General features: G+C 39.7%; 56 protein-coding genes (2 of these 56 cut by a window edge). 17 read left to right on the top strand and 39 right to left on the bottom strand.

Features of this window, described 5'->3' with window-relative positions; translation table 11 throughout:
* The 6 genes from OCK74_RS17080 to rpsO all read right to left on the bottom strand — a co-directional run.
* On the bottom strand, window positions 1-103 hold the start of the coding sequence (locus OCK74_RS17080) for a hypothetical protein (protein WP_279298276.1). The gene continues 350 nt to the left of window position 1, outside the view; only the first 103 of its 453 coding nucleotides appear in the window; it begins with the start codon at window positions 101-103; the stop codon falls past the left edge of the window.
* Between the two features lie 224 nt (window positions 104-327).
* Complete coding sequence (locus tag OCK74_RS17075) at window positions 328-1,140, bottom strand: M48 family metallopeptidase (protein WP_279298275.1); 813 nt, start codon at window positions 1,138-1,140, stop codon at window positions 328-330.
* A 230-nt stretch (window positions 1,141-1,370) separates the two neighbouring features.
* Window positions 1,371-2,024, bottom strand: a complete 654-nt coding sequence (gene plsY, locus OCK74_RS17070; protein ID WP_279298274.1) for a glycerol-3-phosphate 1-O-acyltransferase PlsY — start codon at window positions 2,022-2,024, stop codon at window positions 1,371-1,373.
* A 68-nt stretch (window positions 2,025-2,092) separates the two neighbouring features.
* A complete protein-coding gene (gene prmA / locus OCK74_RS17065) occupies window positions 2,093-2,902 on the bottom strand; it encodes a 50S ribosomal protein L11 methyltransferase (RefSeq protein ID WP_279298273.1) in 810 nt (269 codons plus the stop codon).
* Window positions 2,903-3,033: 131 nt separating this feature from the next.
* Entirely contained in the window at window positions 3,034-5,223 is a 2,190-nt protein-coding gene (gene pnp / locus OCK74_RS17060) for a polyribonucleotide nucleotidyltransferase (RefSeq protein ID WP_279298272.1), read from the bottom strand.
* Window positions 5,224-5,321: 98 nt separating this feature from the next.
* Window positions 5,322-5,591, bottom strand: a complete 270-nt coding sequence (gene rpsO, locus OCK74_RS17055; protein ID WP_279298271.1) for a 30S ribosomal protein S15 — start codon at window positions 5,589-5,591, stop codon at window positions 5,322-5,324.
* Between the two features lie 180 nt (window positions 5,592-5,771).
* On the opposite strand from rpsO, the gene OCK74_RS17050 reads away from it, so the two are divergent.
* Window positions 5,772-6,392, top strand: coding sequence for a MiaE family protein (locus tag OCK74_RS17050; RefSeq protein ID WP_279298270.1), 621 nt, complete (start codon window positions 5,772-5,774; stop codon window positions 6,390-6,392).
* Window positions 6,393-6,458: 66 nt separating this feature from the next.
* Here the strand turns inward: OCK74_RS17050 and OCK74_RS17045 are convergent, their stop codons facing one another.
* The 3 genes from OCK74_RS17045 to OCK74_RS17035 are packed head-to-tail and all read right to left on the bottom strand — an operon-like array spanning window position 6,459 to window position 9,404.
* Window positions 6,459-7,493: a GSCFA domain-containing protein gene (locus tag OCK74_RS17045; RefSeq protein WP_279298269.1), complete on the bottom strand. Its 1,035-nt coding sequence runs from the start codon at window positions 7,491-7,493 to the stop codon at window positions 6,459-6,461.
* 37 nt (window positions 7,494-7,530) lie between these two features.
* The gene (locus OCK74_RS17040; protein WP_279298268.1) at window positions 7,531-8,391 is read right to left on the bottom strand and encodes a hydroxymethylglutaryl-CoA lyase; all 861 of its coding nucleotides are present in this window, start codon (window positions 8,389-8,391) and stop codon (window positions 7,531-7,533) included.
* 20 nt (window positions 8,392-8,411) lie between these two features.
* Window positions 8,412-9,404, bottom strand: coding sequence for a helix-turn-helix domain-containing protein (locus tag OCK74_RS17035; RefSeq protein ID WP_279298267.1), 993 nt, complete (start codon window positions 9,402-9,404; stop codon window positions 8,412-8,414).
* Window positions 9,405-9,648: 244 nt separating this feature from the next.
* Here OCK74_RS17035 and OCK74_RS17030 point away from each other — a divergent pair, with 244 nt between their 5' ends.
* Together OCK74_RS17030 and OCK74_RS17025 are read left to right on the top strand one after the other, a co-directional pair.
* Entirely contained in the window at window positions 9,649-10,203 is a 555-nt protein-coding gene (locus OCK74_RS17030; RefSeq protein WP_279298266.1) for a hypothetical protein, read from the top strand.
* A 204-nt stretch (window positions 10,204-10,407) separates the two neighbouring features.
* Entirely contained in the window at window positions 10,408-11,442 is a 1,035-nt protein-coding gene (locus OCK74_RS17025) for a parallel beta-helix domain-containing protein (RefSeq protein ID WP_279298265.1), read from the top strand.
* Between the two features lie 109 nt (window positions 11,443-11,551).
* On the opposite strand, the gene lolA1 is transcribed toward OCK74_RS17025, so the two are convergent.
* From lolA1 to OCK74_RS17010, 3 genes are all read right to left on the bottom strand, one after another.
* The gene (lolA1, locus tag OCK74_RS17020; RefSeq protein ID WP_279298264.1) at window positions 11,552-12,202 is read right to left on the bottom strand and encodes an outer membrane lipoprotein periplasmic chaperone LolA1; all 651 of its coding nucleotides are present in this window, start codon (window positions 12,200-12,202) and stop codon (window positions 11,552-11,554) included.
* A gap of 184 nt (window positions 12,203-12,386) precedes the next feature.
* Window positions 12,387-15,092 carry an FtsK/SpoIIIE family DNA translocase gene (locus tag OCK74_RS17015; protein ID WP_279298263.1) on the bottom strand — a complete coding sequence of 902 codons (2,706 nt, stop codon included), beginning with the start codon at window positions 15,090-15,092 and terminating at the stop codon, window positions 12,387-12,389.
* An 86-nt stretch (window positions 15,093-15,178) separates the two neighbouring features.
* The gene (locus OCK74_RS17010; protein ID WP_279298262.1) at window positions 15,179-15,568 is read right to left on the bottom strand and encodes a DUF423 domain-containing protein; all 390 of its coding nucleotides are present in this window, start codon (window positions 15,566-15,568) and stop codon (window positions 15,179-15,181) included.
* 528 nt (window positions 15,569-16,096) lie between these two features.
* On the opposite strand from OCK74_RS17010, the gene OCK74_RS17005 reads away from it, so the two are divergent.
* The 3 genes from OCK74_RS17005 to OCK74_RS16995 all read left to right on the top strand — a co-directional run bounded on the left by OCK74_RS17005 (window position 16,097) and on the right by OCK74_RS16995 (window position 17,943).
* Window positions 16,097-16,933, top strand: a complete 837-nt coding sequence (locus tag OCK74_RS17005) for a DUF2911 domain-containing protein (RefSeq protein ID WP_279298261.1) — start codon at window positions 16,097-16,099, stop codon at window positions 16,931-16,933.
* Window positions 16,934-16,971: 38 nt separating this feature from the next.
* On the top strand, window positions 16,972-17,220 hold the full coding sequence (locus tag OCK74_RS17000) for a hypothetical protein (protein ID WP_279298260.1): 249 nt from the start codon (window positions 16,972-16,974) through the stop codon (window positions 17,218-17,220).
* A 78-nt stretch (window positions 17,221-17,298) separates the two neighbouring features.
* Complete coding sequence (locus tag OCK74_RS16995) at window positions 17,299-17,943, top strand: dioxygenase family protein (RefSeq protein ID WP_279298259.1); 645 nt, start codon at window positions 17,299-17,301, stop codon at window positions 17,941-17,943.
* A 24-nt stretch (window positions 17,944-17,967) separates the two neighbouring features.
* Here the strand turns inward: OCK74_RS16995 and OCK74_RS16990 are convergent, their stop codons facing one another.
* Complete coding sequence (locus OCK74_RS16990) at window positions 17,968-18,648, bottom strand: YggS family pyridoxal phosphate-dependent enzyme (RefSeq protein WP_279298258.1); 681 nt, start codon at window positions 18,646-18,648, stop codon at window positions 17,968-17,970.
* 92 nt (window positions 18,649-18,740) lie between these two features.
* On the opposite strand from OCK74_RS16990, the gene OCK74_RS16985 reads away from it, so the two are divergent.
* A complete protein-coding gene (locus OCK74_RS16985; RefSeq protein ID WP_279298257.1) occupies window positions 18,741-19,391 on the top strand; it encodes a hypothetical protein in 651 nt (216 codons plus the stop codon).
* Between the two features lie 22 nt (window positions 19,392-19,413).
* Here the strand turns inward: OCK74_RS16985 and OCK74_RS16980 are convergent, their stop codons facing one another.
* The 9 genes from OCK74_RS16980 to OCK74_RS16940 form a co-directional block, all read right to left on the bottom strand.
* Window positions 19,414-20,568: an acyl-CoA dehydrogenase gene (locus OCK74_RS16980; protein WP_279298256.1), complete on the bottom strand. Its 1,155-nt coding sequence runs from the start codon at window positions 20,566-20,568 to the stop codon at window positions 19,414-19,416.
* Between the two features lie 152 nt (window positions 20,569-20,720).
* The gene (rimO, locus tag OCK74_RS16975; protein WP_279298255.1) at window positions 20,721-22,028 is read right to left on the bottom strand and encodes a 30S ribosomal protein S12 methylthiotransferase RimO; all 1,308 of its coding nucleotides are present in this window, start codon (window positions 22,026-22,028) and stop codon (window positions 20,721-20,723) included.
* A gap of 94 nt (window positions 22,029-22,122) precedes the next feature.
* On the bottom strand, window positions 22,123-22,977 hold the full coding sequence (locus OCK74_RS16970; RefSeq protein WP_279298254.1) for an anti-sigma factor: 855 nt from the start codon (window positions 22,975-22,977) through the stop codon (window positions 22,123-22,125).
* On the bottom strand, window positions 22,978-23,526 hold the full coding sequence (locus OCK74_RS16965; RefSeq protein ID WP_279298253.1) for an RNA polymerase sigma factor: 549 nt from the start codon (window positions 23,524-23,526) through the stop codon (window positions 22,978-22,980).
* Window positions 23,527-23,543: 17 nt separating this feature from the next.
* Window positions 23,544-24,512: a signal recognition particle-docking protein FtsY gene (gene ftsY / locus OCK74_RS16960; RefSeq protein WP_279298252.1), complete on the bottom strand. Its 969-nt coding sequence runs from the start codon at window positions 24,510-24,512 to the stop codon at window positions 23,544-23,546.
* 139 nt (window positions 24,513-24,651) lie between these two features.
* Window positions 24,652-24,825 (bottom strand): DUF4295 family protein, encoded by a 174-nt coding sequence (locus OCK74_RS16955; protein WP_279298251.1) that lies wholly within the window; start codon window positions 24,823-24,825, stop codon window positions 24,652-24,654.
* A gap of 81 nt (window positions 24,826-24,906) precedes the next feature.
* Window positions 24,907-25,089, bottom strand: coding sequence for a 50S ribosomal protein L33 (gene rpmG / locus OCK74_RS16950; RefSeq protein ID WP_279298250.1), 183 nt, complete (start codon window positions 25,087-25,089; stop codon window positions 24,907-24,909).
* Window positions 25,090-25,135: 46 nt separating this feature from the next.
* Window positions 25,136-25,372 carry a 50S ribosomal protein L28 gene (gene rpmB, locus OCK74_RS16945; RefSeq protein WP_279298249.1) on the bottom strand — a complete coding sequence of 79 codons (237 nt, stop codon included), beginning with the start codon at window positions 25,370-25,372 and terminating at the stop codon, window positions 25,136-25,138.
* Window positions 25,373-25,458: 86 nt separating this feature from the next.
* Window positions 25,459-25,701 carry a hypothetical protein gene (locus OCK74_RS16940; RefSeq protein ID WP_279298248.1) on the bottom strand — a complete coding sequence of 81 codons (243 nt, stop codon included), beginning with the start codon at window positions 25,699-25,701 and terminating at the stop codon, window positions 25,459-25,461.
* A 240-nt stretch (window positions 25,702-25,941) separates the two neighbouring features.
* Between OCK74_RS16940 and lpdA the strand changes: the two genes are divergently transcribed.
* Together lpdA and OCK74_RS16930 are read left to right on the top strand one after the other, a co-directional pair.
* Window positions 25,942-27,345 carry a dihydrolipoyl dehydrogenase gene (gene lpdA, locus OCK74_RS16935; protein ID WP_279298247.1) on the top strand — a complete coding sequence of 468 codons (1,404 nt, stop codon included), beginning with the start codon at window positions 25,942-25,944 and terminating at the stop codon, window positions 27,343-27,345.
* Between the two features lie 126 nt (window positions 27,346-27,471).
* The gene (locus OCK74_RS16930; RefSeq protein ID WP_279298246.1) at window positions 27,472-28,203 is read left to right on the top strand and encodes a hypothetical protein; all 732 of its coding nucleotides are present in this window, start codon (window positions 27,472-27,474) and stop codon (window positions 28,201-28,203) included.
* A gap of 17 nt (window positions 28,204-28,220) precedes the next feature.
* On the opposite strand, the gene OCK74_RS16925 is transcribed toward OCK74_RS16930, so the two are convergent.
* Window positions 28,221-28,979, bottom strand: coding sequence for a DUF4197 domain-containing protein (locus tag OCK74_RS16925; protein ID WP_279298245.1), 759 nt, complete (start codon window positions 28,977-28,979; stop codon window positions 28,221-28,223).
* A gap of 163 nt (window positions 28,980-29,142) precedes the next feature.
* On the opposite strand from OCK74_RS16925, the gene OCK74_RS16920 reads away from it, so the two are divergent.
* Complete coding sequence (locus OCK74_RS16920) at window positions 29,143-30,297, top strand: NAD(P)/FAD-dependent oxidoreductase (RefSeq protein WP_279298244.1); 1,155 nt, start codon at window positions 29,143-29,145, stop codon at window positions 30,295-30,297.
* On the opposite strand, the gene OCK74_RS16915 is transcribed toward OCK74_RS16920, so the two are convergent.
* A complete protein-coding gene (locus tag OCK74_RS16915) occupies window positions 30,272-31,561 on the bottom strand; it encodes a M43 family zinc metalloprotease (RefSeq protein ID WP_279298243.1) in 1,290 nt (429 codons plus the stop codon). The two genes, OCK74_RS16920 and OCK74_RS16915, sit on opposite strands and share 26 nt — an antisense overlap.
* Window positions 31,562-31,792: 231 nt before the next feature.
* On the opposite strand from OCK74_RS16915, the gene OCK74_RS16910 reads away from it, so the two are divergent.
* Window positions 31,793-32,608, top strand: coding sequence for a glutaminyl-peptide cyclotransferase (locus OCK74_RS16910; protein WP_279298242.1), 816 nt, complete (start codon window positions 31,793-31,795; stop codon window positions 32,606-32,608).
* Between the two features lie 23 nt (window positions 32,609-32,631).
* Here OCK74_RS16910 and OCK74_RS16905 read toward each other — a convergent pair whose 3' ends face one another.
* From OCK74_RS16905 to OCK74_RS16890, 4 genes are all read right to left on the bottom strand, one after another.
* Entirely contained in the window at window positions 32,632-33,537 is a 906-nt protein-coding gene (locus tag OCK74_RS16905; protein ID WP_279298241.1) for a class I SAM-dependent methyltransferase, read from the bottom strand.
* 40 nt (window positions 33,538-33,577) lie between these two features.
* Window positions 33,578-34,189 carry a hypothetical protein gene (locus OCK74_RS16900; protein WP_279298240.1) on the bottom strand — a complete coding sequence of 204 codons (612 nt, stop codon included), beginning with the start codon at window positions 34,187-34,189 and terminating at the stop codon, window positions 33,578-33,580.
* Complete coding sequence (locus OCK74_RS16895) at window positions 34,189-35,817, bottom strand: TonB-dependent receptor (RefSeq protein WP_279298239.1); 1,629 nt, start codon at window positions 35,815-35,817, stop codon at window positions 34,189-34,191. Before OCK74_RS16895 ends, OCK74_RS16900 begins: the two co-directional genes overlap by 1 nt.
* A 70-nt stretch (window positions 35,818-35,887) precedes the next feature.
* Complete coding sequence (locus OCK74_RS16890) at window positions 35,888-38,923, bottom strand: tetratricopeptide repeat protein (RefSeq protein ID WP_279298238.1); 3,036 nt, start codon at window positions 38,921-38,923, stop codon at window positions 35,888-35,890.
* Between the two features lie 227 nt (window positions 38,924-39,150).
* Between OCK74_RS16890 and OCK74_RS16885 the strand changes: the two genes are divergently transcribed.
* Window positions 39,151-39,561 (top strand): DoxX family protein, encoded by a 411-nt coding sequence (locus OCK74_RS16885; RefSeq protein ID WP_279298237.1) that lies wholly within the window; start codon window positions 39,151-39,153, stop codon window positions 39,559-39,561.
* 5 nt (window positions 39,562-39,566) lie between these two features.
* Here the strand turns inward: OCK74_RS16885 and OCK74_RS16880 are convergent, their stop codons facing one another.
* Window positions 39,567-39,995, bottom strand: a complete 429-nt coding sequence (locus OCK74_RS16880; protein ID WP_279298236.1) for a DUF6526 family protein — start codon at window positions 39,993-39,995, stop codon at window positions 39,567-39,569.
* A gap of 82 nt (window positions 39,996-40,077) precedes the next feature.
* Complete coding sequence (gene dacB / locus OCK74_RS16875) at window positions 40,078-41,472, bottom strand: D-alanyl-D-alanine carboxypeptidase/D-alanyl-D-alanine endopeptidase (protein ID WP_279298235.1); 1,395 nt, start codon at window positions 41,470-41,472, stop codon at window positions 40,078-40,080.
* Between the two features lie 56 nt (window positions 41,473-41,528).
* On the opposite strand from dacB, the gene OCK74_RS16870 reads away from it, so the two are divergent.
* The 3 genes from OCK74_RS16870 to OCK74_RS16860 all read left to right on the top strand — a co-directional run bounded on the left by OCK74_RS16870 (window position 41,529) and on the right by OCK74_RS16860 (window position 45,306).
* On the top strand, window positions 41,529-42,776 hold the full coding sequence (locus OCK74_RS16870) for a competence/damage-inducible protein A (protein WP_279298234.1): 1,248 nt from the start codon (window positions 41,529-41,531) through the stop codon (window positions 42,774-42,776).
* Window positions 42,777-42,970: 194 nt separating this feature from the next.
* A complete protein-coding gene (locus OCK74_RS16865; protein ID WP_279298233.1) occupies window positions 42,971-44,347 on the top strand; it encodes a dihydrolipoamide acetyltransferase family protein in 1,377 nt (458 codons plus the stop codon).
* 242 nt (window positions 44,348-44,589) lie between these two features.
* On the top strand, window positions 44,590-45,306 hold the full coding sequence (locus OCK74_RS16860; protein WP_279298232.1) for a hypothetical protein: 717 nt from the start codon (window positions 44,590-44,592) through the stop codon (window positions 45,304-45,306).
* A gap of 7 nt (window positions 45,307-45,313) precedes the next feature.
* Here OCK74_RS16860 and OCK74_RS16855 read toward each other — a convergent pair whose 3' ends face one another.
* From OCK74_RS16855 to OCK74_RS16845, 3 genes are read right to left on the bottom strand one after another with little or no spacing between them, the layout of a single operon-like run.
* Complete coding sequence (locus OCK74_RS16855) at window positions 45,314-46,207, bottom strand: DMT family transporter (RefSeq protein ID WP_279298231.1); 894 nt, start codon at window positions 46,205-46,207, stop codon at window positions 45,314-45,316.
* The gene (locus OCK74_RS16850; RefSeq protein ID WP_279298230.1) at window positions 46,207-46,971 is read right to left on the bottom strand and encodes a polyprenol monophosphomannose synthase; all 765 of its coding nucleotides are present in this window, start codon (window positions 46,969-46,971) and stop codon (window positions 46,207-46,209) included. Before OCK74_RS16850 ends, OCK74_RS16855 begins: the two co-directional genes overlap by 1 nt.
* A 12-nt stretch (window positions 46,972-46,983) precedes the next feature.
* Window positions 46,984-47,754 carry an exonuclease domain-containing protein gene (locus tag OCK74_RS16845; protein ID WP_279298229.1) on the bottom strand — a complete coding sequence of 257 codons (771 nt, stop codon included), beginning with the start codon at window positions 47,752-47,754 and terminating at the stop codon, window positions 46,984-46,986.
* Window positions 47,755-48,518: 764 nt separating this feature from the next.
* Between OCK74_RS16845 and ytxJ the strand changes: the two genes are divergently transcribed.
* Window positions 48,519-48,854, top strand: a complete 336-nt coding sequence (gene ytxJ, locus OCK74_RS16840; RefSeq protein ID WP_279298228.1) for a bacillithiol system redox-active protein YtxJ — start codon at window positions 48,519-48,521, stop codon at window positions 48,852-48,854.
* A gap of 127 nt (window positions 48,855-48,981) precedes the next feature.
* On the opposite strand, the gene OCK74_RS16835 is transcribed toward ytxJ, so the two are convergent.
* Window positions 48,982-50,148 carry a trans-sulfuration enzyme family protein gene (locus tag OCK74_RS16835; RefSeq protein ID WP_279298227.1) on the bottom strand — a complete coding sequence of 389 codons (1,167 nt, stop codon included), beginning with the start codon at window positions 50,146-50,148 and terminating at the stop codon, window positions 48,982-48,984.
* Window positions 50,149-50,276: 128 nt separating this feature from the next.
* Entirely contained in the window at window positions 50,277-50,699 is a 423-nt protein-coding gene (locus OCK74_RS16830) for an OsmC family protein (protein ID WP_279298226.1), read from the bottom strand.
* A 57-nt stretch (window positions 50,700-50,756) separates the two neighbouring features.
* Here OCK74_RS16830 and metX point away from each other — a divergent pair, with 57 nt between their 5' ends.
* On the top strand, window positions 50,757-51,770 hold the full coding sequence (gene metX / locus OCK74_RS16825) for a homoserine O-acetyltransferase MetX (protein ID WP_279298225.1): 1,014 nt from the start codon (window positions 50,757-50,759) through the stop codon (window positions 51,768-51,770).
* A 109-nt stretch (window positions 51,771-51,879) separates the two neighbouring features.
* On the opposite strand, the gene OCK74_RS16820 is transcribed toward metX, so the two are convergent.
* The 4 genes from OCK74_RS16820 to OCK74_RS16805 form a co-directional block, all read right to left on the bottom strand.
* On the bottom strand, window positions 51,880-53,400 hold the full coding sequence (locus OCK74_RS16820) for a TSUP family transporter (RefSeq protein ID WP_279298224.1): 1,521 nt from the start codon (window positions 53,398-53,400) through the stop codon (window positions 51,880-51,882).
* 18 nt (window positions 53,401-53,418) lie between these two features.
* Entirely contained in the window at window positions 53,419-54,177 is a 759-nt protein-coding gene (locus tag OCK74_RS16815) for a DUF2490 domain-containing protein (RefSeq protein ID WP_279298223.1), read from the bottom strand.
* Window positions 54,178-54,276: 99 nt separating this feature from the next.
* The gene (locus OCK74_RS16810) at window positions 54,277-55,965 is read right to left on the bottom strand and encodes an NADPH-dependent assimilatory sulfite reductase hemoprotein subunit (protein WP_279298314.1); all 1,689 of its coding nucleotides are present in this window, start codon (window positions 55,963-55,965) and stop codon (window positions 54,277-54,279) included.
* A gap of 28 nt (window positions 55,966-55,993) precedes the next feature.
* A protein-coding gene (locus OCK74_RS16805; protein ID WP_279298222.1) for a diflavin oxidoreductase crosses the window boundary here: on the bottom strand, window positions 55,994-57,671 show its 3' portion. It continues 23 nt past the right edge of the window; 1,678 of the gene's 1,701 nt are visible here — the last part of the coding sequence; its start codon lies off the right edge, out of view; its stop codon occupies window positions 55,994-55,996.

The following is a 57,671-nucleotide window of genomic DNA, read 5'->3' as shown; positions in this document are numbered from 1 at the left end:
AGGAAAGCTTTGTGAACTGCTTTTCGATTGAGGAAGGCAAACCTTGAATTAATAAATTCTTTTCGTTTTTTAGCTGTAATTTTTCAAAAATTGTTTGAGACATATTTTGTTTAAATTTGTTTAAAACGAAGCAGTTATATAAATTGACAGCTTTTTTCTAATAAACAGCAGGCAAAATTACAAAAGTTTGCTGTAACTACCACACATTAAGTAATAAAAAGCCCGTTAATAACCAATATTAACGGGCTTTTTAAAGGATCCAGAAGTATTTATCTCTATATTTTATATTATATTTAATTATACTAATTTGGTAATAAACTAATATAGTTATTTACTAATTGGTTTATAATATTGTAGAGCTTCATCTAAATACTTTTGTAAGTATGCTATCCTGTTTTCTTCTGCCGGGTGCGTACTCAAGAATTCAGGAGGTCTGCTGCCTGTTGACATTTTTTCCATTCTTTGCCACAAGGCGATAGCTTCTCTAGGGTTATAACCCGCTAAAGCAGCCCAGCGCATTCCATACCTATCAGCCTCCAATTCGTGTTTACGGGAAAATGGTAAAAGCACGCCAACCTGACTACCCAGGCCATAAGCTTGCATAAAAAGACTTTGCGTTTCTGCGGGTTTTGAAGATAATGCAACGGATAAAGCTGCTCCACCTAACTGTTGAGCCAACCCCTGACTCATCCGCTCATTACCATGCTGAAAAATTGCATGAGAAATTTCATGTCCCAGTACATTTGCCAGAGCTGCTTCATTTTGGGTTATTGGCAATAAACCTGTGTATACAACCACTTTTCCCCCTGGCATAGCCCATGCATTTGCTTCTTTGTTATTTACAAGATTGAACTCCCATTGATAACCGTTCAATACTTCACTTAATCCCTGCTGTTTGTAATAAGATTGCAAAGCGTTGGCGAGACGCTGGCCAACACGACGAACCATTTCTGCATCTTTATCTGCTGATGGACTTACTGTTTTGTTTTGTGATAGAAACTGACGATATTCCTGAGTAGCCATTGCCTGAAGTTCAGATTCAGATACCAACTTAAATTGACTTCTACCTGTTACAGGATTTGTTGAGCAGGATATCACCGTTGCTGCAACAATAAATAGGGTAAGAATGTTCCGTACCATTTTCTTGCTTTTTTATAATAATTCCAATAGTTATACCAAATATTACAATGACCTATCTACCTTAAAATGGTTTAAGAAAGGAAATGCAAAAATAAGAATTGGGAGTGGTGAAAAGTGAAAGGAAAATAGTTAATGAGTACTAATTAATTAGTACTATGAAGAATTACTAAAGGATTGTTAATAAAAACGCACAGGATATCCTGTGCGTTTTTATTGAATATAAATAAAGTTTATTCATGTCTACGCCGTTGTTTGCGTCTATCCCTGTACTTTAGGATCGGGACTTTGCTTTCACCGCCTTTAATCAGACGGCCTATATTTTTTTGATGTGTGAATAATACCATTAATGCGACGATGATTGCAAAAACACGGTAGAAATATTCAGGCTCGTTGAAAATATATAGAATAAAAATGGGGAAAGCTATACTTGCCAGAATAGAGCTTAATGAAACCCAACGGGTAAGGTATAATACCAAGATAAAAACTCCTACACAGCATAAAGCGACATTTGGCTGGATACCGAGCACCATACCAAAGAGAGAAGCCACCCCCTTTCCTCCTTTAAAATTTGCCCAAATTGGAAAAATATGACCGACTACGGCAGCAAGGCCTAGTCCTAATTGTAGATTAATAAGGTATAACTCGTTGTCGTAAACTTCCGGCAGCATGAAAGCAAGCTTAACAGCAATAACAGCTTTCAGCATATCAACGACCATAACGAAAGTACCCCATTTAGAACCTAAAATGCGATAAGTATTAGTAGCTCCGGCATTCCCACTACCGTAGTCCCTAATATCTATTCCGAAATAGGATTTACTTACCCACACGGAGGTTGGAATACTTCCTATTAAATATGCCAAAACAATCAACAAAATTTCATTCATAGAAAGCTGTTAATACAGTGCAAAATTACTTATAAAGCATTGAGATTTAAAGTTAAAGTAATAATTGCTCAGCTTGTTTTGCTAAAGTATAAGGAAATCCAATTACCTCTACTGACTTTTCTCAATAATGATAATGGAAAACCTTTACAAGCTGAAATTATATCCTGTTCGTCTTCGATCAACAAACCACTAAACAATACTTTTCCTTCCTCACCTATAGCATCTATTATTGATGCCAGATGTTGCAAAATGACGTTTTTGTTAATATTTGCCAGAATGATATCAAAAGTTTTGGTGACAGGGACGCTTGATGATTGATACAATTCGATTGCCTGACACTGATTTCTTGCTATATTTTCGGCAGCATTTTCAATACTCCAATCGTCCACATCAATAGCTGTAATTTCTCGTGCGCCCAGCTTTTCTGCAAGGATTGCTAAAATTCCAGTACCTGTTCCAAAATCAAAAACTGATTTATTTCTAAAATCAATATCCTTCATTTGCTGAACCATCATGTAGGTGGTAGCATGATGTCCTGTACCGAAACTCATCTTGGGAGTAATAATGATTTCATGTTGGACAGTTGTTATAGGTTCATGAAAGTGAGCACGAATGGCACAAAAATCCTCAACTATGACAGGCTGGAAATCTTTCTCCCACATCTCGTTCCAGTTTTGCTCTTTTACAGTTTCTACATCATATTCATAAGAGCTCAGCAAAGGCAGTATCTCCACTTCGTTGAAATCATCAGCATAAAACCAGGCAATCAAAACATCTTCCTGTTGTTCAAATCCTGTTGCATTCAAATCACTTAAGGTAGCGATTAACAATTCCTGGGCCTCCTGGGAAGCTTTAATAGAGAGTTTGATTGAGTCCATTACTTATTTTAATAAATGAGCGTTACGCAACTTCAAAGAAACAAAAAGTCCGGAAGCCAGAAAGATAATTCATGTATCATGAACATACTTTCCAACCTTCGGACTTACAGTCTTGGGGACTTATTTAGCTATTAAGATTGTTTTTCAGACTGACCGTTACCGCCGCGTTGTTGTGGCTGCTGGCCTTCAGGCTTTGGCAGCAATATTTTACGGGAAAGCTTGAATTTGCCAGTCTTTGGATCTGTACCTGTCAGTTTTACTTTTACCACATCTCCTTCATTCAGAACACCTTCAAGGCTTTCCAGGCGCTTCCAGCTTACTTCAGAGATATGCAGCAACCCTTGTTTACCAGGCAGGAACTCAACAAAAGCACCGTAGGGCTGTATCGATTTCACTGTAGCTTCGTAAACGTCGCCAACTGTTGGAACAGCAACGATACCTTTCACCCAGTTATGAGCTTTCTCAACGCCTTCTTTTACCGTACCAAAGATGCTCACCTCGCCCATATTATTTTTCTCTTCGATATTGATAGTAGTACCAGTCTCACGTTGAATTTCCTGGATCACTTTACCACCAGGCCCGATCACTGCACCAATAAATTCACGGTCGATAAACATTTTCACAGTGCGTGGTGCATGAGGTTTCACATCAGATCTTGCCTCTGCAATACAATTATACATTGCATCCAGAATATGCATGCGACCGCGGCGAGCTTGCTCGAGCGCATTGCGCATGATTTCCATGGGAAGGCCATCTACTTTGATATCCATCTGGATACCACAGATACCTTCGCGCGTACCAGTTACTTTAAAATCCATATCACCGAGGTGGTCTTCATCACCTAAGATATCGGTTAATACGGCGTATTTACCTTCTTTAGTGATCAAACCCATTGCTACACCGGCTACGTGTTTAGGGAAAGCAATACCAGCATCCATCAGAGCAAGGGAGCCAGCACAAACAGTTGCCATTGAAGAGGAACCATTACTTTCCAGGATATCACTTACCACACGGACGGTATAAGCAAAATCTTCTCCTGGCATCATTTGTTTCAATGAGCGTAGCGCCAGGTTTCCATGACCTACCTCTCGGCGGCCAGGTCCTCTTAAGAACTTAACCTCACCAGTTGAAAATGGAGGAAAGTTATAGTGTAGGATGAATTTGGAATATTCTGATTTGGCAGCACTTTCAATCAGGAGTTCATCTAATGGTGTACCTAATGTAACTGTGGTCAGAGATTGAGTTTCACCTCGAGTAAACAGAGCCGAGCCGTGTGGCGTAGGCAGGACATCCACTTCCATATCCAACGGGCGAACCTGTTCCAAACCCCTACCGTCCAAGCGAACATGATCATTTAAGATCATATCGCGCACGACGTTGTACTGAACATCAGCCAAGTAATTTTTAATCAGTTTCTTTGTACCATCAGATATTTCTTCTCCTTCCGACAGGTTAGCCTCTTGACGAACTATTTCTTTCAATTCTTCGTAAACCTTTTTGTAAGCATCCTTGCGTTCTGCTTTTGGAAGGTTTGCTTTTGATTGCTCGGCAATCTTTGCTGTAGCAAATTCTTCAACTTTCTTGCGCAAAGCCTCATCTTGTGCAGGTTTGGGGTAATCCCTTTTTTCTTTCACACCAACCAAGTCCCTCAGTTCCTGCTGTGCTTTGATCTGTACTCTGATGGCTTCATGAGCGATTTCCAGAGCTTTAACCAGCTCTTCTTCACTACATTCTTTAGCTTCACCTTCCACCATCATGATGTTCTTCTCTGTAGCTCCGATCATAAAATCCATATCGGATTTTTGCATTTCAGAGCGGGAAGGGTTTATTTTATATTCACCATCAATGCGGCTGATGCGCACTTCGGAGATCACTTCTTTGATGGGGATTGTAGAAACTGCCAGTGCCGCGGAAGCTGCAAGGCAGGCCAGCGCATCAGGCATAACTTCCGGATCGCTGGAGATCAATGTAACGATCACCTGAACATCACAAAGATAATCTTCAGGGAAAAGAGGACGTAATGCCCTATCAATAAGGCGGGAGATTAAAACTTCATAATCACTAAGCCTTCCTTCACGTTTAAAGAAAGAACCCGGAATACGGCCTGCTGAAGAGAATTTTTCCATATAGTCAACACTCAATGGAAAAAAGTCCTGGCCTTCCTTTGGTTCTTCGCTGGCCACAGCAGTAGCCAACAAAATACAATTGCCCATTGTTACTGTAACAGCACCATCGGCCTGGCGTGCCAATCTACCGGTCTCAATAGTAACCTGTCTGCCATCGCCTATTTCAAATGTTTTACTGAATTTTTGCCGTAACATACCTTATGGTTTAGATGGTAATTTAATGCCAAAAAAGTTTGTGCATAAAAAACTATTCCCAACCGCAGTTGGGAATATATCGTTTACACAAACTTTATTTATTTTCTGAGTCCTAATTTTTCAATCAGTTCGCGGTATCCCTGAAGGTTGTGCTTTTGCAGGTAGTTCAGCAATCTTCTACGTTTACCTACCAGTTGCATCAATCCACGGTGTGTGGAAAAATCTTTTTTATTTTGCTGCAGGTGAGCAGAAATCTGGCTGATGCGTTCTGTTAATAATGCAATTTGTCCTTCAATTGAACCAGTATTGGTTTCTTTACCTCCAAAGTTGGCAAATATGCCGGCTTTTTTTTCTGTAGTTAATGACATCGTAGTTTTTTTATAAAGACATCCGATTAGATACCCGATAATTTTGGCGGCAAAGGTAAGAGAAATTTGCGATTTATAAGTTTAGATTTACATTTTTTAGCAATTGGATGTTAATAGGATATTAAGATATTGGGATAATGGGTTGTTAGATTTTGGAAGAGGGGATCTTATTTTTGCCATATGGAACCAATAGATGAACTTTCCCTAGATACCAAAGCTATCCTGGGATTGCAATTACCTACTGACCCCCGTTGGGTCAACCTGGCTGAAAAATCACTCCAAGATATATTAACAGATCATGCCTACTGCGAGCAAAAGGCAGCCACTTCATGCATTTCTTTAATTCAAAGGTATAGTGAGAAGGAAAAACTTGTAACCGCACTTGCGCCAATTGTTACAGAAGAATGGGGCCACTTCAGATTGGTGCTAGCTGAATTGCAAAAGCGGAAACTGAAGCTTGGCAGGCAAAGGAAGGATGAATATGTGAACCAGCTGCTGTCTTTTGAGGCTAAAGGTGGCAGTGAGGAAGGCAGGCTATTGGACAAACTCCTGATCTGCGCCCTGATCGAAGCTCGTAGCTGCGAGCGTTTTAAACGCCTGAGTGAGAGACTGGAAGATACCTACCTTCGGAATTTTTACCGGCGTTTTATGGAAAGTGAAGCCGGTCATTATACCTTATTTATTGACCTGGCTGAAACCTATATAGACAAAGAAAAAGTAAGGAAACGCTGGAAAGATTGGCTGGAATATGAAGCTGGAGTCATCAAAAGTTTAGGTGTAAGGGGGGATAGAATGCATTAGGAAGATTGCGATATTTTTAGATTCCGGGAATTAGGTTCAGGAAACCACCTTCTTTGTTTCCTGAACCTAGCCTTCATCCGATACGTTTGAAAAATACTTGATCTCTTTTTCAAAATCCATGTACGGATAGAGCTTTTTAAAATTTTCAACTTTCTCAAGATAGCTTCTTAAAAATTTCTTATGTCCCTCCGTTGCCGGGTTTGCGGACCTGTGCTTACAGGCAATTACAATTTTTTTGACTTCTTCACTCAGTGCGATGGTTTCCTCGCTCATGAATGTTTGCTGGAACTTTTGTAAAACAAATTCGGTAGCCGGGTAGTTGGGGTGTACCATGTCGATATCATAGAAGCGGTAATCGCGGAGTACGTCGATCACCAATTCATAGGATGGGAAGTAGTATAACCGGTTGAACTTGTTGACCATATGGTGCACCGCTTCTATCAATCGCGCTTTACTTCTGTTGTTTTCCACTACCCCATCCCTTATATGACGGACAGGACTTATGGTAAAAATGATGTTGAGCTTTTTATTAAAATGAAACAATTGGTGTATGGTATTATCCAGATTTTCAATAATCTCAGTAATGGACAACAGGTTTTTCTGAAAGAATTGAGATGGAGCACGGTGGCAATTGGCTACAGCCCCTCCATTTGTTAAGACAGAGATCTGGGGGATACCGACAGATCTTGATTCGTCGTCCTTCAACCTGTAGTTAAAAGCAGACCCCAGTGTAATAATGAGCCAATCGGCCTCCTTTAAAAAATGGTGAGCATGATTTTGGGACCTGTTAATTTTTTCCAGGACACGATCCTTATCCATTCCTGAGAAACGGCTATGATGCTGCCAGCTTTGCCAAAGTTCATTCAGGTAAAAAAGGTCTTCGCCAGAGTATTGTTTATTCCTTATATAAGAAACAAGGCTACTGCAAACAGAAACCGGGTCAAATAAAATACCATTTGGATTTTGCAAGACCTGAAATTTCATATTGGTTAATGCATTACCAATATGCTCTGTAAAACAGGATCCTACAGATAAAATATGATGCTGATGATGAATCAACTTTTCTGCCTTGGGCAGGTTGATATTGAGCATGAACTCCATTACACTTCTTTTTAAAACCTATAAGAGTTCAAAAATTCTACAGGTCTTTACCAAATATTTCAGCCGCAATGGTAAGACTGTTTTGCAAAGCGTCAAAATTCAATTGTGGCAAAACATTTTGACTCTTAAAATAATCGATCATCCATTCTGTATTCATATTCCCCACCAATTCATCATTTGCCATCGGGCACCCGCCAATTCCTTTCAGGGCACCATCAAATCTTAGGCAACCTGCATTTAGAGCCGCTGCAGTTTTAGCCTGCCAGTTTTCGATTGTAGAATGAAGATGAACACCAAATTCGATATGGGGATATTGCGGAATTAAAGTGTCCAGGGCAAAACTAATTTGTTGGGGAGTAGCCACACCCACTGTATCGGAAAGAGCAATGATGGTAACCCCTCTTTTTACCATTTCCCCTGCCCAGTGTAACAGGATCTCCTGGCTGTAATCATCTCCATAAGGATTACCAAAACCCATACTTAAATAAATAACCAGGTTCTTATTTTGTCTCAAACAGAGTTCCTGAATATCCTCCACCCTTTTGAGACTTTCTTCCATTGAACTATTTGTATTGCGTTTCTGAAAGGTTTGAGAAATGGAAAAAGGAAAACCCAAAAAAGAAATTTCTTCAAAAATTGCAGCTTCTTCTGCACCACGAGCATTTGCAACAATAGCCAGCAGCTTTGTTTTACCTGCATTAAGATTTAGTTTCTGAACCACTTCCTTTGTATCAGCCATTTGAGGAATTGCTTTGGGAGAGACAAAGCTTCCAAAGTCGATGGTATCAAATCCAACTTGCAATAAAGAATTTATATAACGTATCTTTTGCTCTGTCGGGATGAAGTGTTTCCATCCTTGCATTGCATCGCGCGGGCATTCGACCAATTTAACTGTCATTGATAGAAGCTTATTATTAATTATAACCTTGCAGCGAGTTTCATTTTATCCCTGATACGGTTGAAGAAACGCATACGCTCTCTTTCTCCGGCATGACTCAATTGCGTTGACTTTTTAATCAGGTTTTGGAAGGCATCATACATATAAGTTGTGAAACGTTCATCGCGAGTGCCGATAAAATTTATTACGCTATGATTCAAATAAACGACTTTCATTGTTCCCAGGTCGGCCAAAACAGAATTATCCCCCAGGATCAATTCATTATTATATAAATTGAAGTTCACTGCTCCAGGCTTGGGCGTTCCTTCGATGGAGAATTTCACACCTAAATCTGCCTGCCTCTCAATATGATCTATCAATTTGATCAATGTTTTATACAACTTTGCCACGTCTTCTTCAGATTCAAAGCTTTTAGCATCCCGATAAAACTCGATCTGACGAATGGTGGTATTGATGCTTTCAATGTTCCATATTTCCGTTGAAGGAATCTGCTCATATACAGCCGCTATCTTTTTGCCTAACTCAATATGCCTGGGATCAATATTTTGGAAGGAAAATTTCTGACCTCTCAAATCTTCGTAATGCAATATGGACTTGCGCCAGAAAAAGGACTTAAAGGCAATCAATTCCGGCACCTGAAACTGTTGCATCAGTGGAATATCTTTTGCCAGGTAATAGACATGCTTTTGAGGAAAACTGTTCATGAATGCGACTTGCTGTAAAGTTGCATCCAACCATTTATCAAAGGCATGATCTGTTGCATTTGCCAATTTTCCTGTAAACAAAAAAGAGTCGGACTGGAGATGCAGGAATTGATCGAGCGAAATTTTAAAATGAGTGGCCAACTTTTCAATTTCCTCCAGAGTTATAGGCTTCTCTCCTCTTATACGCCTGTAAGCACTGTCATTGCTAATTTTTAACAGGTCTGCCACCTCATCGACCAGTGACAGATGCGGGGGCAGGCTATTCTTTATATGATGGAAGAATGATACCTGTGCGTTTTGTGGTTCCATTGTCAACGGTTTTGGCAAAAATTGCAAATGGCATTACCTAATTTTTGCAAATTTTCTGCAGTGATCTAAAAATACTTGCATTTTTTGCAAATGCCAACCTTTTTATAAAGATATTTTATAATAAATAGGACAAATTCTTATTATTTTTTTTTGCCAAGTAATTATCAATTTCGTTTCCCTTTCTTGCCTAAGTAGGTTTGTATAAGAATGCTTGAAATAATAATCAAGCATCAAATTCTTTGTTATGAAAGCAATCATAATTGTGGCTTTTGCACTATTTTCTCTTCATGCGATCTCTTCAGACAGCATTCCTCATCAACCGCTCACCTATAAGTCAAAGCTTGTTACACTGTATGATCGGACCTGTATGGGATATCTCAGCAACTTGACTGATAGCAAAATTTATATTTCAAATAACCAAATCTCATACGGGGAGCATCCGAACCTGAACGCTCAAAAGAAGTTTTCCTACACAGAAATGTCCCAAGTAAGTCTAAGGCAAAAAGGCAGTATAGGGAGAGGGATTCTTATTGGAACAATTAGCGGAAGCTTATTTGGAGCATTCGTAGGATTAATCGCATATCAAAAACCTAATTGCGGTACAGGTGCCTGGGTTTGCATTGATTTAGGACCTAGTTACAGTGCACTTGGAGGAGGAATTGTTGGCGCTCTGACCGGAGCGTTAATAGGGGGAATTATTGGCGCAACAAACAAAAAGGTCTCTGCCCTACATGAAAAGAAAGAAAAGCATGATGCTATGAAAATAAGTGTTTTAGCAAGCCGGCAGATTCATTATTGAAATAGTATCCGAAGCCTTGAGAATTGTTTAGACAACAGAACCTAATTCTTCTAAAAATAAAACGGAGGCTATATGAGACCAATCAATTCAATTCCAGCCAGAAGGTTGACAGGTATTAATACTGTTCAGGCCCTTACCATTTTAGTTATCACATTCCTATTATATAGTTGCCAGAAAGAGGAACAACAAACCAGTAATACTACAATGGTAACAGAAGAAACTTCTCTAAGCAAATTTGGACCGCCGGATATTGTTGTTCATGAAGGTAGTTCTATACAGGCTGCTATTAATAATGCTCAAAATGGTGCAGTGATTTTTATTGAACCAGGGACATATAAAGAAGCTATAGTTATTAGCAAACCAGGAATCAAGCTCGTTGGAAGGTCAGAAAGTGAAGTTATTATTGAAGATCCAGGAGGAGAGAATAATGGCATCAGAGTAACTGACGAAGGAGATGATTTCACGCTTTCAAATGTCACGATCAGAGGATTTGAAAGAAATGGCGTTATCCTTATAAGAGTTACCAATTATTTAATATCCCATGTAACTACGATTCACAATGGTGAATACGGCATTTTCCCAATCCGCAGTCAAAACGGGGTTATCGAACATTGTGTAGCTATAGGCCATTCGGATACAGGCATCTACATAGGACAATCTGATGGAGCAGAGGTAAGGTTCAATAAAGTTTATGAAAATGTAAACGGAATAGAGGTAGAAAACTGCTCAGATATTATTGTAACCAAGAATCAATGTTATAATAATACAGCAGGGATATTAGCCGTCTTATTACCTGGATTAACAGTAAAAGAATTAAAAAATATTCAGATCGTTCACAATCATGTTTACGACAACAATCTTCCAAACTTTGCCGATGAGGAAGGTGGTTTTGAAGCTCTTGTCCCCAGTGGCTCTGGGATTTTGTTTGTGGGAGGAGACAACTCAACGATCGAGGACAACAATGTTAAAGGAAATAATTTTGTAGGGATAGCAGTTGTCAGTACGCTCGTCCTTGGTCAATTGGGTAATATACCACCTGAAGCTTTTGCCGATATTGAACCTTTAGCGAATCAAGTAAAAGTTACCAGCAATGTTGTTATGAAAAACGGAGAAGCCCCTCCTACAGGTCTTCCATTGCCTGGTGAGGATCTTCTTTGGGATGGTTTAGGGGTAGATAACTGTTGGTTGAAAAACAATTATAATACAGGCTTCCCCCAAACATTGCCAACCTGCAATTAAAGAGGAGAAGCTACAAAATAGGCACATGATCAAAAATAAAGATGCCCAATCTTTGGTTTGATTGGGCATCTTTATTTCGCGTAGTTCACGATAATCAGGTGATAGTGTTTTATCTCAGATCCACCACTTCTACTCCAGGATATCTCTTTTTATCGAATATAAAGCTTGCATCAGCAAGAGCAGCATTTGGAGTCAACTTGGTGATGGTATAGCTGTAACGGTTACCATTTTTCTCCAGGAACCTAGCACTGTAAATGCTTTTTGCAGCTTTGTCGATAAGCACATATACTTTATGGAAAGGACGAGATTTGTCAGTAGGTGTCATTTCAATTTCCTGAACTGTTTTACCTGCTACTTTATTCTCTCCATTCAATTTGTATAAAAAGTCTTTATCGTAAAAGTTAGTAAATAACTTTTGAGGAGTCATTGCACTTCCGGAAACATCTACGCCATTTACGGTTACCTCATTAGCTGCTTTATCATAATTCCATGAAGTTCTGCCATCAGAAAATATTTCCAGGTCACCCATCGTTACATGGTACTTGTTTCCTTTCATACTAACTGAACCTTTACGGGAAGAAAGCACCTTGCCTTGTGCATTTTCAACCTGATAAGTAAAAGAAGCCTGAGGTGATTTGAATGTTTTAAAATTTGAACTAACTCCATCGAGAATCTTTTTTGCCTCCGGGTCACTTTTCGTCTGGGCATTGGTCACAAGCACTGCAAAGGCAAATACTAATAAAGAGTAAATCTTTTTCATTATTTATTTATTGAGTTTTCAAAAATTCCGCGACAAATATAGTCCCGGGTACGTGAATAAAAATTCAACTAATGTACCGGATTATATATTGAAGGGCATCTTAACAATAGTCTAACTGTATGAAATAATAAAACTGCGGAATTCGAAAGATTCGATCTTTAATTCATCAATTGTGTATATGTATTTACGGCATATTTTCTAAATATTCTAACAATTCAGCTTCCGTTTTTATCATTACCTCTCTGGCCTTACTGCCAAGGTTTGGTCCCACTACGCCGGCGGCTTCCAACTGGTCCATAAGTCGGCCAGCCCGGTTATACCCAAGCTTCATTCTGCGCTGGATCAGGGAAGTAGATCCTACCTGATTTTGTACAATCAAGCGGGCCGCTTCTTCAAAAAGCGGATCACGGTCGGCAACGTCAAAATCTTTACTTTCCAGTTCTTTTTCATCAACATATTCGGGAAGCATAAATGCCTGGGAATAGCCACGTTGTCTTGCAATGCTATCCACCACTTCTTCAACTTCCGGAGTATCTACAAAGGCACACTGCAACCGGACAATCTCTCCGTTGTAGGAAATCAGCATATCACCTTTACCTATCAACTGCTCAGCACCTCCTGCATCCAAGATGGTACGGGAGTCGATCTTAGATGACACCTTAAAGGCAATACGTGCAGGGAAGTTGGCCTTGATGGTACCTGTAATAATGTTTACCGATGGGCGCTGGGTAGCAATGATCAGGTGAATACCAACCGCACGAGCCAGCTGAGCCAGACGCGCTATCGGCATTTCCACCTCCTTACCTGCGGTCATGATCAAGTCGGCAAACTCGTCGACTACCAATACTATAAAAGGTAAGTACTGATGCCCCTTTTGTGGATTGAGTCTGCGCTTAATAAACTTATCGTTGTATTCTTTGATGTTCCTTGCACCAGCTTCTTTCAGAAGATCGTACCGGTTATCCATCTCAATACACAGGGCATTGAGTGTATTGATCACTTTTTTCGTATCGGTAATGATCGCTTCTTCTTCACCGGGGAGTTTGGCTAAGAAGTGCTTCTCTATATGCCGGTAAATGCTAAGTTCCACTTTCTTGGGATCGATCAGAACCAGCTTTAACTGGGAAGGGTGCTTTTTATACAGTAAAGAAACCAAGATCGCGTTCAAACCAACCGATTTACCCTGACCAGTTGCACCGGCCATCAGCAAGTGCGGCATGGCTGCCAAATCGACTATGAAGTTGTCATTGTCAATCTTTTTACCAATGGCGATGGGCAGACTAAAAGTATTGTGCTGGAATTTTTCAGATGATAAGAGCGTACGCATGCTTACCACGGTCTTTTTCACATTCGGCACCTCAATACCGATCGTGCCCTTACCAGGGATTGGTGCAATAATACGGATACCTAAAGCTGCAAGGCTCAGTGCGATATCATCTTCCAGATTTTTGATACGTGAGATACGAACACCTGCTGCGGGTACGATTTCATATAGAGTTACAGTTGGACCAACTGTGGCGCTTATTCTCTGAATCGTAATGTCGTAGTTTTTCAGGGTAGTGATGATCTGGTTTTTGTGCATTTCCAACTCAGAAGCATCCTGAACAATCTTTTCACTACCGTGAGATTCGAGGATATCAAGCGATGGATACTTATAATCTCTCAAATCCAGTGTAGGTTCGTATGGAGGAAGGTCGCTGTAATCCTTTTCCCGCTCTTCATCGATGGGTTTATCTTCTACCCTATTGATCTCAAGTTTTAAATCAGTAGCAGCAGAAGGAAATCTTGGCCTTTCCACATGAACAACCGGTGTCTGCAGAACAAGAGTAGGAATCGCATCATCATGTTCTGATTCATTACCAGATTCCATGCTGCTAAAATGAGTCCTTTCAGTTTCATTATAAGTTAAGGGTTCTACTTCATCAAGTTCCTGTTCCTCTATAAGAGGTTCAGGTTCTTCAACCGTTTGATTGATAATCAACCTTTCTTCTTCAGGTATGTTCTTTTCCACCAGTTCAAAAACATTCTTAGGAGTTTCCTGCACAGGAATGTTTACGATCATTTCCCCATCACCCTTCAGAATATTTCCCTTTTCTGGCACCACAGGTTTCACATCTTCTTCTACAAAAAGTTTAGCATCAGAAACTGGAGCCATTTCGGGCTGAGCCTTCGAATAATCTTGATCAACTGTTAACACCTCATCATCAACTTCTTCCTCCACTTTAACTGGTTTAATTGGTTTTTCAGGCAATCTAAAAGTTGGATTGAATTGCCAGATGATATAACTAAGACCGACCACCAATAATAAAGCTGCAGTTCCTGCAATACCCAGAAAACTATTTAGCCAGGAACTAATCATGTCGCCCACTCTACCGCCGAACGGGAAAGCTGCGCTGGAGAATAGAAAAGAGAACGAAACAGAAGTAATCAGAAGGCCAAACGTAATATAACGCAGGTTTCTTTTAACAGAAAAGATTTTTTGATTCGTTAACAGGTTTATTCCTGTGATGAAGAAGAAGGAACAAAATAATAAAGAAGCAATGCCAAAACCTCTATAAATAAAGAAATGCGATATATAGGCTCCCAGGCGGCCCAAGAGATTGCTTACTTTGATTTCATCATCCCACAAAAAGGATGCTTCATTGTTGAGTACTTTATCCTGGTCTTCTTTCCAGGTAAACAGATAAGATATAAATGCAATAAAAAGGAAAACTGATAGCAAAAGGGACACAGTACCCATGATTTTCCAGGTACGTTCATCTTTTGCCAGTTGTTTGAAATCAACCTTCTCTTCCCGGTCCTGTTTCAATTTTTCCGGATCCGGTTTTGCCTTTTTCACTTCCTTCTCCTCAACCTTAGGTGGTACAGGTTTTTTCAGCTTGTTAGCCATATCGACAAAGATATAATTTGGATTTTGAAGTTTGATTTTGAAGTCAAGGCAAAAAGCTGTAATATATTAGAAAGGTAGAAAAGCTTTTATCTTTTCGCTAATGCTATTAGAAACAAGCACCAGCCAAGGATAAAGAAAAGTCCGCCGATAGGTGTTATAATTCCCATCCCAGAGATGCCTACTTTATTCACAGCTTTTAAGGATGCCATCAAGTACAGGGAACCAGAAAACAAAACGACACCTGTAACAAAGGACATACCGGCGTAATTCAGGAATGAGGCATTTGCGGTACGTTCGGCCAGAATGCCAATTAACAGGAGTGCAAATGCATGATACATCTGGTATTGCACACCCGTCTGATAAGAGGAAACAGTTTCCGGCGGTACGAGTTGTTTAAGGCCATGTGCTCCAAAAGCACCTAAAATCACTGCCAATCCACCTAACACTGTGCCTAGAATCATATAAATTTTTGCCATTACCATTGCATTTTAAGGCGATAAAAATACGAATTGATGAGAGATGATAGATGAGGGATGAGTTTGGAGTTTGAAGTTTGGAGTTGGAGTAGTAAAAATCTGTTTCGTGCTTGAAGTATGCTTCAGGTATGCTTCAGGTGTGCTTCAGCTATACTTGATCTATCCTGAAGGTATGGTCGGTTAGATAAGGGGGATAGTAGGCCGTAAGTATATGGTAGATATGCCTTAGGTACGGAGTAGATACGGACTATATATGGAGTATCTAGGGAGGATGTACAGAGGATGTTTACTATAACTCTACTATAAGTTTACTATAACTTTACTGTAAGTTTTCTATAAGATTACTATAAGGGTACAATAATTTCTCTATAGATCGGGGGTAGAAATGTAAAATTGGCATCAAAAAGTATAATATTACTGGGGTTGGGGGAATGGAAAGATGCGAAATGAAGGAGAAAGGTGCTATACTGATTTGGATCAATCAGGTTCGGATATTCCTATTAGATTTGCTACCAAAATAATTTTTTTATGTTGAAGAGAACCCTTTTCTGTCTTGCTGCAGTTTGCCTTATGATTATTGCAGATGCACAACAAATCAAAATTCCAGCTCCAAGCCCTACTCAAACTATCAAACAAGATTTTGGGATTTCTACGATTGAGTTAACTTATTCCCGCCCCAATATGCGCGGCCGAACCATATTTGGAGACCTGGTACCTTATGGGAAGTTATGGCGCACGGGTGCTAATGCGGCAACACGTATTAAGTTTGCAGATGATGTAAGTGTTGGTGGCGTTCCTGTAAAAGCTGGGGACTATGTTTTATATACCATTCCTAATCCTAACGAGTGGGAAGTAATTCTCAACAAAGGCATTAATAACTGGGGTATCGATGGATATAAGGAAAGTGATGACGTAGCCCGTTTTAAGGTTAAGACCATGAATGCACCTATGCAGACAGAGACATTTACCATGCAGTTTGTCAATGTGATGCCTTCCAGTACAGACCTGCGCATTATTTGGGATAAGACAGCTGTCCAGGTCCCCATTACAATGGATGTTGATTCAAAAGTGATGGCCCAGATCAATAATGCTATGAATAAAGACAATCGCCCCTATTTTCAGTCTGCCATGTATTATATGGAATCGGGCAAAGACCTGAAACAGGCGCTTGCATGGTTTGATAAAGCTATAGAACAAAACCCTAATGCCTTCTGGATACATTACCAAAGAGCCAATGCACTGGCAAAGCTTGGCCGTAAAGTAGAAGCCAAAACTGCCGCTATGAAATCTTTGGAACTGGCCAAACAGCAGAACAATAATGATTACATAAGCTTAAATGAAAAGCTGATTGCGGGTTTGAAGTAGTTGGCATAACATTTTGATATCTATTCCAAAGCTCTTTTATGGAAAAGAATCAAGTAAACCCCGACCGTAACCGTCCTGCTGATAAAGGAAGAAATAATGACCCCTACACCAGGGATGATTCCGGACAGCGACCTGGTGCGAGTACCATGAGCGAGAGTGAACATGATGAGGAATTAAACAGAAAACTCAGCAGAACAGCTTCTGACAACTTCAGAGAAAAGGATTTCGGAGCTGATGCAGATCCTGATTTTGATGAAGTCGTAGATGATATTGATGATGATAGTTAAGAAAGTAGAGGAATTACCACTCGACACAATTTCGGTGGCAGTCTCAATAAAATTTTTTAATTTTTAAGAAACAGTAATATGAGGTTCCTGTTTCTTGTGGCTGCCACTTTTTTTCTTTACAATACAGGTTGCACACAAAACACACCCAATGCTCCTCAAATTAACCAGGATAAAGTTGTAGGGGGGCCTTGTGAGGGCTGTGAAGCGATATATGAATCGCCTGTTCCTTTTACGAAACTTCACTCAACAGATACGTTGCCTGACATCAACGAAAAAGGCCCTCAGTTATTAATTCATGGAACTGTATTCAAAAATGATGGTAGAACACCTGCCTCCGATGTTGTCTTATATATATACCATACTGATCAAAAAGGAATTTACCCTAAAAAGGGTAATGAAACAGGTTGGGCTAAGAGGCACGGGTATATTCGGGGTTGGGCTAAGACCGGCCCAGACGGACATTACTCATTTTATACACTGAAGCCAGCCCCATATCCCGGAGGAAGCATAGCGGCTCATATCCATATTATCATCAAAGAACCTGGTAAAACGCCTTACTGGATTGATGAGTATTTATTTGATAACGATCCACTTCTTAGGGCGGGGCAACGTTCACAAGCTCAAAACAAAGGAGGCTCCGGCATTCTGCATCTCGTCAAAAAAGGAAATCTATTAATTGGTCAGCGCGATATTATACTAGGAAAAAACATTGAGCACTATTAGCCTCCCAAATTTCCACAGTCTGTATTAGCTTATATAGTTTCTTTCGCCAAAGATCAAGCTTCCGATGCGCACCATGTTGCTACCCTCTTCTATTGCGATTAAATAATCGCCACTCATTCCCATTGACAATGTCTGTATTTTACAGTTTGCAATTTGAACGTGCTTATATTTTTCGAAGATTGATTTCAGGTATTTAAATTCTTTTCGTACTTGTTCTTTATTGTCTGTAAAAGAAGCCATTCCCATGAAGCCTTCGACCATGATATTTTGCAATGCTGACAGCTGATTTTGGTTTGCATTGAACATCTGGTCCAGTTCATTTTCGTCCAAACCGAATTTTGTCTCCTCCTGCGCTATATGCACCTGCAACAATACATGGATGACCCTATTGTTTTTTGCAGCCTGTTTATTGATCTCAACCAGCAGCTTATAGCTATCCACACCATGTATCAAATGAACAAAAGATGCTATATATTTTACTTTATTTGATTGCAAATGCCCTATAAAATGCCAATGTATTTCCTGTGGCAGTTGCGCCTGCTTGTCCACTAGTTCCTGAACATAATTCTCTCCAAAGTCGCGCTGCCCCAGGTCATATAATTCTTTGATGCTTTCTTGCGGTTTTGTTTTGCTTACTGCAACCAGAGTTACTCCTTTTTCTGTTAAATCTTTAATAATAGCCGTGTAAGTATTCTTTTTGATCATCAGTTTTTCCAGTGAATTTTTGCAAAAGTAAAGGGTAAAAGGTTCTGGTAAGGGATATTGATTTTGGGACTGGTGGGATTTAAAAAGTGGTTTTGAATTTGCTGTTCAAGAAGAAAGACACCACCATGAAAACCATTTTCCTGCTCCTACTCATTTTAATTGCCCTGAACATTCAGTTAACCAATGCACAGCCAACCAGTAAGTACCATGCAAAGCTTGTAGCTCTCGACAATGTTTATGAAGGAGATGTAGACCTCAACTTGTATGGACAAAATCCATCACTTGTCAAAATGGAATGGACTGAGATTTCGCCAGACAGTACCAAAAAAACAATTCATCGTGTACAGTATGATATGGAAGCTGTCCTGTCTTTTATTATTGACAAGGATACATTTTATGTTAAAAACCTTGTTGACGATGAAGAAAAAGTAAGGCCTTATTACCTGGTTCGAAAAGTATATGGTAATGACATTGTGGCTTTATATCAGTATACTTCTAAAGAGGGTGTCAAGAGAATTTATATTGGTTTACCAAGGCGAGACCCCTATTATGTGCAACATCCTTTTTTTACCGATGGAACAAACATGTATACAGCCTTTGTATATTTTAAAGATTGTGATGCTTTATACCAAAAAATGAAAGCAGAGCAGGATGGCTATTGGTTTAAAAAGGGAGCTACGGATGAACAGTGTGTTTCCATCTGGAAAAGAATTATTGATGAATATATGAATTGTAAGAAGTGAGGAGGCGATTGGTACAAATATATTATTTCAGAATCTCCCTACTTATGACAATGCGTTGAACTTCACTGGTGCCTTCATAAATCTGGGTGATCTTGGCATCACGCATTAGTCGCTCCACATGGTATTCTTTTACGTAGCCATAGCCACCATGAATCTGAACGGCCTCAATTGTCGTCCACATGGCGGTTTCGGATGCGTACACCTTTGCCATAGAAGAACTGAAAGTGTAATCACGATCCTGGTCTTTATCCCAGGCAGCTTTCAAACAAAGAGATCTTGCGGCTTCGATGCGAGTAGCCATGTCTGCTAGTTTGAAAGCAATGGTTTGGTGGTTCATGATCTCAGTACCAAAAGCCTTTCGGGTCTTTGAATAATTCAGGGCTCTTTCATATGCGCCAGATGCTATGCCTAAAGCCTGTGAAGCAATACCGATACGCCCGCCGGCAAGGGTTTTCATAGCGAACTTAAAGCCGAAGCCTTCCTCACCAATCCTATTTTCCTTGGGAACTCTAACATCGTTGAACATGATTGTATGAGTATCTGACGCACGGATACCCAGCTTGTTTTCCTTACCCCCCACAACAACGCCTGGCCAGTTTTTTTCTACGATAAACGTAGTAATGCCTTTAGCCCCCTTTGAATAGTCTGTTTGTGCCATTACCAGGTAAACAGAAGCTGTTCCACCATTTGTAATCCAATTTTTGGTACCATTCAGCAGGTAATAATCACCTTTGTCTTCAGCTGTAGTACGTTGTGAGGTAGCATCACTTCCGGCTTCCGGTTCACTAAGCAGAAAGGCGCCTGTAAAAAGAGCTTCATCTTTTTTACCCTGGGCCAAAGGGATGAGGTATTTTTGTTTTTGTTCTTCCGTACCATACTTTTCTATTCCCCAGCATACCAGGCTATTGTTCACGCTCATGCATACACTAACAGATGCATCCACTTTGCTGATCTCCTCCATGGCTAGTACATAACTTATGGTATCGAGACCACTACCACCATAATTGGGATCAACCATCATTCCCAGAAAACCCAGATCGGCTAACTTTACAATCTGTTCATAAGGGAATTTCATCTTTTCATCTCGTTCGATAACACCTGGCAAACATTCATTCTGAGCGAAATCACGCGCAGCCTGTTGAATCATTAAATGCTCTTCACTTAATTTAAAATCCATAGCAAGCAATTATTTCTATAAATATAATTGAGTTTACTTTCAGGATCAATAATGAAGCCGTTTCTAATAAAATATTAATTTTATTTGTGTACACACCAAAAACAAAGCCCCAACCTTATAAGATTGGGGCCTTGTTCTTTTCGACAAATGATTTAGATCACTTCTCCTTCCAAATCATAGTCATAAGCCTTTGTAATTTTCACATTATAAAAATTACCAGCTTGTAGTTTCTTATCGCTCTGGATAATTACCTCGTTATCTACTTCAACACTATCAAATTCTGTTCGCCCAATATACCTTCCTGCTTCCTTTTTATCAACTAAAACCTTGTAGGTCTGTCCTACCCTATCCTGGTTCTTTTCATAACTGATTTCCTGTTGAACGGACATAATGTCTTCGGCACGTCGTTGCTTTTCCTCAGCAGAAATGTTGTCTTTCAAGTCAAATGCAGAAGTATTTTCCTCGTGCGAGTAGGTAAAAATTCCCACCCTGTCGAAGCGTTGTTTTTCCAGGAACGTTTTCAGTTCTTCCACATCGTCCAAGGTTTCACCAGGGAAACCTGTAATAAGTGTCGTACGCAAACAGATACCAGGTACTGTCTCTCTTATTTGCTGTACCAATTCTTCCATTTCCACCCTTGTAATCTGCCGTTTCATTGCCTTCAGCATATTATCTGCGGCGTGCTGCAAAGGCATATCCAGGTAATTACAGATATTAGGACGTTCGCGCATTACATCCAGTATGTCCATTGGGAATTTATGAGGATAAGCATAATGTAAACGTATCCATTCGATTCCGGGCACATCACTTAAGCGTTTAAGCAGATCGGACAGCATACGTTTTTTATACAGGTCCAGACCGTAATAGGTCAATTCCTGAGCTATGAGCATGATCTCTTTAACACCACGCCTTGCCAGGGATTCAGCCTCTTTTACCAAGTCTTCGATTGAGCGGCTTAGGTGCCCACCACGCATTAGAGGGATGGCACAGAAAGAACAAGTACGATTACAACCCTCTGAAATCTTCAAATAAGCATAGTGCTGAGGCGTAGCCAGGAGGCGTTCACCCAGGAGTTCGCTCTTGTAATCAGCTTCAAACTTCTTCAGGATCAGGGGGAGTTCCATGGTGCCAAAAAAGGCATCCACCTCAGGAATACTTTGTTCCAGGTCCTCCCGGTAGCGCTGGCTTAAACAACCTGTCACGTACACCTTGTCCAGTTTTCCCTTCTGCTTTAATTCAACCTGCTGTAAAATGGTATTTACAGATTCTTCTTTAGCTTTATCAATGAATCCACAGGTGTTTACAATCACAATATTGTGATCGCGCTTATTGCTTTCATGCACTACGTCAATTTCATTGGCCAGCAGTTGCCCACTCAGCACTTCACTGTCGACCATGTTTTTGCTGCAACCCAGCGTAATGATATTGACTTTATCCTTTTTAAGAGTTTTTGCCTTCATAATCCCAATTCCGCTTGTTGCGGAATGATTTTGTGAGGCGCAAAGTTCGCTAAAAGGAGCGGGAATAGTGTTAAAAAAACCAAATAACCGGAAATTAAGATGGTTTACCCATCACGTACATTTCTTCCAATGTTGGTGTTGGGCTTCCTCCTTTACGTTCCAAGGTAATTGCAAAGGCGTCTGCCTTTTGAAATACTTTCATTTTTTGAACGCCATGTTTGGGGATATCCATCACACCTGCGTCAACTGGTTTGCCACCAACTATTGCCCATAGCTGGTATTGTTTATGAGAAGGCGTTTGAGGTAAAGAAATATCTGCAATATAAACTTCCTTTGTATCTGTGTCCCAGAACACTTGAGCGGCGGCTTTGGGCTTTCCAGGAACACTGAGCAGTCTTATTTTTATGTATTTATCGTTTTCATACATTTTAAGCATTTCCGAAGCCGCCAGGTTTAGCCTTTGTTGCTCCACCAGATTCCTATTGATGGAATTTACCCTTTGCTCCAAAGAAACAAGCTCTTTTTTATTTTCACGATTCTGTGAGGCTAGAAGAATAACAATGCCCAAAGCAAGTAGCAACCCAATCATAGAGGCAGCCTGTAACCAGTTATATCTTTTCATAGGCCTAATAATAGCAGAATCCGTTGAGGTATTATTAGCTTCCGCCGCTTCATTGACAGGTAAAGAAACAATTTCAGCACCAGCGTTGTGATCATCTACATTTAGACTTCTCAGCCTTTCCATTAAATTAGCTTTCACACCAGCAGAAGGATTTCTTTCAGAGGTACGGGCAAAATCTTCTATAGTTCCGGAAATCCTGTCCAATTCCAGTCGTACTTCCGGGAGGAGCACAGCCAATTGCTCTATTTTGTAAGCTTCCTCTTCGGGCAACATACCCAAAAGGTAAAGCTCCAAATCTCCTGATGATATGATACAACTTAAATCCACTTATGAGTTATTTTTTCCAATGAGTGTCCGTAATTGAATCAAAGTTGAGCGTATTCTTGTTTTGACCGTTCCTAAAGGCAAGTTCAGCAATTTTGAGATCTCTTCCTGAGTATACCCTTGAAAATAAGCCAGTTCCAGTAATTTTCTATTCTCATCCGGCAGTTGGTTCATTGTATTTTTCAGGCCTATATCATTGATGATCGCCTGCTCACTTCTTTTTTCATATACGTCTTCTTTCAGCTCAGTAGTTTTCGTTTGTTTGTTATAATCTTTTGAACGGATACGATCAATCGCCAGATTGCGTGTAATGTTCAACATCCATGTAAATAAACGTCCCCTTGAAGCATCATAAGAAGTGATATTCTGCCATAGCCTGATAAAAACCTCCTGCAAGACGTCTTCGGCGACTTCCTGTTGTGGAATGATCTGATAGATAATATTGAATAAAGCCTTCGAGTAATGGTCGTATAAATAACTATAAGCCTGCTCGTCATGTGCCAGCAGGCCTTGTATCAGACTGGTTTCCGTATAGTTTTGAGAAGGAGGCAACTTTGAAAAAGGGTGTATTATTTTTCTTTTTCAAGACTGAATAAACTGTCGACAAACTCATGTTTGTCAAAAACGAGCAAATCTTCCATTTTTTCGCCCACACCGATAAACTTTACTGGTATTTTGAACTGATTGGCAATGGCTAAAACCACACCACCTTTCGCCGTACCATCCAGTTTGGTAATCGCCATTGCGGTAACGTCAGTTGCTGCTGTAAAATGTTTTGCCTGTTCCAAAGCGTTTTGGCCAGTTGAGCCGTCAAGCACCAACAACACTTCATGAGGCGCTTCAGGAATTACTTTTTGGATCACTCTTCTGATTTTGCTGAGTTCATCCATCAGGTGTATCTTATTATGTAAACGACCAGCTGTATCAATCAAAACTACGTCAGCTTGGCGCGAAACAGCGCTTTGCACAGTATCAAACGCCACAGCAGCAGGGTCGGAACCCATAGCCTGTTTGATAATAGGCACATCAGCCCTTTCGCTCCAAATGGTCAATTGATCAACAGCAGCAGCTCTGAAAGTATCTGCAGCTCCCAATAAAACGGATTTTCCTGCTTTTTTAAAATTATAAGCCAGTTTACCTATGGTTGTTGTTTTACCCACGCCATTAACGCCAACGACAAGGATGACATAAGGTTTAGAAGGCAGGTCTGTATGGAAATCGTATGAATTTGCAGAAGGAGCATCTACGAGGGTTTCTTCAATCTCTTGCTGCAAAATACTATTCAATTCTTTGCTATCCAGGTACTTATCCCTGGCAACTCTTTTTTCTATGCGTTCAATGATCTGCACAGTCGTTTCAATACCTACATCTGCAGAAACCAACGCTTCTTCCAGGTCATCCAGCACCTCTTCATCCACCGTACTTTTACCAGCTATGGCTTTAGATACTTTCGTTAAGAAGTTCTCTTTTGTCTTCTGCAGCCCTTCATCCAGACTTTGTTTTTCTTTTTTACCGAATATTTTATCAAAAAAGCCCATAAAAATTAATGATTTATGAAGTACGATTAAGATTTAAAGATAGGAATCAGACAGATATTGTTTTAAAAAGAGGTATATGGCCAAAGAAAAAGCTGCCTCTGGGAGACAGCTTTTTCTTGAATTGTTAACCTTAAAAAAATTATTTCTGTGCTAAGAAGTCTTTTACTTTATCCTTGTGCACGATAGCCTCTTTAAAAGTGTAGGCACCAGTTTTAGGGCTACGCACAGCTTTAATTACTTTGCTCCAGTTTTTAGCTTCGGCGGCTGCTTTCTGGTCTTTAGTTTTGATCGCGGTTTTTGCTGCTTTTGCCATGGTAATATTATTTTGAAAATTAGCAAATTAGCAAATGTGAGAATGATTTACAGGTTCTCATATTTGCTAATTTTCAGATTGTTATTTAATTTCTTTGTGAACAGTTACCTTTTTCAGGTTAGGATTGTATTTTTTCAACTCCAAACGCTCAGGATTGTTCTTTTTATTTTTTTCAGTAATGTAACGGCTGGTGCCTGGAACATCTGTATTTTTTTGTTCAGTGCATTCTAAGATTACCTGAACACGATTACCTTTCTTTGCCATGATAATTAATTTGATAATTAGCTGATTCTTATATCAGCCTTTTTAATTAAATATGTTGACCTTGAGCTCTAAGCTCTTTTACAACATTATACAATCCTCTCTTATTAATTGTGCGAATGCCATCCGCGGACAATTTTAAAGTAACCCATTTGTTTTCTTCAGCTAAAAAGAAACGCTTTGTTTGCAAATTGGGCAAAAAACGGCGTTTAGTTTTAATGTTTGAATGGGAAACATAATTACCGCCAATTGGTGTTTTGCCCGTCACCTGACATACTCGAGCCATGACTTGGAAAATTTTGGACGGCGAAGGTAAGGGAAAAATTAATATTTGGTAACTTAGACGAGAGTTTTTTTTGTATTCTGATAATATTAGCAATTCTTTTTCAAAGGCTTATCGTCTACCTGGAGTAATTTATCCAAACGGATGGATAAACCTTCTTCAGTTTTCAGATATTGCTCATCCCCTATTAAATAAATCCCGGTTATTCTTGCCTTAATTTCCGGAGTTCCGCCGTTTTCTGCTTCAAATTTAATGTAACAGAGCTTTTTCATTGCGGCCAGAACTTCTAATTCTTCAAGAATTTCATTATTTATCGGTTTAAATTCATCCATATTATTTTTTTTAATTAGTTCTACAAAGGTAAGAATGGCCCTTTTTACTTATAGTTGAACTAAAAATAATGTAGAAACACGGTAAAAGGGTTATCTAAGTATGGCCGTCCTTTGTGTTTTCTATAATTTCATTTAGTTTCGCCCCCGCATTCTAATTATCAATTGCTCAATGCCAACGATAGCCAATATTTTAGAAGGTTCAAACTGGCATGCGCAAATTAAAAATCAAAAATCACAATCATGGCTTACGATGTAGTTGTTATTGGTAGCGGTCCTGGTGGTTATGTAGCTGCCATCCGCGCTGCTCAATTAGGCTTAAAAACGGCTGTAATCGAAAAAGAAAGTTTAGGCGGCGTTTGTTTGAACTGGGGTTGCATTCCCACTAAAGCATTATTAAAGAGCGCACAGGTTTATGATTATATCAAACATGCCAAAGATTTTGGTATTGAAGCTACCGGACAACACAACTTTGAAGCGGTTATCAAACGTAGTCGCGGTGTAGCCGACAAGATGAGTAAGGGTGTTCAGTTTTTGATGAGGAAAAACAAAATTGACGTTATCAATGGCTTTGGTAAAGTTGTAGCAAAAGGAAAAATTGAAGTTTCAGCTGCTGATGGCCAAAAGCAAACCGTTGAAGCCAAGCATATCATTCTTGCCACAGGCGGACGCAGCCGTAAATTGCCCTCAATGCCAATTGATGGTAAAAAGATCATTGGCTACCGTGAAGCCATGGTTCTTCCGCAGCAGCCTAAATCCATGATCGTTGTTGGCAGCGGTGCTATCGGCGTTGAATTCGGCTATTTCTATAATACCCTTGGAACAAAGGTTACCATTGTTGAGTTTATGCCAAGTGTTGTGCCTGTAGAAGACGAGGATATTTCCAAAGAATTGGAAAAGAGCCTCAAAAAACAAGGTATTGACATTATGACCAGCAGCGAAGTAACCAAGGTGGATACTTCAGGTGCAGGTGTAAAAGCCACTGTAAAAACTGCTAATGGGGAAGTTACTCTTGAAGCAGATATACTTTTGAGTGCTGTTGGTGTTACAGCCAATATTGAAGGTATCGGGCTAGAAGAACTGGGCATCAAAACAGAAAGAGGGTTAATCACTGTTGATAAGTATTACCAGACCAATGTACCAGGTATCTATGCCATTGGTGACTGCGTGCCTGGCCAAGCACTGGCTCACGTAGCTTCCAAAGAAGGTATTATTTGCGTAGAAAACATTGCCTATAATGAAAAGAAATACAACCACCAGCCTGAACCACTGGATTATGGAAATGTACCAGGTTGTACTTATTGCTCTCCAGAAGTAGCGTCTGTTGGTTTAACAGAGAAGAAAGCAAAAGAAGCTGGATATGAGATCAAAGTTGGTAAATTCCCATTAAGTGCATCAGGTAAAGCGTCAGCTGCCGGACACACTGAAGGCTTCGTGAAGGTAATCTTTGATGCCAAATATGGTGAATGGTTAGGTACCCACATGATTGGTTATAACGTAACTGAATTGATCGCAGAAACAGTTACTGCCCGTAAACTAGAAACTACTTACCACGAGGTATTAAACAGCATTCACCCGCACCCCACTATCAGCGAAAGCATTAAGGATGCCATTGAGGTGGCTTATGGTGAGGCGATCCATTTATAATTGTGATTAAAATTGATCAATAAAAAGCCCGTCCGCTTACTGTGGACGGGCTTTTTTGATGCAGCGTTCGCTGTAGAAATAGAATCTTAATCAATAGGTCCTTTTCTGCGTTTTTAAGAATTAACCATGAAAAAAGCCCAGCTTCTATTTCTTACCATTTGTACTATGTACTTTGCGGAAGGACAAGAAGCAGCAAACTCGCTAAATACTACTTTAAAATGGGGGCCTTCAGGTTTAATTCTAGGGAATATAAGTTTACAGGGAGAATACAGTTTTGGGAAACAGTCCCTGACTGCGAAAATTGGTATTCCGGTCAATTCTCACCATACACTTAAATATGATGGTCGTGATGCCGAATTTGATATGAAGGCCATATCATTCCTAGCGGGTTACCGCTCCTATTTTTCAAAAAAAAAACTAAAAGGCTTGTATTTTGAGCCTTATTTTAAATATGTACATCAATCCAGTGAGGGCTCAGGAATCGGTAAGTTTTCCAACCGCCACGTGTATCTCAACTTTACTAATGAATATAATGGCATTGGCTTAGGCATTCAGCTGGGAAGTCAATTTTTGATTGGGAAACGATTCATAATCGATTTCTTTTTCCTTGGTCCTGAAATTAATTCTGCATCCAATGATTTTAAAGCAATCGAAAACTCGCCAAACAGTTCCTGGTCCTGGACGAGTGCAGAGTCAAAGGATGCAGAATGGGATATCCGCAGTTTCATCAAGAAATTTCCTTTCCTAAAAAACAATACCATAGTAAGGGCTGATGCGACTAACCGTACAGTAACAGCAAACTTTCAGGGAGCCATCCCTGGCATTCGGATCGGCCTGGCATTGGGCGTGGCGCTATAAGGCCAAATGAACAGCCATCAATTTGCGAATACTTTCTTCAGGATATCGCTCGTTCTAGCTAAAGGATCTTTCCTGATCTTTTGCTCTTCTAATCCCAATTGATAAAAAATACCAGTCAATGATTTTTCAGTAACATAAGCAGACAAGTCAGTATTTACTTTTTCCTTTCCGAATTTATTATAAGTTGTAAACAGAGTATTCCAATATTTAGTAGCATTCACTTTTTTCAACGAGCTGTCAATAACCGGGCGGAAGGCTTCCGTTAAAGATTGTGTAGTTTTTCCTTTCAGATAATTAGTAGCAGCAAAGTCACCGCCTTTCAATATACTTAAGGCATCTTCGAAGCTCATTTGTTTTACGGCATTAATAAAAATTGGAGCGGCATTTTTTGCAGCATCTTCCGCAGCCCTGTTCATTGCCAGAATGGCATTATCCACCTGCTTGCCCATTCCAAAGTCGCGCAATGTATTTTCTACTTTTTTTGCATCCGGAGGCATCAAAATTTTTAATGCAGCATCTTTAAAAAAGCCATCAACTGCAGACAGTTTAGAAGAGCCTCTTTGCGCCCCTACCTGAAGTGCTTCTTTTAGACCGCTGATAATTTCACTATTGGTTAATCCTCCTTTTTGTCCTGAAGCTGTTAGAATGTTATTAATTGAAATTTTTCCAGTGGAGTCTTTTTTCACTACATTTTTGACCAGGCCTTTAAATCCTTGAGCGTGTAAAGTGGTAGTCAAAAAAGTAAATAAGGTACAGATAAAGAAAAATTGTTTCATAAATTAAGTTTCTGTTTCAAAAGTAGGGTTATAGAATTTAAAGCATGGTTAAAGGTTGATGACAGATGGCTGATCATAGAAATCTTAATAATTGTAAGAGCGGGTGGTGCATTATAAACTTGATAGATCTATTGACTTATTTTTTTAAATTTAGTTTACTATTATGATCAGTATCTGGGAAAAAGAAACCTTTTTTGCGCCTCAGGATGTCATTATAATCGGAAGTGGATTTGTAGGACTTTGGTGTGCATTCTATTTAAAGAAAAGAGCTCCTGACCTAAAAATTACAATTATTGAGAGAGGCGTCATTCCAACGGGAGCGAGTAATCGTAATGCGGGATTTGCCTGCTTTGGAAGTTTGAGTGAATTAATTGCAGATGAAACCCAAATGGGTACTGATAAAATGCTGCAATTGGTTGATATGAGGTATAAAGGATTATTGCGCATTCAGAAGTATTTCCCTGATTCCAAGATTGACTTTGAACGATGTGGAGGTTATGAACTTTACGATGAGAAGGATAGAATGTCCAAAAATGAATTAGAAGCCGGGGTTGATCGTATCAATTCGTTATTACACCCTATTACCGGTAATAAAAGGACTTTTAGATTTGATGATGAACATATTCATTTATTTGGATTTGGAGAAACGAGCCATTTGATAAAAAATGGCCTGGAAGGTTCTCTCCATTCCGGGAAGTTATTACAATCATTGTTGCAGCATGTACATTCAAAAGGTGTCCAGGTTCTTAATAATATTGAAGTCAAAAGCTTTCATCCCAATGAAAACGTCATTGAGCTTAAGACCAATTTCTCAACCAGCTTTTCCTGCAAACAATTATTGATCTGCACCAATGCTTATGCGAAAGAACTCTTGCCAGAAACAGATATTATACCAGCCCGTGGCCAAATTCTGCTGACATCTCCTATACAAGGGTTGCCATGGAAAGGAACTTTCCATTCAGATCAGGGTTATTATTACTTCCGGAATTTCGGGAACAGGGTCTTACTAGGCGGAGCCAGGAATAAAGCATTTGCAGAAGAACAAACAACAGAATTAAAAACAACTGAACTTATTCAATCAGAGCTAGAAAGGTATCTAGAAGATGTAGTGTTACCTCGCTTTAAAAAACAATATGTCATCGAGCACAGGTGGAGCGGCATCATGGCTATGGGGAGTGAAAAGATGCCTATCATACAGCAATTAATGCCAGGCGTATTCTGTGCAATCCGAATGAGTGGAATGGGCGTAGCACTTGCACCGATGGTTGGGAAGATTATGGCGAAAATGATGGCTAGTGAGCAGGAGCCGTTTTCATAAATTTCAGGTATGTCCGTTTATCCGTTTTTTCCAGTAGAACAAAATAGAGTCCCTGACTCAATGCTGTTACCTGAACTAATTGTGATAGAGATGTAATCCTCATCTTTTGCAAGATGATTCCATTCATATTCATGATCTTTATTTCGCTTCCGATCCAACTTTCATCATTTAGTTTCAAGGTAAACCCGCTTGTCGCAGGATTGGGATACAAGAGCACATCTGAAATCGTATTTTTTACACTATTGCCAATTGTCTCTGAATTGGGTTCAGTAGTTTCAGCAACCGGTGTATCAATTATGTTTGCAGCATTCAATCCTTTGCTATTCAATAAAGAATAACGGAAACCATTGTTCAGGAAGCTACCTCTCATTTTTTCTTTTTGACCTTTTGTGAACAGGTACATACAAGCATCGCTGGTAAAGTCCATATAGTTCATGTACATATCACCCAAATCAGAAGATCCGCAGGTAGCCCGGAAGCCTGTTGGGCATCCTGTTGTAAATCCAGCTTGGGGAGGGGTATCTTCCACCTCGTCGTCACCACAGGGTGCGTCTCCCCAAATGTGCTTTAATCCCAGCCAATGACCAGTTTCATGTACCAAAGTTCTACCTAAATTAAACGCGCCCGTAATGCCAATAGTACCAAATACTTTATTGGAAATAACGATACCATCTTTTTCTACCGGGCCATTTATTGCACTGGAATAACCCAGCGTTTTATTTATACTCCCTACCCAGATATTTAAATAACTCTTGCTATCCCATGCATCATCGCCACCCTGAGCATTAAATTTAATTTTATCATCCAAGGCCCACTCTTTCACCTGCGTTTGCTTCCGGACGATGCCATTAGAGGCACGCCCCTGGGGATCAACAACAGCCAATTGAAATTCAATTTCCACATCGGCAGCTAATAATTTAAAACGCTCAGGAATATTTAGCGTATCACTATTTCTTTTCCTGAAATCACGGTTCAAAGCGTCAATCTGGCTTTTCACCTGATCATCAGAAATATTCTGTGTTGCTGTATTATATAGAATATGTACCACAACAGGAATGCGGATCAGAGATGATATTGAAGCCTCACCCATTACAGAAACTGAAGAAGGACCATTCTGTTGCACGATCTTATTCGCTATTTTCAAATGACTCATAACCGGAAGGACAATAGAATTCCCATTCAGTGACTCGACTGTGAAACACGCTCTTTGGGCCCATAAATGCGATGATAATAAAGCGATTGCCGCTATCAGTATTGCTCTCATTATTCCAAAAGTTGGCAGTGAGCATAGGAATCAGAATTGGAGGCGTTTTAAACTGATATTGGAAGAAAGGGAATATTAATTGGAAAATCCGGATACAGGCTTAAGAGAGGATTTTTTAAAGGATAAATGCATGATTGTGTCGTAAATCTAAATATTTACCATTAAAAACGCAACCCATTCTACTACATTTGTTTAACAAATGAGGACATTTGCAAACATTATTTTTGCTCCATGAAAACCTTTGGAACTCTTCTTTTATATTTCAGTCTTTTATGCATGGTAAGTTGTACTAATTCTACAGATAATACCAATAGCGACAACAGCCCAGAAAGTTCTGTAAAGCGTATATCCTATTCAATAACGGGTGTTTATCCACACGACACTTCTTCATTCACACAGGGATTAGCTTTTTACAAGGGTCAGTTGCTGGAAGGCACTGGATATGAAGGGAAGTCGAAACTGATGCATATGGACATCAAAACCGGGAAGCCCGTAAAAGCAGTTCGACTTGATACTACAATCTTTGGTGAAGGCGTTACTGTAATCAACGATACGATTTACCAACTTACATGGAAAAACAATATTGTACTTGTTTACTCTGCCCAGGATCTCAAAAAAATCAAAGAATTTCCATTGAATACTGATGGCTGGGGGCTCGCCAATGACGGTAAGAACCTTATTGTTAGTGATGGCAGTAGCAACCTGTATTTTTATGAGCCATCCACTTTCAGATTATTGCGGACTCAAAGTGTTACCGAAGATGGCAGCCCTGTTTCGAACATCAATGAGCTGGAATACATTAATGGGTATATTTATGCTAATCAGTGGCAGTATAATTATATTTTAAAAATTGATCCTAACAACGGTATTGTCGTAGCAAAAATGGATTTAACTGAATTGGTTAATCGTGTCCAGGCAAAAATTCCAGGTATTGACACAGGAACAGTTGCCACTTTGAATGGCATTGCTTATGACCCGCAGACCAATAAGATTTATGTAACCGGTAAATATTGGCCTGAACTGTATGAAATACAGTTTGAACATTAAACCAAACCGCGGATTTGCAAGAATTAATCAGTATTCTTTGTAATTATATAGATCAATGAGCTACAGCGGTCTTTATTCATGAGGGCTTTGAGGTTTGACCTCAGTCCGCTGATTGCGGCTCCTAACCAGTTTGTATAACCATTGCGATACTTGGAACTTAAAAGGCTGATATAAAAAGAATCGAACCACATTGGCTTTTTAGCAGTTACTTTCATTCCATGCTGCTTCATTAACACCTGAATTGCCTGCGGTGTAAAATGATACAGATGCCGCGGCACATCGTAGGCAGCCCATTTTAAGCGGTATATTTCAGAATCCAGTGATTGATAATTGGGCACGGCAATGAAAAGCTGCCCATTCTCTTTCAGTAAGGTCTTCAATTGTTCGACATAATTATGAAGATCATGTACGTGTTCGAGTACATGCCAAAGGGAAATAGCATCAAACGAAGAAGGACGGAAGTCGAAAAGAGCGGATGGTTGCTTTATAGAAAGTTGAAAAAGTTCCTTAGCCAACCTTCTCGCGTCCTCATCAGGCTCCGCCCCTTCCACCTGCCAGCCTTTATTTTTCATTACATTAATAAAAGCTCCAATGCCGCAGCCAACATCCAACATGCTACCCTGTTTCAAACCGGTTGTGTGTATCAAGAGATTGGCTTTTTGGTTCAAAGTGAAATTTCTCACTCCCTGGTAAAGCTTATTTAACAAGCCTTTATTAATGTTGGTATGTGAAATATAGTCCGGAGACTTGTAATAGGGACCAATAGAAGTTTCGTCCGGAACATCCTGCGTAAAACGCAAAGAGCATTGCTCACATTGCCAAATAACAAATTGTTCTCCGCTAACAGATTCATCTTTAACCGTTAGTAATGGATGAATACTTGTACTGTTGCAAACAGGACAAGATGTATAATGCACTATTCCGTTCATAAGGAGCGCAAAGTAAAACAAATGAGGGATGACGAATAAATTATCTGCTTTTCTCTATTTTAATTTTCATTTGATTGCCTGAAGAAGATGGTTTCATACCTTGCTTATAAAAATGAAAACCAATAAATGCAATACTAAGCAAAATGAGAACCCAGGCTATAATCATTACCGGAGAACGCTTCTTTTCCGGTACCTCAACATATTCATCCAGGCCGGTCTGCACTTCTTTATCCCCCATCAAAACAGTTTGCTGATTCCTGTCTCGAAGTACTCTCTCTGCCGGTACCGGCTGTAACAGCAGATCCTTTTGTGGGTCAACCTGAAAATTGATGATACCATCTGAAAGCTTCAAGGTTCCTAATCCCTTCCATAAAAGAGCATCATTATAAAGACTACTTTTTAAAGATTCGCCAAACCTTTCCAGTTCAAAAAGTGCCTGAGCTTTATCACAATGCAGGGTTGATGCCAGATAAGACAACTGATGTTCTTTAACTACCAGTTGGTTAGAAAACATAATATCATAACCAGGAGGATGCATCAATTTATTCACTATATCTAAACTCGCCGGAACTTCAATTAATTTAAAAGCACCAATCCCGGGGATGTTCATTTCCCTGTATTGAAAGAAGTATTTTGTTAATATTACGAACACTACTTATTGTTTTGGGCGAACGAAAATATGATACCTCCGAGGAAGTTAAACCCATAAACAGGATATCTGTTCCAGCGCTGGTATTCTTTGTTCAAAATGTTATTGAACTGGGCCCAGACTTTCATGTTTTTCAAAATTGCAAATTCTGCACCACCACTTAAATCAATAGCACCGTTCAAGCGTTTTGAATCGCCATTTTCATTGTGATATTTTGATCCTTCGAATGCGTACAGATCACCAGTAATGAAAAGATCTTTCATTACCTGAATGCGCATTTTGGTTGTAAACTCCATTGGAAGAAGCCCCCAAGCTTTATCATGCACATCTGTAGTATACTGATTGAATGTTAGGTTAGATATCAAAGAAAAGGTTTCTCCAACATTATAACCAAGTTCGCCGCCTACATGAACAACTTTCATTTTTGCCTCGTTCAAGATCACAAAGGACTTACCATCTATATTATCATTCAGGAACAGAGGTTGGTTATTGTACTTATTGAAACCTAATTTTGCGCCATAGCTAAAGTGATCACCTACAGACCCTTTCAATCCTGCATAGCGCTCTTCAATAGTAGTATTGTAAACATCCTGAGGCGCCCAGATCCAAGGATTGAAGCCTGCCAAATATTGATATCCAGAATATCTCAAATAACCAACCCAGCCCAATTGAAATGAAAAGCTCTTATCAGCTGATCCAAATTCAGCCATTATGTTTGGCAGCAATTTAAAGTCACCATTGTTCCATGCAGGTCTAATACCAGCCTGGATATTAGCATTTGGAGTCTTAAATAATATTGATGGCGCAATGGTAACAAAGTTATTATTGTCAGCATCCTTGTTATCAGGTTTGTAACGGTTCAGGCTTGCTTCCAAGGCAACATCAACAGCAAATATTTTTCCTACTTCCTTTTGTATGGGCAGTTTGATATAAGTATTACTTTCTGAGTTGCTTAAACCATCGTTAAAAACATCAACCTTGATTTCAGGTGCATAAGAAATACCGTATTGTGTTCGGTTAATATTGTGAACACCGACGCGACCGCGCCATGTTTGGTAGTGTACAGCCAGTGAATCATCCGGAAAGACCAGATCTTTTGGCTGGTAGCCATATTTATTATATTTCTCCTGAAAGCCTCCTATCCGCGCGGTCCACTCCATATTTTTAGCTGTTTGGTAAAACCCGTTTACGTCTACATTGGTGTTGCGGTAATCCTGAAAGTTTTGTTTGCCCTTGGATGAAATATGTTTTGCATAAACATTTAGTCCAGCAGTTTTGCCATCACCGAGAGATAAGCCAGCCTGCAAAAAAGGTGTTGTCAGGTTACCAAATCCAGCCTTTATATAACTATCATTATTCCACCGGCCGCCGGTATCAACATGCAAAGCCAACGGTTTTAAAGAGCCGGGCTGGAAAGCGAATACCAGGTTTTGGTTGGGGATATTATACTGCAAGCGGGGCTTGATTGTATCTGCAGTCGGTGGTGTCGCATTAAAATTAATCTTGGCAGATTCTTTTAAAACTGGCTTATATGTAGAAGTAATATTGACTTCTCTTTTGCGTAAGGTATCTTGTGCCGCAACTGAAAAACTCACCAAAAGCGCAAAGGAAATTATGAAGGATGATTTCATATGAAAAATGAAACTTCTGATTTAAAAACTTTTAATAATTAATTTAGTTTGACTTCTCTCTTACTGATCTTTATTTACTCACCTTGCTGTTCTTACTTTCCTCTTCAATCACTTTTTGCAGCTTTGCCTGTGCTTCTGATTTCAGTTCAGCATTCAGGCTGTTTTCCACAACACTTTGGAAGGTAGCCTTTGCATTGAAGTAGTCCTTTTGTTTGAAATAAATATCTCCCAGCAAAATATAAGCTTTTGTTACCCACCAGTCATAGGATCCTGATTTGTTAATTACTTCGAAAGCGGCCTTTTCTGCATCGGCCAGGTGATCAGTCATCAACCAGGTATTTGCAATTTCATACCTTGCCTCTGCAGCCAGGGCTGCTTTATTAAGAGAAACAACAGATTTAAAGTTTGAAATTGCTACATCATATTGGCCATTGATCTGTGCAGACTTTCCTATAGCCATATTTGCCAGTACTTTATCTTCTGCACTACTTCCTTTTTGAGCCAGAAGGTCTTTGGCATTATCCACTGCTTCGGCCCATTTCTGCTGTTGGTACTGGCTGCGTAACAATCCTCTCATTGCCTCTAACCGGCTTTCCTGGCTGGAGGTAATTTGTTTTAATTGAGCAAAATACTTCTCGGCATCAGGATAGTTCTTCAACTCGAAGAAATTGATACGGGCTGCCTGAAGAATGGCTCTTTCAGCAAAAGTATTGGGAGCCCTTTCTGCCACAGCCTGGTAGTTCGTTAATGCATTCTTCCAATCTTTACGGCTATTATAGATCTCTCCCCTGAAATAATAGGCGTTCGTGGCATAGCTACCATTTGCGAACCGGTTCAAATAAGAATTAAAACCTTCGAGAGCTGAATTGACATTACCATTTTCATATTGAATTTCAGCTGCGGCAAATGCCAAAGAATCTTCTGCGCTGACAGACAATGGCTTTCCTGCCTGACGCATTACTTCGGCATATTCATTTGGACGACCAGTTTCGACATAAATTGATTTTAGATTATCCAATGCAGTTTCTGCCTCCGGTGAATTCGGATAATCATTCACCACTTTCCTATATTGTGAGATCGCCTCACCCTGGTTGTTCAGGTTATAATTAGCAATGCCCAATTTGAGATAGGCCTGTGGTTTCAAACTTGTATTGGCTGTAGCTTTTGTAATGGTATTCAGGTAAGGAATTGCGTCACGGTAACGCTGATCAGCCAGATAAGTATTGGCGATTTCCATATTACCATCCATGACTAATGGTGACTGTGGGAATTTGCGGATCAATGTATTCATCAAGTTCACCTTCTCTGTGGCATTGTTGATACCCGCTATCATTGCTTTCTGGAATGTTGCATAATCTTCAGCAGCCCATGAATAGCGGATGACATTATCATACATGGTACGAGCCTGTGTAAAGCTTCGGTTCATATAGTAAGCGTCAGCTGTACGCACGTATGCATCCTGTGTTACAGGGTCAGCATTCAAGGCTGCATTTTTAGAAATGGGTTCAAAGAATGACTGGGCTACCGGATAATTTTCCTTTTTATAGTAGGCATAGCCTAAATTATATTTTACATTTTTTGCATTGGCTTCTCCATTTGAAGGAGCGCCTGCATCGAGGTAAGCATTGTAATATCGAATGGCATCATCCACACGATTGGTACGGTATGCTAATTCACCTTTCCAGAAATTAATGAAAGGCAAAACTGGGGCATTGTTAGGATCCTTAAGAGCTTTATCCAACAAAGCTTCAGCATCTGCAAAACGGCCATCATTAATCAACTCTGTTGCACGACCATACAATATCCTTGGATATAAACGCCTGGCATTAACGGATGGAGTTTTTAAACTTTCCAGGAGCGTCAATGCATCTCTGTAGTTATTTGTATTGGCTAAAGCACCTACCAACAAATCTGCAGCTTCTTCCTTGTAGGGTGAATTCGGATAATCATTCAAGAAAGAACGTAAGCTCCGTAAAGCTTCATCCTGGTAGCCTAACTCATAAGAGAGTTTCGCATAATTAAACTTTGAGATTTCCCTTTGGGATTGGTTGCTGTTGTTGGCAGCGCTGAACATAAATGCATTGCGGGCATTTGACTTCTGACCGATATGGAGATAAGAATCGCCCAACAAATACATTGCATGCTGGCTCAATGAATCCTGGCTACCACTTAATTGTTTAAAACCATCAATGGCTTTACTAAACTGATTGGCCTGGTAATAAGCATATGAAAGTTCGTAAATGTCTTCCCTGCGTACCTTCTTTGAGCGGGTTACATAATCGTCCAGAAAAGGCAACGCTTTATCATATTGATGTTTTTCAAAGTAGGCATGTCCTAATAGTTGTTTTAACTCCAGGTCGTAATATTGAGATTTGCCTTGTTTCATTTTTTTCTCGGCATAAGCTACTGCTTCATCCTTGCGGCCCTGCACGTAATAGATTTGCGCTATATAATAAGGAACAATCGCTTCGTATTCAGGGTGGTTTTCCACAACACGGAAGCTTTCCAACGCATCGGAATAATTACGGTCGCGGAAGGCTATAAACCCGTAATAATAATTTGCATCAATGTAATTGGAATCATTTTTCATTTGCCTTATACTATTAAGCAAGGGTTTCGCCTGTGCAAATTGCTGCAGGGTAAAATAAGAATAGCCCTGGTGAAATTTCATTTCTGATATTTCCTCATTGCTTAAGTTGGCAATATTGGCTTTTTCGTATAAGGTAACGGCATCAGAAAATCGTTGCTGGCGAAAATAATACTCAGCCAGGTGATAGCTCAACATTTGTGAGCGGGAGTTATTTTTAGTCAGGTTAATATATTCCACTGCATTTTGTTCAGCCCGGCCTTCATTCTGCTTTAACTCACAGACAATTGTATAGTAATTAACCTCCTGAATTACAACCGTATTGTTGATCTTATCCGTTTCACGCAGTGACTGTTGCAATTCTTTTAAAATAGGATACGAAAGGCTATATTGCTCTTTTTGAAAATATTCTTTAGCCTCATAAAATTTCTCCTGTGGATTTTTATTCGAGTATGTCTGTTGCGCATTGGCAACAGTTAGTAAAAAACAGAAAGAGGGGAGTAAACAAGATTTCTTCATATTCTTTCCTTTAGCCGTAAAGTAAACGCTGTAAATATTCAAATTATTTTGGCCTTAGCCAAATAGCGTTCCAATATCAAAAGAAACTGTTAATCCCCTAACAGGTTTAACAAAAGATTGTTTGGAAGGGGTGCTACCCGGAAAGTTTAAAAAGTTTAAGGGTTTTCATGTGTTATACCATTGAATTTTTCTCTGTAACATTGCTCCCCCAAACAAACCAACCTGCTATGAAAAAACTTTTCAGTATACGTTGTTCAGATAATTCCTTATCATTTGCGGCATTGATCTTACGTATTGGTGCAGGGTCCCTCATCATGGTCAATCATGGTCTGGACAAACTAATGCACTTTGCCCAGAAAGCCCCCCGCTTTGCCGATCCATTTGGCATAGGCACAACAACCTCACTGTCAATGGTTTTGTTTGCAGAGTTCTTCTGTGCTGTATTTATTATATTAGGACTATTCACCCGTCTTGCCTGCATTCCATTGATTGTTGCTATGTCGGTCGCCCTGTTTTACGCACATAGTGGAGATTTTTTTGGTAAAGGTGAATTAGCAGCCATTTACCTAACCTGCTTTATCACATTATTATTTACCGGTCCCGGAAAGGTGAGCCTGGACAGGTTTATTGGGAAGTAGTGATATTAGACTCTGTGCCAGTCTGCGCGCCATTTCATTACTTTCTTTTTGATATCATCGTTACTGAGTCCTTTTTCGGCAGCAGTTTGAGCGAGGGAAGGAAATTCTTCGTCTGAGGCAAAACGGAGTGCAATGATTTGGCTTAATGTCAGGCGGCTATCCAATGGCTTACCGGTTAGCATAAAATGGCGAAGGCTTTCCTCTGCTCTGATTGCCCTATCCTGTGCTTTAATTGCAAAGGCACGACTATGAATGTAAAGGCTTAATAATACTATTGATACCAAAACCAATAAAGATGCAGAGTAAAGATTTTCCCTGTTGCTGTAAATGACATTCCTTATGGATCCTATCAATAATGCTATGATTGCCAGCAGCGTCAGAATATGGTAAGTTAAAACATACCGACGATGGTTTTTATAATTTTGTTCAAGCATGACGAGATCGTTTATTGTTTGTAGTTTATAATTGAAGTTAGTTATTTATGAAGTAAGTGGTTCTTAATGAGACACCATACATTCACTTTAATTCATTAAGCACTTTATACATTTTCTGAACCAAAGAGGAAGATGGGCCATTGAAATTATTGACTAAAAATGAAAAAATGTAAGTTCTGCCATCTTTAGACTTGTGGTAACCTGTAAACCCTTTGACACCACTCATTGTTCCGCTCTTCATTCTCATATCGTTGTATTCAGGCAGGGAATTATAAAAGCCATTAAACCAGGGTTGCTTTTGAGCATACTGCAATACAATAACCTGAGCCTTTGAAGTAACCCTGTTCAATGGAGAAAGGCCAGAGCCATCAACGATATTCAGTTCTGTTACGGGAATACCCTTTTGCTGCCAGAATTTTTTCAGCAATTCAATACTTTCTGTTCTTGATGCCAATCCATTTTTCTGTAAGGAAATTGTCTTCAGTAAAGTTTCTGCATACAGGTTGATGCTTTTTTTATTCAACCAATAAATTAGACTATCTAGTGTAGGAGAAACATGCGTCCAAATTAAAACCTCATTTGACTTACCTGCATACTGGCTCAATTCCTTATTCATAAAAACTACGGCTGCGTTGTTTGCCTTGCCACTTTTCTTTAATTCTTCTTTTAAAGTTCCGGTAAACTGTTTTCCTGCTGAAGGGAAAGCCCCAGATATGACAAACCTGTTTTCACCAACCGGGATTGTGCCTCGTACCATTCCAGGTCCACTTTGGAGTGGAAAATAAATATATGCATTATCGCCACTACCTTTAGGCGCAGTGCTTACATATGACTCTAGATTGTATCCTATTAACTTAGGGTTGCTCTCTATGATCTGAACAGAATCTCCGACATTGGTACCAGACCTCAATACAAGGTCAAATTGATTTTCTCTCCAATTCAATGCTTCACTGCCAGCTCCATAATAGTTACCAATATCTTGAACAATCCAGCCATCCGGAATTGTTTCGATCTCCCAACCAGATACGTCCACTACAATTTCCTCTATATTCTGAATGGATTGCCTACCCACAGATTTCACAATCTGATCGACAATAACGCTTTCTTTTGTAAAAGGCCAACGCCAGCTGCCCAAAGCAGGATCGCCTGATGCCTTTATTTTAAGCTTACCTGAAGCCTTATTACCAGAAAATGAAATGTCTGTTATATATCTATAATCTTTACCCAGCAACTCATATGCAGTAGCACTGGTTATGATCTTTTGAGTGGAAGCAGGCATCAATCCTACAGATGCATTTTTTTCGAATATTACTTCTCCGGTTACTCCATCCAAAACATATAAGGAAGAAATGCCATTGCGTAACTGAAGATCACTTTCGAATTGCTGAAAGGATTTTGAAAGCCTGGCGGATACGGATTGGGCTTCAGCAATTACGAAAAAACAAAAGGTGACAAAAATTAGAAGGCCATTTTTCATACAAGAAGTAACATTGCATCGAAATTAGTAGTTCCATTCATTTTAAATTTTTAAAAGTGGTTCAGGCATCAATAATTACAATAGGTGACGAGTTGCTGATCGGACAAACCATTGACACCAACAGCGCCTTTATTGCACAAGAGTTAAATAAATTAGGAATTTGGGTAAAACGTCGTATTGCCATAGGAGATAAACGCGAAGACATTCTGGATGCGCTTGAAACCGAAAGTAAGGAATGCAACATTGTGATTATCACAGGTGGCCTTGGGCCCACTGCCGATGATATTACCAAACCTACTTTGTGCGAATTCTTTGACGCCAAAATAGTGGTGGACGAGGGCGCGCTAGAGAATGTGAAAAATATTTTTATTCGTATCAATCGCCCATTGATTGAACGCAATCTCAAGCAAGCTGAAGTACCTGATAAATGTACCGTACTGCCTAATCTGCGCGGAACCGCGCCCGGAATGTGGTTTGAAAAAGAGGGGGTAGTTTATGCGTCCCTGCCTGGTGTGCCCCATGAAATGGAAGGGTTAATGCTCAATAGCGTACTTCCAAAACTGAAAGAACACTTCCAAATGCCAGCAATCGTACATAAAACTTTATTTACAGCCGGAAAAGGAGAGTCTGAAATTGCTGAGCTGCTGATTGAATTTGAAAATAAGTTACCTGAATATATTAAACTGGCTTACCTACCTTCCTTTGGAATGGTAAAACTTAGGCTTACCGGAAAAAGTAATGACCAAATTCAATTAGAACAAGAAGTATCTGTTTTTGTCAATGAATTAAAATCAATTGTATCAGAATGGTTAGTGGCTGATGAAGACATTAGTTTACAGGAGGCCTTGCACCAACTGCTGAAGCAAATGAACAAAACCATAGCTACGGCTGAAAGTTGTACCGGTGGGTATATTGCACACCTTATTACCTCTGTTCCCGGATCTTCATCTGTATTCAACGGAGGGGTTGTTAGCTATGCAAATGAAGCAAAAGAAGCTATTCTGGGCGTACAGAAAGCCACGCTGGAGCAATTTGGAGCTGTGAGTGAACAGACGGTCATTGAAATGAGTAAAGGTGTATTACAAAAGATAAAAACCACATATGGTCTGGCAACCTCGGGCATTATGGGCCCTGATGGCGGCACACCTGAAAAACCTGTAGGAACAGTTTGGATTGCCGTGACTAATGGGGTTCAAACAAAAACGCAAAAGTTCCAGTTCCGTTTTGATCGCAAAAGGAATATACAACTGGCGGCAAATGCTGCCCTCAACATGATGCGTTTATTTATCCTTACCGGGAATTGATTGAAAAAGCGAGGTTAGAGCCATTCGTTATATTTATCAGCCATTAAACCAAATATGGATATAGGTTATGAAAATTTTAATATCATAACCTGAGCTTCAATTGAATGTGTAAGTTTGCAAATAGTTTTAGGAGCAAGCTGGTGATGTTTGTAAATACAAATTGTTAATCGTAAATCAAAAACTGTAATTTTTTTATGGCTATAGTTGACCTGGTAATGCCAAAAATGGGCGAAAGTATTATGGAAGCAACCATTTTGAAATGGCATAAAAAACCTGGTGATGCCGTTAAAATGGATGAAACCGTTTTGGAAATCGCTACTGATAAAGTGGATAGTGAAGTACCATCAACAGCAGAAGGTGTGATTGAAGAGGTGCTGTTCCAGGAAAACGATGTTGTTCCCATCGGGAATGTCATTGCACGCATCAAAACCGATGTTGCAAAGGAGGAAAATGGGAATGGAGGACAAGGAACAATACATCCCGGAAGAGCTGAAAAGGTGGAAACAATAGAAACAACAACTGAAGTCAGCTATCATTCACAGGATGAAAGTTCATTTACATCATCGCTAACAAATAATCATAAACCACAAACTGCAGGCAGGTTTTACTCTCCTCTTGTGTTAAATATAGCTGCCCAGGAAGGCATTAGCATGACAGAGTTGGAACACATTCCTGGTACAGGCAATGAAGGACGTGTCACCAAGAAAGACATTCTTCAATATGTTAATGATAAAAAAGAAGGAAAACTAAAGAGGCAACCGGAATCTACAATAACAAGACAAGATCAGCCAATGGTCATACCCATGAACAGAGTTGAGGCTGAAAACAATGCATTAGTTGCAACGACATCTCTTCCATCCGGCAATGTTGAAATCATTGAAATGGATCGTATGAGAAGGCTGATCGCTGACCATATGGTACGAAGCCTCGAAATCAGTGCACATGTGACCAGCTTTACGGAAGCAGATGTGACCAATCTTGTACTGTGGCGAGAAAAGGTGAAAAAGGATTTTGAAAAAAGAGAAGGAACAAAACTAACGTTCACCCCCCTACTGATTGAAGCCATCGTTCGCTGCATCAAAAAGTTCCCCTTAGTAAACAGTTCTGTAGATGGGAATCGTATCATTGTAAAGAAAGATATCAATATAGGTATGGCAACGGCCCTACCCTCAGGTAATTTAATTGTACCTGTCATTCGTAATGCAGGTCAGTTAAACCTTTCGGGTTTAGCCAAACAGGTTAATGCATTAGCAGATAATGCACGAAACAACAGGCTGAAACCAGAAGACATTGCTGAAGGAACTTTTACTTTTACCAATGTTGGCACATTTGGCAGCCTTATGGGAACACCTATCATCAATCAACCGCAAGTAGCCATTTTAGCGGCAGGTACCATTAAAAAACGGCCTGTAGTTGTAGAAACTCCAATGGGTGACAGCATAGCAATCCGCCACATGATGTATTTATCTATGAGTTATGACCATCGTATTATTGACGGCAGCTTAGGTGCCACTTTTTTAACTGCTGTTGCAAATGAACTGGAAAACTTTAATCCAAACAGGGAAGGTTAATAACCAATAATATCGGAAACCCTCACAGTGGCATCTGTGGTCAGGGAAACAAAAAGGCACCCAATCAATAATTGATTGGGTGCCTTTTTTCTGATAGTCTTTGAAAATTATGGCACATCAGTTGTCCTATTACTTATCAAGTTTCATTGTAATTAAGAAAAAAGTGATAAAAGATTGACAGAATTAAGATGTACAAGAATGGTCAATTTATATTAAATTAGGATATATTAAATCTTACGACTATGAAACAGTTATCAGAAACATGGTTTGCAGAAGGTTTCATCGACTTCGAGCTAAAAAAATATGTATTATTAGCTTACTTGCAAGAAATAATTAAATATTTTAACCAAAACAAATTATATCCTCAACTTGCTGATCTCATATTTCATTATAATAATCTTGTTGCTTTCCGGGAAAATAAGCGTTTTTTACAAGAACAGTTTCCCAAAAAAATGACAGGTCTGCAAATGGAAAAGCTGCAAATGTTGTACGAACAAATGATTGCAGATGATGAATTGATGCAGGAACTAGAAGACATTATCAATTATTCTACAGGAGAAATGAAAACCACAATTAGCAGTGGCACCGAGATCTATGAATTTGTAGAAGGCAAGATGTTTATTAGCCCCGTTGGCCTGATCCCATTGGATGTGCAGGAAGGTTATTTCTTTTTAAGCGCCGGCAAATCACGAAATACAAGGGTATATCAATACCGTCTGTCGTTTTTTGAAAAATATGAAGAAAAATACAGGAGCATCAAAACAGTTTACCTCCAGATGCAGCAGAGGAGCATGGTTTATACCTATGAAAATATAAAACGAGAATTGATCAAAACCAGGACTGAATTACCCAATCCAGCTGTCTATTGTATTGAAACTGAATTAAGTTTTCCTGTGGAAGAAACGCTCCTGCCCATAGCCAAACGCAGCCTCGTAAAGTATATTTCTGCTGCAGCCTAGTGAAAAATCAATGAGTAGGATTGTTTGACAGTTCCTGCATTGGCTTCATCAATCGCCAGGTATGGAGTACTACTGCCAAAGCAATCAATCCGAAGCCCAAATAGAACCAGTTGCTCAGGTATTTATTTTCATGGTAAAAGAAAAATGCCAGTATGATCCCATATACAGGTTCAAGCGTAAGAGTAAGGTTCATCGTAAAAGCAGAAACCTTTTTCAGAGAGCGTATATACAGGTAGAATGTTAAAATCGTGCATATCCAACTCAATATCAGGAGCCAAATCCAATCTGGAACGGTTGGATACATTTGCTGTGGAGCAACCAGGTAATTATTCAGAGGAAGTAAAAGCGTGAGCCCTATAAAGCCACCAGATAACTGATAAAGAGTTATCTCTTCTGGTGCATAATCATGTATTATTTTTTTATTGTATACAGAAACCAGAACAGTTAATAGAGCTGAAATTAAACCGATACCAATGCCAATGGAAAACTGCAGATGGGTATTATAAATAACAACGATACCAGCAATTGCAAATAATCCTAATAGAATTTCAAATGAATCGAAGCGCCTGCCAAGAACCAGAGGCTCGAGAATGGATGAAAGTAATGCAGCTGTTGAAAGACATGTAAGCGCAATCGTTACGTTCGCATACTTGATACTTGCATAAAAGCATACCCAATGCAAGGACAAGATAAAACCCAATAAACTGATCTTAAGAACAGAGGCTTTACTGATCCTGGAAATTTTCTTTCTGAAATAAAAAAGTATCCAAAGAGAAAGCACAGTGATCAGCAATCGATACCATACCAAAAGAACCGCATCTAAAGAAATAGCCCTTCCAAGCACCCCTGTAAACCCCCATAAAAAAACAGCACCATGTAGCTGAAGTAAAGCCTTTTTCATTATACTTCTGTAAAATTGGCTTTCCCGGTTTTTACCCGCTTACGGTAATTGGTAAATAGTCCATACCATCGTAATTTCAGGACGCCTAAAATTCCTTCTTTCACAATATTATGACTCATCTTCGATTCGCCATGTTTTCTGTCTTCAAACTGGATGGGAACTTCTTTGATTTTAAAGCCTAATTTCCAGGCAGCAAACTTCATTTCTATCTGGAAAGCATATCCTACAAAATGAATTTCATCCAGATTTATTGTTTCCAATACTTTTTTACTATAGCAAATGAAACCTGCAGTAGGATCCCATATAGGCATGAAAGTAATGATGCGGGTATATAAAGATGCGCCCTTAGATAAAAATATACGGTCAGCCGGCCAATTTCGAACACCCCCACCTTTTACATATCTTGAGCCAATAGCCACATCGGCGCCTCCAAATTTGCAAGCATCGTATAGACGCGGCAAGTCCTTTGGATTGTGTGAAAAATCAGCATCCATTTCGAAAATATAGGCATAGCCTTTATTTACAGCCCATTTGAATCCATGAATATAGGCAGTACCCAATCCCAGCTTTCCTCTTCTTTCCTCCAGGAAAACCTTATAGTCGTAGCGCGGTTGGAGTTGGCGCACAATTTCAGCCGTACCATCAGGAGAACCATCATCTATTACCAGGACATGAAAATCCTGCTTTAAGTCAAAAATGGCCTGTAAGATGGCTTCAATATTTTCTTTCTCGTTGTATGTTGGTATAATTACAAGTTTTTCCACCGGTAGTTCAGCTTAAGACTTTTTGAGCATTGAGCGTGTATAAATTTCCGTTAGCTTTTGTTTCGTATTCATAGGGAAGTCCCCTTTCATCATCCAGTCATAGTATTGAGGCTCCGATTTCAATACATCCGCTACAGGACGGCCCTTATGTTTGCCGAAGTTAAACACTTCGACACCTTTATCATCAAAGACAAACCGGCGGGCAAAGTCAATCAGATTATCTTCGCCAATTACTTTTAAAACAGAGTCAACGGTATTTCCCAGTTGCGGGTAGCGCTCCAACTGTGCATTCAAGATATCAGCAGTTGCTGCTGCATCATCTTCTGCACTATGGGCTTTATCTAATGTTTTATTACAATAAAACTTATAAGCAGCTGATAAAGTGCGTTGCTCCATTTGGTGAAATATCTTCTGTACATCTACCAATTTTCTACTCTTCATATCGAATTCAATACCAGCACGAATAAATTCTTCTACCAGCATTGGAATATCAAGACGAAAGGCATTATAGCAAGACAAATCACAATTGTCAAGGAATTGCTTGATTTCATGGGCAACTTGTTTGAAAGTTGGTGCATCTTTCACCATTTCATCAGTTATGCCATGAATATCAACACAAACCTTAGGAATAGGCATTTGCGGATTAAGAAGCTTGCGCTTTACAGAACGATTACCATCAGGCAAATATTTAATGATTGCAATTTCTACAATCCTGTCACTCGCCGGATTTGAACCGGTTGCTTCGATATCAATAAATGCAATAGGTTTGGTTAGTTGTAACATTACCAGAATTCTTAAAAGGCGTAAAGGTAAGGCATTGCTTTTCTGAAAGGCAATATTAGAAAATATTAAACTAGTGTTTGTGTGATTTTTTTGAGAAAGTTTCAAACACGTTCAATGTTTTAAGAATAAACTTTAAGTTATGGTTATATTTAAATTTTATCTATGGTTGAAGCTTAATGCAATTACCAGTTTTTCAAATGAAAGCAGTATGTACAGCAATTTGTAAGAATGATAAAATTTCGTGGTCAACCCTCGCATTTTTTTGATCCAATACCATTACCACTCATATAACATTGATTCTTTCGGCGGATTACGGCATCCAATGGTGAAAGGATCAGTTCCTGAAGCGGGTCTGCAGAGCTTAGAGGCCGCCATATATAAGTGTTTTTATATATTAAAATATTAGTTTTATCTGTATAAAAACCGTTTTGAATGTTAAAACCCTGTAAACCATGCACCCAAGCCTTTTAAAGCGGGGAGATTTGATATATCTTTGCTATATATCCAATCATTCTAAACCGACAAACAAAAATCTTTACAAATGAAAAGCAAAGTTGCTACGTTTATTCTCCTTATGATAACAGTTGTGAGTTTATCTTCATGTTTTACCTCCCGCAGCAAATATGGCTGCCCAGGTAATCCTACTTACTCTGCCAGATTCAAAGGCTAATTTACCTAACTAATATTGTAAATAATTAATTGCCAGGAAGTTAGACAGTTTCCTGCAAGGGCTATTTTCATTTTACCCTTAAATCTCTAATAAAATGCAGTGGATTCATATCAATAATGAAAATCAACTGGGAGACATCATTCAGAAGTCAAGTCAAAAGCCGCAGGTTATTTTTAAGCACAGTACCCGTTGCTCTGTTAGCTCTGTTGCCTTGAACAGGCTTCAGAAAGCTGGCTTTACCGAGCAAATTGACTTTTATTACCTGGATTTAATTGCGCACAGAAATATTTCCAATCAAATTGCTGAGATTTTTAAAATTCAGCATGAATCTCCACAGGTACTTTTAATTAAAGAAGGTAAGTGTATTTATGATGAAAGCCACTTAGGTATTTCAATGGACGAGATTGAAGAGCAAGCAGAGGCGGCCTAAACCTGCAACAGCCTCCTGGTCCGCCTGAGGAGCAGAAGGCAATGCGGCAAGGCCATGACTCTAAAAATATTTAAATACAAAGCCCCCACTTCAATATAAAGTGAGGGCTTTTTTATACAGTAGAAATTTACTTCTCTTCCAGGGCCTGCAGGATATCCTGTAGTATATCTTCCGGATGCTCAAGGCCTACAGAAATCCTGATCAAACCGGGGGTAATGCCTACAGCCTGCCGCTCTGCATCTGTCAACTTTGCGTGAGTTGTACTTGCAGGATGCGATGCTATGGTACGGGCATCTCCTAAATTGGCTGTTAAAGAAAGAAGTTTCAGGTTGTTTAGGAACTTTCTTCCACTTTCCAGCCCTCCTTTCAAATCAAAACAAACCAGCCCTCCTCCATTTTTCATTTGCTTTTGAGCAATCTTATACTGCGGGTGAGAAGGCAGGAAAGGATATTTAACCCAAGATAACTGAGGATGATTTTGCAATTTTTCTGCCAGATACAAAGCACTGGAGGCGTGACGCTGCATACGAACATCCAAGGTGTCAACAGCTTTACTCAGTACCCAGGCATTGAAAGGAGAAAGCGATGGGCCGGTGCTCCTGCAAAACAGGTAAATTTCATGAATCAGATCAGGTTTACCTACAACAATTCCCCCAAGCACTCTTCCCTGACCATCAATCCACTTTGTTGCGGAATGAACCACCAGGTCCGCTCCGAAATCGATGGGGCGTTGTCCTATAGGAGTTGCGAAACAATTATCTACATTGACAATGAGATTATGTTTCTTCCCAAGCTGCCCAATTAATTCAAGATCAATCACATCCAACGCAGGATTTGTTGGTGTTTCCAGGAATATCATTTTCGTATTTGGACGGATGGCTGCTTCCCATTCCTCTGGTTTTGCATTAGCGTCCACATAGGTATAATCAATTCCGTATTTGGGCAAAAACTTAGTGATGACAGTATGAGTACTTCCAAAAATTGACCTGCACACCAACAGGTGATCTCCCTGTTTCATCAAAGCCATGAAGGAAGCAAAGATGGCACTCATACCAGAAGCGGTAGCAAAGCCACTTTCTGCACCCTCTAAAATGCAGATTTTATCAATAAACTCCTGAACTGTAGGATTGCTGAAGCGCGTATAAATGTTCGCGTCAATTTCATCGGCAAAAGCCGCCCTCATGTGTTCGGCATCTTCATAAACAAACGAACTGGTTAGGAACATTGGTGAGGAATGTTCCATCTGTTCTGTCCGTTCTATTTGCGTGCGAATAGCTTTTGTAGTTGGATGCATAAGGATTTGTTTTCTTCATCTCTAATATAGGTCTATGACAACATAGGATGAGATGATTTATAAAAAATATTTCTAAAATCTTTACTGATGAGAAGCTTCCTGCCTAGTGATTCTCTTTTGGAATAAGGTCAGGATATAACCTTTACTTCCCAGCTTATTTCAGCCCCTGCTCTACGCATGGTTTCTGCTACGGAGCAGTATTTTTCAATAGATAGTGCACAGGCACGTTCGGCTTTCTGCTGGTCGATAGGCCCTTTTAGTTCAAAATTAATGTGAGCTTTCTTCCACAAGGATGGTTCAACATCTTGCTCCCGTTCACCACTTACCTTCATTTTGAAACTATCAATTGTCTGGCGTTGCTTTTTCAAAATATTCACAACATCGATGGCGCTGCAAGTGCCAAGCGCCATGAGCATCAACTGCATAGGGCGTGCTCCGGTGTTTTGCCCACCAATGTCTGAACTTGCATCTGTCAGCACTTTGTGACCTTGTTGGTCCAGGGCTTCGAACCCAAAATCACCTATTTTCCTTTCAATTTCTATTTCAATCATTAATTTTTTTTGCAAAAGTAACTTCCTAAGCTTTTACTTTACATTTTGAAATCGAGAATGGAGTCTTTTCACTACGCGCATCCCTTTGTTTTAGAAAGCGGAAATCAATTACCGGAAATCACCATTAGCTATCATACTTATGGTACATTAAATGCAGCAAAGGACAATGTTGTATGGATCTGTCATGCCTTTACAGCCAATTCAAATGCGTCCGACTGGTGGCCGCAAATGATTGGCCCCGGTTTACCACTTGACCCTGAAAGATATTTTATTATCTGTGCAAATATCCTTGGCTCCTGTTACGGAACCACAGGTCCTTTGAGCACCAATCCGCAAACGGGTAAGCCTTATTATAAGGATTTTCCATTTATCACCATCCGTGATATTGTGAACGCGCATATTCTGCTTAGGCAACACTTGGGTATCGAAAAGATACACCTGCTCATTGGTGGTAGCATTGGCGGGTACCAGGCATTGGAATGGTGTTTAATGGAAAAAGACGTTCCTCAGAATCTCTTCCTGCTCGCCACGTCATCAGCCGAAAGCGCATGGGGAATTGCTGTTCATACAGCTCAGCGGCTTGCCATTGAAGCTGATTGCACCTGGGAAAAAGACGGGCCAGAATCTGGATTAAAGGGCATGAAAGCAGCCAGAGCGGTTGCCTTACTTACATATCGCAATTATGAAATACTGGTTCAAAAGCAAAGTGATTCTGATATTAACAAGACTGACAATTTCAAAGCATCATCCTATATTACTTACCAGGGAGACAAACTGGTAAACAGATTCAACGCTTATAGTTATTTTACTATAACCAAGGCTATGGATAGTCATAACATTGCAAGGGGACGCACCAATAACGTTCAAGAGGCACTTCAACAAATAAAGCAAAACACATTGATCATAGGGATCAGCAGTGACATTCTTTGTCCCGTTCATGAACAAGAGTTCATGGCTGAAAATATTCAACATACCCAATACATTGAGATTAATTCCGCATACGGTCATGATGGTTTTCTTGTTGAAACACCTGTGATTTCGCAGCACCTGATCAAATGGTTGGAACGGTAAAGAATTGCCATTTTTTAAAAAGACAAGCAGGCGATTTATAAATAATGTTAAAAGCCCCGGAGTATTCATTACCGGGGCTTTTTATAGTTTTAATGTTTCATAAAAGATTCTAGAACAGAGCTTTGATTAGAATCCTTAAACTCCAGAAAATTACCATAGCTCCTACACAAATAAACATGGTTTTAACCGGCAATTTACCAGATAGCTTTGCTGCTAAAGGAGCACCCAGCATACCTCCTACTATCAAACCAGCAATTACCTGCCAGTGGCTTAGCCCGATGAGTGAGAAGAAAGTAAGGGCACTAGCCAATGTTACAAAAAACTCAGTAATACTTACTGATCCAATCACATAGCGGGGAGTTCGTCCCTTAGAAATCAGTGTGCTGGTCACCAATGGTCCCCATCCGCCACCGCCAAATGAGTCTAAAAATCCACCAGCACCAGCAAGCCAGCCTGCGTGCTTTACTTTTTTAGGCTTGGTTTTTTTACGGAATGCAGTGAACAAAATTCTTATACCTAATATAAATGTATAAGTAGCCAATATTGGCTTTATGTAGTCTGCATATTGATCGCCCAATTTTGAAAGCATAAATGCACCGATTACAGCGCCAATGATACCGGGGATCAATAAGACTTTGAATAGCTTTTTGTTGACATTGCCAAATTTATAGTGACTATAACCAGATACGCCGCTGGAAAACATTTCTGCCGTGTGGATGCTACCGCTAATAGCGGGCAATGCAACGCCCTGAGATAGTAAGATTGTGGTACATGTAACCCCATATCCCATACCCAAAGCACCATCTACCAACTGAGCCAGGAAACCTGCACCCACCAGCCATAAAAAGTTTGAGCCCAACTCAATCGTTTTAATTTCCTGCCAGAGTTCACTAAGAGGAACATAAGAAAGAATTCCATGGCCAATAATCATAAACAGGAAAGCAAAGAGCGACCAGGTAGCTACTTTCTTCCACCATTTTTCTCCATGCTCCACTCTAAGTTCTTTACCTGTAGCTAATACGTGGGTAATTTTATTTAATTTATTGACTTTAGCCGAGAAATCTCCATTCAACTTGTTGCGTATAGACTGCATATTATCCAGGACTGCATCAAGTTCGCCAGGTAATACCTCATCAAATGTTTCTTTGAGTCGTTTGGCAATGGTTGGAGATTTGCCATTGGTAGAAATTGCAATTTTCAGATTCCCCTTTTTTACAATTGAGCTCAAATAGAAATCACATAATTCAGGCTTGTCTGCAACATTGACCAGCTTTTCACGATCTTTAGCCAGGTTCCTGATCCGTTGGCTTTCGTCCTTATCATTGATAGCAATGATCACAAGGTCTGTCGCTTCCAGATCTGATTCTTCAAAAGCCCTTTCATGCAAATCAAGGTTATGATGGGTTCCTGCTAACTCCTTTATGGAATCACTAATGTCTATAGCCACTAATTTAATCTTTGTAGCAGGAGCATTAACAAGTACTGCATTTAGTTTTTCAAGACCAACATTTCCTCCCCCAACGATCAGAAGTTTTAAACTTTCCAATTTTAGAAAAACCGGGAATAAATGATTGCTTGTAGCAACATGCTTTTGTTCGGTATGAATGGTATGTGAGCCTTCTTGTTTCACTTGATAATATTTTAATTATTAAATTCTTTCTTTTTTTCTTAGATCTGGATTATGTAAAAAATTTATTCTTATAGTATGTATGTTCCTGTATTGTGCACCAGTACCTTGTTGTTGAAAGGTATACATATAGCCTGCCTGCAGGATACTATGTTTAGATAAATGATAATTTAAACCGCCAAATAACCTATTCTGATCAAATGTGTTGGTTTGAATTTTTTTACCAAAGTTCAGCATCACTTCGTCGTTCAATACAAGAGTAACTGTATTAGGCTCAAATGCTTTTTTACTTAAGGGTGTTGACAATGAAAAACTATATCGAATCCGGTAATTAAAATTGTACCCATTACCTAATTTATCAGGGCTCTCTAATTTGCGCAGAAAACGCTCTTCCAGCCGCAATCTATTGTGCAAGCGAAGCTTTGGATATCGATTAGTCCAGATAAGTTGTTGCCAAGGTCTGTGTTCCGGCAATGCAATTGTGCGTCCATCATTTCCTGCAAAATAATTCGCATATGCATATCCAAAAGTCAAATTGGTATTATCTGTTATAAAATACATAATACCTGGTCTAATAATAGTTACATTAAGCCCCTTCGTAAAGTTATCCCTTGTGCGGATGTTCGCATCAAACCATATCCCCCACCTTTCTGATATCCTTGTATTACTCACATATCCCAGCCAAATCTGTTCGAACTTAGACACCTGTTTTTGAGCAAAGCCAGGAAGCTTTATCGCTATAGCAATCAAGAAAAATAAAATAGTTGGCATTCGCTTCATATCCAGGCTATTCTCAAAAGTCTATTAAATAAATAGAATAATAGTTTAAAAATTTTTGTTGTAAGAGGTGCTTCTGTTTGAAGCACCTCTGGTCATTTATTATGCTAAAGCATACTTAGGAACGATATATTTTCGATAGGTAAAGTCGCCGAATGTCTCATCTTTAGCGCCTTCTGCCTTGAATGCTCCAAACAAGCTGTCTAGCTCTGAAAGAATTTCACTTTCTCCTAAGTTCTCTTTATAAATCTTATTCAAGCGCAAACCATACCTGTCCCCTCCCAAATGCATATTGTATTTTCCAAGGGATGTGCCAACAAATCCTATTTCAGAAGCATAAGAGCGGCCACAACCGTTTGGACAACCAGTCATACGGAGAATGATCTCATCTTTCTCCAGGCCATGTTTTTCTAACAATGGCTCAATTTTAGAAATCAATGAAGGCAAATAGCGCTGCGCTTCAGCCAAAGCAAGAGCACAGGTGTTCAGCGCAACGCATGCCATTGAGTTGATACGCAGAGCGGAGGCGGAATCGGTATGTTTTATAACACCGTAGCGCTCAAGGATTTCGTTGATCTGTTTTTTATCTCTTTCGGCCACATCACTAATAATCACATTTTGGTTACAGGTAAAGCGGATGTTAACTTTACCTGTTTGAGCAGCTTCTAATAGTGCTGATTTCATGGCAACCTTTTCATCGTCCAGCACACGTCCATTTTCAACAAATAATGTATAATGCCAGTTGCCATCACTACTTTTCGCCCAACCATAGATATCCTTTCTTTCATTGAAGGTAAAAGGCTTAGCATCTTCTAGTTTGAATCCGCACCTTTTTTCCAATTCTTCACGCCACCAGTCTAAGCCCAGGCGATCAACGGTATACTTTAAACGAGCCAGCTTGCGGTCACTACGGTCACCATAATCTCTTTGAATCGTCAGGATTTCATAAACAGCCTTTAAAACTTTCTCTTTAGATTTAGTAAAACCAATTACAGAAGCCAGGCGGGCATAATGAGAAGGGTTGCCGTGTGTAGTAGACAACCCACCACCAATCGCAATATTGAAGCCTTTCAACTTGCCTTTTTCAATAATTGCAATCAAGGCAATGTCATTGGTCAGTACATCAACATCATTATTAGGCGGAACAGCAATAGCGATTTTAAATTTCCGCGGCATATAACGGTTTTGGTACAGCGGATCTTCTTCCAGCTTTCTGTCGGTCATCTTTTTTTCATCCAGCCATATCTCGTAATATCCACGGGTTTTAGGTAACAAAAGATCACTGATCTCCTTTGCATAGGTATAAATTTCCTCGTGCAAAGGCGTTTGCGCCGGATTGGCTACCCCCAGCACATTTCGGTTAATATCACCGCAAGTTGCTAAAGTAGTCAGATCTGCTTCATTGAAGGCTTTTAATGTTGGTTTGATTCTGGACTTTAAAATACCATGTAACTGTATGGTTTGCCTTGTCGTGATCTTAATGACGCCGGTAGAATTTTCGCCAGCAATATGATGTAATGCTACCCACTGCTCTGGTTTCATAAAACCACCAGGCAGACGCAGGCGGATCATGAAAGAATAAAGGCGTTCCAGTTTTTTGGCTGCTCTTTCATCGCGACGGTCACGATCGTCCTGCATGTACATTCCATGGAAACGAACTACAGTATGGTCATCTTCATTAATGTTACCAGTGATTTCATTGGCCAGGCTTTCTTCAATGGTTCCACGCAGGCCATCACTATTCATTTTTATTCTCTCGGTCGATGACAGGTTTTTATTATCAGACATCAGGTTTTGTTTTGAGACTGTTTGTTTTTAATTAATACACATCCTTTACATATCTACCTTCTTCTTTCAGTTGCTCAATGAACTGAACGGCCTCTTCTATTGACTTGTTTCCATGATTTTCAATTATTTGAAGGATCGTATCTTCTACATCAATACTCATAGGTTCTTTAGCACCGCATACATAAATGGATGCGCCATTATTGAGCCAGTTATAAAATTCCTCACCATATTTCAACATTTTATGCTGCACATAGATCTTTTCTTTTTGATCCCTGGAGAATGCCACATCCAGTTTTGTCAGCACACCGGTTTGTAACCAGTTTTGCAATTCGGTTTGATATAGGAAGTCTGTAACGAAATGCTGGTCTCCAAAGAAAAGCCAGTTACGCCCACTAGAGCCAATGGCATCTCTATGCGCCAGGAAAGAGCGGAATGGAGCGATACCTGTACCAGGTCCGATCATGATAATATCCCGATCATCCTGTGGCAGGCGGAAAATATTGTTTTTATGAATGTAGAAATCTATTGTAGCACCCGGTTTTAAATGTGATAAGTAATCAGAACAGATACCGCACTGGATTTCTTCATTTACCAAAAAAAGATCTCTGGCAACAGTCAGGTGCACCTCCCCGCTTTGTGCGTCAGGAGAAGAAGAAATAGAATACAGGCGCGGTGCCAGGGGTTCCAGAATCTCTATCAGCAGCTCGATCTGTGAAGTATCTTTCAATGGGAAAAGGTCCAGTAATTCCATCAATGCCATCCTTTTTACAGGAATATCAGCACCAACCAAAGCTGCATATTTCTTTACCACACGCTCGGGTAAAAAGCCAATATTCAGCTTTCTCCTCAAAAGATCATGAACTGTAACTTCTTCGTTTCTAAAAAGTATGAGTTTATTTCTATCAGCCTTTGTCAAACCAATCACAGCTTCCACTACGCCGATTGGGTTTTCAGGGATTACCCCCAATGCATCACCAGGCAGATACTCAACATCATCTGCGGCGATCTCAATGTGACGGGTTTCTTTCTTAGAACCTCTGTCATTCAGGTTAATATTGCTCAGTAAGGCACCTGTGTAAATCTTTTTACCGGTTGGCTTTTTAACGCTTACAGGGGCAGCAACTGCCGGAGTTGTTGTTTGAGTAGCACTTAACGTTTCAAGAACATTAGAGAACCAGTTAGCCGCATCGGCTTCGTAATCTGTATCACATTTTTTCAAATCTACCAGGCGCTGGCCTCCTAATTTGTTCAATTGAATATCGACGTCCTCGCCAGCTTTGCAAAACAAGGGATAAGAAGTATCGCCCAGGGCCAATACACCAAACTTTAATTTATCAAGCTTTAAGCCGTTGGCGTGGATATGATCATAGAATTTCTTTGCAGAAGCAGGAGGCTCTCCTTCACCTTGTGTACTGATCACTGCCAGGAAGTATTCTTCTTTAGGAAGATCAGTCAGGCGATATTGATCTAAACTCACCAGTTTGGCATTGATGCCATTCCTCTTTGCTTTTGCAGCAAAGTCAGATGCTAACTTTTTAGAATTTCCTGTCTCTGTACCATAGGCTATCGTGATTTTATTAACTGCAGGTTTGGCCGCAACTGCAACGGACTGTTGCGGTACGCCATTCTGCGATGCTAACCCGGAAAGATAACCACTGATCCAAGCAATTTCCTCTTTTGTGGCACCAGTAATTAAATCTTCCAGCATT

It is taken from the genome of Paraflavisolibacter caeni, assembly GCF_025628885.1.
GTDB classification, from domain to species: domain Bacteria; phylum Bacteroidota; class Bacteroidia; order Chitinophagales; family Chitinophagaceae; genus Flavisolibacter; species Flavisolibacter caeni.
This window is presented reverse-complemented; position numbering and strand designations above follow the sequence as displayed.

Coding starts and splice junctions, on each gene's coding strand:
- OCK74_RS17075 (WP_279298275.1), bottom strand. CDS start 1,140: ATGGTACGGAACATTCTTACCCTATTTATTGTTGCAGCAACGGTGATA.
- plsY (WP_279298274.1), bottom strand. CDS start 2,024: ATGAATGAAATTTTGTTGATTGTTTTGGCATATTTAATAGGAAGTATT.
- prmA (WP_279298273.1), bottom strand. CDS start 2,902: ATGGACTCAATCAAACTCTCTATTAAAGCTTCCCAGGAGGCCCAGGAA.
- pnp (WP_279298272.1), bottom strand. CDS start 5,223: ATGTTACGGCAAAAATTCAGTAAAACATTTGAAATAGGCGATGGCAGA.
- rpsO (WP_279298271.1), bottom strand. CDS start 5,591: ATGTCATTAACTACAGAAAAAAAAGCCGGCATATTTGCCAACTTTGGA.
- OCK74_RS17050 (WP_279298270.1), top strand. CDS start 5,772: ATGGAACCAATAGATGAACTTTCCCTAGATACCAAAGCTATCCTGGGA.
- OCK74_RS17045 (WP_279298269.1), bottom strand. CDS start 7,493: ATGGAGTTCATGCTCAATATCAACCTGCCCAAGGCAGAAAAGTTGATT.
- OCK74_RS17040 (WP_279298268.1), bottom strand. CDS start 8,391: ATGACAGTTAAATTGGTCGAATGCCCGCGCGATGCAATGCAAGGATGG.
- OCK74_RS17035 (WP_279298267.1), bottom strand. CDS start 9,404: ATGGAACCACAAAACGCACAGGTATCATTCTTCCATCATATAAAGAAT.
- OCK74_RS17030 (WP_279298266.1), top strand. CDS start 9,649: ATGAAAGCAATCATAATTGTGGCTTTTGCACTATTTTCTCTTCATGCG.
- OCK74_RS17025 (WP_279298265.1), top strand. CDS start 10,408: ATGGTAACAGAAGAAACTTCTCTAAGCAAATTTGGACCGCCGGATATT.
- lolA1 (WP_279298264.1), bottom strand. CDS start 12,202: ATGAAAAAGATTTACTCTTTATTAGTATTTGCCTTTGCAGTGCTTGTG.
- OCK74_RS17015 (WP_279298263.1), bottom strand. CDS start 15,092: ATGGCTAACAAGCTGAAAAAACCTGTACCACCTAAGGTTGAGGAGAAG.
- OCK74_RS17010 (WP_279298262.1), bottom strand. CDS start 15,568: ATGGCAAAAATTTATATGATTCTAGGCACAGTGTTAGGTGGATTGGCA.
- OCK74_RS17005 (WP_279298261.1), top strand. CDS start 16,097: ATGTTGAAGAGAACCCTTTTCTGTCTTGCTGCAGTTTGCCTTATGATT.
- OCK74_RS17000 (WP_279298260.1), top strand. CDS start 16,972: ATGGAAAAGAATCAAGTAAACCCCGACCGTAACCGTCCTGCTGATAAA.
- OCK74_RS16995 (WP_279298259.1), top strand. CDS start 17,299: ATGAGGTTCCTGTTTCTTGTGGCTGCCACTTTTTTTCTTTACAATACA.
- OCK74_RS16990 (WP_279298258.1), bottom strand. CDS start 18,648: ATGATCAAAAAGAATACTTACACGGCTATTATTAAAGATTTAACAGAA.
- OCK74_RS16980 (WP_279298256.1), bottom strand. CDS start 20,568: ATGGATTTTAAATTAAGTGAAGAGCATTTAATGATTCAACAGGCTGCG.
- rimO (WP_279298255.1), bottom strand. CDS start 22,028: ATGAAGGCAAAAACTCTTAAAAAGGATAAAGTCAATATCATTACGCTG.
- ftsY (WP_279298252.1), bottom strand. CDS start 24,512: ATGGGCTTTTTTGATAAAATATTCGGTAAAAAAGAAAAACAAAGTCTG.
- OCK74_RS16955 (WP_279298251.1), bottom strand. CDS start 24,825: ATGGCAAAAGCAGCAAAAACCGCGATCAAAACTAAAGACCAGAAAGCA.
- rpmG (WP_279298250.1), bottom strand. CDS start 25,089: ATGGCAAAGAAAGGTAATCGTGTTCAGGTAATCTTAGAATGCACTGAA.
- rpmB (WP_279298249.1), bottom strand. CDS start 25,372: ATGGCTCGAGTATGTCAGGTGACGGGCAAAACACCAATTGGCGGTAAT.
- OCK74_RS16940 (WP_279298248.1), bottom strand. CDS start 25,701: ATGGATGAATTTAAACCGATAAATAATGAAATTCTTGAAGAATTAGAA.
- lpdA (WP_279298247.1), top strand. CDS start 25,942: ATGGCTTACGATGTAGTTGTTATTGGTAGCGGTCCTGGTGGTTATGTA.
- OCK74_RS16930 (WP_279298246.1), top strand. CDS start 27,472: ATGAAAAAAGCCCAGCTTCTATTTCTTACCATTTGTACTATGTACTTT.
- OCK74_RS16925 (WP_279298245.1), bottom strand. CDS start 28,979: ATGAAACAATTTTTCTTTATCTGTACCTTATTTACTTTTTTGACTACC.
- OCK74_RS16920 (WP_279298244.1), top strand. CDS start 29,143: ATGATCAGTATCTGGGAAAAAGAAACCTTTTTTGCGCCTCAGGATGTC.
- OCK74_RS16915 (WP_279298243.1), bottom strand. CDS start 31,561: ATGAGAGCAATACTGATAGCGGCAATCGCTTTATTATCATCGCATTTA.
- OCK74_RS16910 (WP_279298242.1), top strand. CDS start 31,793: ATGAAAACCTTTGGAACTCTTCTTTTATATTTCAGTCTTTTATGCATG.
- OCK74_RS16905 (WP_279298241.1), bottom strand. CDS start 33,537: ATGAACGGAATAGTGCATTATACATCTTGTCCTGTTTGCAACAGTACA.
- OCK74_RS16895 (WP_279298239.1), bottom strand. CDS start 35,817: ATGAAATCATCCTTCATAATTTCCTTTGCGCTTTTGGTGAGTTTTTCA.
- OCK74_RS16890 (WP_279298238.1), bottom strand. CDS start 38,923: ATGAAGAAATCTTGTTTACTCCCCTCTTTCTGTTTTTTACTAACTGTT.
- OCK74_RS16885 (WP_279298237.1), top strand. CDS start 39,151: ATGAAAAAACTTTTCAGTATACGTTGTTCAGATAATTCCTTATCATTT.
- OCK74_RS16880 (WP_279298236.1), bottom strand. CDS start 39,995: ATGCTTGAACAAAATTATAAAAACCATCGTCGGTATGTTTTAACTTAC.
- dacB (WP_279298235.1), bottom strand. CDS start 41,472: ATGAAAAATGGCCTTCTAATTTTTGTCACCTTTTGTTTTTTCGTAATT.
- OCK74_RS16865 (WP_279298233.1), top strand. CDS start 42,971: ATGGCTATAGTTGACCTGGTAATGCCAAAAATGGGCGAAAGTATTATG.
- OCK74_RS16860 (WP_279298232.1), top strand. CDS start 44,590: ATGAAACAGTTATCAGAAACATGGTTTGCAGAAGGTTTCATCGACTTC.
- OCK74_RS16855 (WP_279298231.1), bottom strand. CDS start 46,207: ATGAAAAAGGCTTTACTTCAGCTACATGGTGCTGTTTTTTTATGGGGG.
- OCK74_RS16845 (WP_279298229.1), bottom strand. CDS start 47,754: ATGTTACAACTAACCAAACCTATTGCATTTATTGATATCGAAGCAACC.
- ytxJ (WP_279298228.1), top strand. CDS start 48,519: ATGCAGTGGATTCATATCAATAATGAAAATCAACTGGGAGACATCATT.
- OCK74_RS16835 (WP_279298227.1), bottom strand. CDS start 50,148: ATGCATCCAACTACAAAAGCTATTCGCACGCAAATAGAACGGACAGAA.
- OCK74_RS16830 (WP_279298226.1), bottom strand. CDS start 50,699: ATGATTGAAATAGAAATTGAAAGGAAAATAGGTGATTTTGGGTTCGAA.
- metX (WP_279298225.1), top strand. CDS start 50,757: ATGGAGTCTTTTCACTACGCGCATCCCTTTGTTTTAGAAAGCGGAAAT.
- OCK74_RS16815 (WP_279298223.1), bottom strand. CDS start 54,177: ATGAAGCGAATGCCAACTATTTTATTTTTCTTGATTGCTATAGCGATA.